Annotated in this window: 45 protein-coding genes and 3 pseudogenes (2 of these 48 cut by a window edge); 22 read left to right on the top strand and 26 right to left on the bottom strand. The window is 40.9% G+C overall.

Annotated elements, in window-relative coordinates; all coding sequences use genetic code 11:
- Positions 1-1,221: the 3' portion of a hypothetical protein gene (locus V7K79_RS17135; protein WP_335049202.1), read on the top strand. It extends 123 nt beyond the left edge of the window; the window shows 1,221 of its 1,344 coding nt (coding positions 124-1,344); its start codon lies beyond the left edge, outside the window; the stop codon is at positions 1,219-1,221.
- A 480-nt stretch (positions 1,222-1,701) separates the two neighbouring features.
- Here V7K79_RS17135 and V7K79_RS17130 read toward each other — a convergent pair whose 3' ends face one another.
- A complete protein-coding gene (locus tag V7K79_RS17130; RefSeq protein WP_335049201.1) occupies positions 1,702-1,830 on the bottom strand; it encodes a hypothetical protein in 129 nt (42 codons plus the stop codon).
- Between the two features lie 346 nt (positions 1,831-2,176).
- Here V7K79_RS17130 and V7K79_RS17125 point away from each other — a divergent pair, with 346 nt between their 5' ends.
- The 5 genes and pseudogenes from V7K79_RS17125 to V7K79_RS17105 form a co-directional block, all read left to right on the top strand.
- The gene (locus V7K79_RS17125; protein WP_335049200.1) at positions 2,177-4,663 is read left to right on the top strand and encodes a sigma-70 family RNA polymerase sigma factor; all 2,487 of its coding nucleotides are present in this window, start codon (positions 2,177-2,179) and stop codon (positions 4,661-4,663) included.
- A 172-nt stretch (positions 4,664-4,835) separates the two neighbouring features.
- Positions 4,836-5,039 (top strand): hypothetical protein, encoded by a 204-nt coding sequence (locus tag V7K79_RS17120; RefSeq protein WP_335049199.1) that lies wholly within the window; start codon positions 4,836-4,838, stop codon positions 5,037-5,039.
- Entirely contained in the window at positions 5,011-5,568 is a 558-nt protein-coding gene (locus V7K79_RS17115; protein ID WP_335049198.1) for a hypothetical protein, read from the top strand. Before V7K79_RS17120 ends, V7K79_RS17115 begins: the two co-directional genes overlap by 29 nt.
- A 96-nt stretch (positions 5,569-5,664) precedes the next feature.
- The gene (locus tag V7K79_RS17110) at positions 5,665-5,844 is read left to right on the top strand and encodes a hypothetical protein (protein ID WP_335049197.1); all 180 of its coding nucleotides are present in this window, start codon (positions 5,665-5,667) and stop codon (positions 5,842-5,844) included.
- A gap of 63 nt (positions 5,845-5,907) precedes the next feature.
- Positions 5,908-6,182: pseudogene (locus tag V7K79_RS17105) on the top strand (transposase); the annotation flags it as partial.
- 21 nt (positions 6,183-6,203) lie between these two features.
- Here V7K79_RS17105 and V7K79_RS17100 read toward each other — a convergent pair.
- A complete protein-coding gene (locus V7K79_RS17100) occupies positions 6,204-7,346 on the bottom strand; it encodes an IS4 family transposase (protein ID WP_335049214.1) in 1,143 nt (380 codons plus the stop codon).
- Positions 7,347-7,459: 113 nt separating this feature from the next.
- Between V7K79_RS17100 and V7K79_RS17095 the strand changes: the two are divergent.
- Positions 7,460-7,873: pseudogene (locus tag V7K79_RS17095) on the top strand (transposase); the annotation flags it as partial.
- Between the two features lie 570 nt (positions 7,874-8,443).
- On the opposite strand, the gene V7K79_RS17090 reads toward V7K79_RS17095, so the two are convergent.
- The 3 genes from V7K79_RS17090 to V7K79_RS17080 all read right to left on the bottom strand — a co-directional run bounded on the left by V7K79_RS17090 (position 8,444) and on the right by V7K79_RS17080 (position 13,117).
- Positions 8,444-11,095 (bottom strand): TonB-dependent siderophore receptor, encoded by a 2,652-nt coding sequence (locus tag V7K79_RS17090; RefSeq protein ID WP_335049196.1) that lies wholly within the window; start codon positions 11,093-11,095, stop codon positions 8,444-8,446.
- A gap of 159 nt (positions 11,096-11,254) precedes the next feature.
- A complete protein-coding gene (locus tag V7K79_RS17085) occupies positions 11,255-12,238 on the bottom strand; it encodes an AraC family transcriptional regulator (protein ID WP_335049195.1) in 984 nt (327 codons plus the stop codon).
- 381 nt (positions 12,239-12,619) lie between these two features.
- Positions 12,620-13,117, bottom strand: coding sequence for an ISAs1 family transposase (locus V7K79_RS17080; RefSeq protein ID WP_442938950.1), 498 nt, complete (start codon positions 13,115-13,117; stop codon positions 12,620-12,622).
- 286 nt (positions 13,118-13,403) lie between these two features.
- On the opposite strand from V7K79_RS17080, the pseudogene V7K79_RS17075 reads away from it, so the two are divergent.
- A pseudogene (locus V7K79_RS17075) lies at positions 13,404-14,873 on the top strand (IS1182 family transposase); the annotation flags it as partial.
- A 20-nt stretch (positions 14,874-14,893) separates the two neighbouring features.
- On the opposite strand, the gene V7K79_RS17070 reads toward V7K79_RS17075, so the two are convergent.
- Positions 14,894-15,586 (bottom strand): PD-(D/E)XK nuclease family protein, encoded by a 693-nt coding sequence (locus tag V7K79_RS17070; RefSeq protein ID WP_335049193.1) that lies wholly within the window; start codon positions 15,584-15,586, stop codon positions 14,894-14,896.
- A 215-nt stretch (positions 15,587-15,801) separates the two neighbouring features.
- On the opposite strand from V7K79_RS17070, the gene V7K79_RS17065 reads away from it, so the two are divergent.
- The 3 genes from V7K79_RS17065 (at position 15,802) to V7K79_RS17055 (ending at position 18,441) form a co-directional block, all read left to right on the top strand.
- On the top strand, positions 15,802-15,981 hold the full coding sequence (locus V7K79_RS17065; RefSeq protein ID WP_335049192.1) for a hypothetical protein: 180 nt from the start codon (positions 15,802-15,804) through the stop codon (positions 15,979-15,981).
- 162 nt (positions 15,982-16,143) lie between these two features.
- A complete protein-coding gene (locus tag V7K79_RS17060) occupies positions 16,144-16,398 on the top strand; it encodes a putative toxin-antitoxin system toxin component, PIN family (protein WP_335049213.1) in 255 nt (84 codons plus the stop codon).
- 132 nt (positions 16,399-16,530) lie between these two features.
- Positions 16,531-18,441: a HEAT repeat domain-containing protein gene (locus V7K79_RS17055; RefSeq protein ID WP_335049191.1), complete on the top strand. Its 1,911-nt coding sequence runs from the start codon at positions 16,531-16,533 to the stop codon at positions 18,439-18,441.
- A gap of 66 nt (positions 18,442-18,507) precedes the next feature.
- Here V7K79_RS17055 and ccmS read toward each other — a convergent pair whose 3' ends face one another.
- Both ccmS and V7K79_RS17045 read right to left on the bottom strand, forming a co-directional pair.
- Positions 18,508-18,936: a beta-carboxysome assembly chaperone CcmS gene (gene ccmS, locus V7K79_RS17050; RefSeq protein WP_335049190.1), complete on the bottom strand. Its 429-nt coding sequence runs from the start codon at positions 18,934-18,936 to the stop codon at positions 18,508-18,510.
- A 38-nt stretch (positions 18,937-18,974) separates the two neighbouring features.
- Complete coding sequence (locus tag V7K79_RS17045) at positions 18,975-20,783, bottom strand: ABC transporter ATP-binding protein (protein ID WP_335049189.1); 1,809 nt, start codon at positions 20,781-20,783, stop codon at positions 18,975-18,977.
- Between the two features lie 292 nt (positions 20,784-21,075).
- Here V7K79_RS17045 and V7K79_RS17040 point away from each other — a divergent pair, with 292 nt between their 5' ends.
- Both V7K79_RS17040 and V7K79_RS17035 read left to right on the top strand, forming a co-directional pair.
- Positions 21,076-22,491: a folate/biopterin family MFS transporter gene (locus V7K79_RS17040; RefSeq protein WP_335049188.1), complete on the top strand. Its 1,416-nt coding sequence runs from the start codon at positions 21,076-21,078 to the stop codon at positions 22,489-22,491.
- A gap of 234 nt (positions 22,492-22,725) precedes the next feature.
- Positions 22,726-24,222, top strand: a complete 1,497-nt coding sequence (locus V7K79_RS17035) for a carotenoid oxygenase family protein (RefSeq protein WP_335049187.1) — start codon at positions 22,726-22,728, stop codon at positions 24,220-24,222.
- Positions 24,223-24,226: 4 nt separating this feature from the next.
- On the opposite strand, the gene V7K79_RS17030 is transcribed toward V7K79_RS17035, so the two are convergent.
- The 5 genes from V7K79_RS17030 to V7K79_RS17010 all read right to left on the bottom strand — a co-directional run bounded on the left by V7K79_RS17030 (position 24,227) and on the right by V7K79_RS17010 (position 31,172).
- On the bottom strand, positions 24,227-25,384 hold the full coding sequence (locus tag V7K79_RS17030) for a universal stress protein (protein ID WP_335049186.1): 1,158 nt from the start codon (positions 25,382-25,384) through the stop codon (positions 24,227-24,229).
- A 59-nt stretch (positions 25,385-25,443) separates the two neighbouring features.
- Complete coding sequence (gene kdpC, locus V7K79_RS17025; protein WP_335049185.1) at positions 25,444-26,046, bottom strand: K(+)-transporting ATPase subunit C; 603 nt, start codon at positions 26,044-26,046, stop codon at positions 25,444-25,446.
- Between the two features lie 328 nt (positions 26,047-26,374).
- Positions 26,375-28,480 carry a potassium-transporting ATPase subunit KdpB gene (gene kdpB, locus V7K79_RS17020; RefSeq protein WP_335049184.1) on the bottom strand — a complete coding sequence of 702 codons (2,106 nt, stop codon included), beginning with the start codon at positions 28,478-28,480 and terminating at the stop codon, positions 26,375-26,377.
- Between the two features lie 418 nt (positions 28,481-28,898).
- The gene (kdpA, locus tag V7K79_RS17015) at positions 28,899-30,584 is read right to left on the bottom strand and encodes a potassium-transporting ATPase subunit KdpA (RefSeq protein WP_335049183.1); all 1,686 of its coding nucleotides are present in this window, start codon (positions 30,582-30,584) and stop codon (positions 28,899-28,901) included.
- 435 nt (positions 30,585-31,019) lie between these two features.
- The gene (locus V7K79_RS17010) at positions 31,020-31,172 is read right to left on the bottom strand and encodes a hypothetical protein (protein ID WP_335049182.1); all 153 of its coding nucleotides are present in this window, start codon (positions 31,170-31,172) and stop codon (positions 31,020-31,022) included.
- A 65-nt stretch (positions 31,173-31,237) separates the two neighbouring features.
- On the opposite strand from V7K79_RS17010, the gene V7K79_RS17005 reads away from it, so the two are divergent.
- Together V7K79_RS17005 and V7K79_RS17000 are read left to right on the top strand one after the other, a co-directional pair.
- Positions 31,238-32,314, top strand: a complete 1,077-nt coding sequence (locus tag V7K79_RS17005; protein WP_335049181.1) for a sensor histidine kinase — start codon at positions 31,238-31,240, stop codon at positions 32,312-32,314.
- A gap of 83 nt (positions 32,315-32,397) precedes the next feature.
- On the top strand, positions 32,398-33,072 hold the full coding sequence (locus tag V7K79_RS17000; protein ID WP_335049180.1) for a response regulator transcription factor: 675 nt from the start codon (positions 32,398-32,400) through the stop codon (positions 33,070-33,072).
- A gap of 2 nt (positions 33,073-33,074) precedes the next feature.
- Here V7K79_RS17000 and V7K79_RS16995 read toward each other — a convergent pair whose 3' ends face one another.
- The 5 genes from V7K79_RS16995 to lepB form a co-directional block, all read right to left on the bottom strand.
- Positions 33,075-34,382, bottom strand: a complete 1,308-nt coding sequence (locus V7K79_RS16995) for a hybrid sensor histidine kinase/response regulator (protein WP_335049179.1) — start codon at positions 34,380-34,382, stop codon at positions 33,075-33,077.
- Positions 34,383-34,535: 153 nt separating this feature from the next.
- Positions 34,536-36,371 (bottom strand): GGDEF/EAL domain-containing response regulator, encoded by a 1,836-nt coding sequence (locus tag V7K79_RS16990; RefSeq protein ID WP_335049178.1) that lies wholly within the window; start codon positions 36,369-36,371, stop codon positions 34,536-34,538.
- On the bottom strand, positions 36,368-40,045 hold the full coding sequence (locus tag V7K79_RS16985; protein WP_335049177.1) for an ATP-binding protein: 3,678 nt from the start codon (positions 40,043-40,045) through the stop codon (positions 36,368-36,370). Before V7K79_RS16985 ends, V7K79_RS16990 begins: the two co-directional genes overlap by 4 nt.
- 528 nt (positions 40,046-40,573) lie before the next feature.
- The gene (locus V7K79_RS16980; protein WP_335049176.1) at positions 40,574-41,368 is read right to left on the bottom strand and encodes an MOSC domain-containing protein; all 795 of its coding nucleotides are present in this window, start codon (positions 41,366-41,368) and stop codon (positions 40,574-40,576) included.
- Between the two features lie 190 nt (positions 41,369-41,558).
- Complete coding sequence (gene lepB / locus V7K79_RS16975; protein WP_335049175.1) at positions 41,559-42,200, bottom strand: signal peptidase I; 642 nt, start codon at positions 42,198-42,200, stop codon at positions 41,559-41,561.
- Positions 42,201-42,453: 253 nt separating this feature from the next.
- On the opposite strand from lepB, the gene V7K79_RS16970 reads away from it, so the two are divergent.
- From V7K79_RS16970 to V7K79_RS16960, 3 genes are all read left to right on the top strand, one after another.
- On the top strand, positions 42,454-43,773 hold the full coding sequence (locus V7K79_RS16970; protein ID WP_335049174.1) for a dihydroorotase: 1,320 nt from the start codon (positions 42,454-42,456) through the stop codon (positions 43,771-43,773).
- Positions 43,774-44,135: 362 nt separating this feature from the next.
- On the top strand, positions 44,136-45,311 hold the full coding sequence (locus V7K79_RS16965; protein WP_335049173.1) for a patatin-like phospholipase family protein: 1,176 nt from the start codon (positions 44,136-44,138) through the stop codon (positions 45,309-45,311).
- A 455-nt stretch (positions 45,312-45,766) separates the two neighbouring features.
- Positions 45,767-46,327: a nitrate transporter gene (locus V7K79_RS16960; protein ID WP_335049172.1), complete on the top strand. Its 561-nt coding sequence runs from the start codon at positions 45,767-45,769 to the stop codon at positions 46,325-46,327.
- 24 nt (positions 46,328-46,351) lie between these two features.
- Here V7K79_RS16960 and V7K79_RS16955 read toward each other — a convergent pair whose 3' ends face one another.
- Both V7K79_RS16955 and V7K79_RS16950 read right to left on the bottom strand, forming a co-directional pair.
- Positions 46,352-47,239, bottom strand: coding sequence for a pirin family protein (locus V7K79_RS16955; RefSeq protein WP_335049171.1), 888 nt, complete (start codon positions 47,237-47,239; stop codon positions 46,352-46,354).
- 73 nt (positions 47,240-47,312) lie between these two features.
- Complete coding sequence (locus tag V7K79_RS16950; protein ID WP_335049170.1) at positions 47,313-47,435, bottom strand: hypothetical protein; 123 nt, start codon at positions 47,433-47,435, stop codon at positions 47,313-47,315.
- Between the two features lie 228 nt (positions 47,436-47,663).
- On the opposite strand from V7K79_RS16950, the gene V7K79_RS16945 reads away from it, so the two are divergent.
- Positions 47,664-48,053: a hypothetical protein gene (locus V7K79_RS16945; RefSeq protein WP_335049169.1), complete on the top strand. Its 390-nt coding sequence runs from the start codon at positions 47,664-47,666 to the stop codon at positions 48,051-48,053.
- Here V7K79_RS16945 and V7K79_RS16940 read toward each other — a convergent pair.
- A complete protein-coding gene (locus tag V7K79_RS16940) occupies positions 48,046-48,171 on the bottom strand; it encodes a hypothetical protein (protein ID WP_335049168.1) in 126 nt (41 codons plus the stop codon). The two genes, V7K79_RS16945 and V7K79_RS16940, sit on opposite strands and share 8 nt — an antisense overlap.
- 192 nt (positions 48,172-48,363) lie before the next feature.
- On the opposite strand from V7K79_RS16940, the gene cobJ reads away from it, so the two are divergent.
- Together cobJ and V7K79_RS16930 are read left to right on the top strand one after the other, a co-directional pair.
- A complete protein-coding gene (gene cobJ / locus V7K79_RS16935) occupies positions 48,364-50,088 on the top strand; it encodes a precorrin-3B C(17)-methyltransferase (RefSeq protein ID WP_335049167.1) in 1,725 nt (574 codons plus the stop codon).
- Between the two features lie 776 nt (positions 50,089-50,864).
- On the top strand, positions 50,865-51,878 hold the full coding sequence (locus V7K79_RS16930) for a glycosyltransferase family 2 protein (RefSeq protein WP_335049166.1): 1,014 nt from the start codon (positions 50,865-50,867) through the stop codon (positions 51,876-51,878).
- A gap of 189 nt (positions 51,879-52,067) precedes the next feature.
- On the opposite strand, the gene V7K79_RS16925 is transcribed toward V7K79_RS16930, so the two are convergent.
- The 5 genes from V7K79_RS16925 to V7K79_RS16905 form a co-directional block, all read right to left on the bottom strand.
- Entirely contained in the window at positions 52,068-52,205 is a 138-nt protein-coding gene (locus tag V7K79_RS16925; RefSeq protein ID WP_335049165.1) for a DUF6887 family protein, read from the bottom strand.
- Positions 52,206-52,826 (bottom strand): hypothetical protein, encoded by a 621-nt coding sequence (locus V7K79_RS16920; RefSeq protein ID WP_335049164.1) that lies wholly within the window; start codon positions 52,824-52,826, stop codon positions 52,206-52,208.
- 40 nt (positions 52,827-52,866) lie between these two features.
- Positions 52,867-53,022, bottom strand: coding sequence for a hypothetical protein (locus V7K79_RS16915; RefSeq protein ID WP_335049163.1), 156 nt, complete (start codon positions 53,020-53,022; stop codon positions 52,867-52,869).
- Between the two features lie 321 nt (positions 53,023-53,343).
- Entirely contained in the window at positions 53,344-53,691 is a 348-nt protein-coding gene (locus V7K79_RS16910; RefSeq protein ID WP_335049162.1) for a cupin domain-containing protein, read from the bottom strand.
- The gene (locus tag V7K79_RS16905) at positions 53,688-56,603 is read right to left on the bottom strand and encodes a glycerol-3-phosphate acyltransferase (RefSeq protein WP_335049161.1); all 2,916 of its coding nucleotides are present in this window, start codon (positions 56,601-56,603) and stop codon (positions 53,688-53,690) included. The genes V7K79_RS16910 and V7K79_RS16905 overlap by 4 nt, the downstream gene beginning before the upstream one ends.
- A gap of 517 nt (positions 56,604-57,120) precedes the next feature.
- On the opposite strand from V7K79_RS16905, the gene V7K79_RS16900 reads away from it, so the two are divergent.
- On the top strand, positions 57,121-57,671 hold the 5' portion of the coding sequence (locus V7K79_RS16900) for an SGNH/GDSL hydrolase family protein (protein WP_335049160.1). 415 nt of this gene lie beyond the right edge of the window; only the first 551 of its 966 coding nucleotides appear in the window; the start codon lies at positions 57,121-57,123; its stop codon lies beyond the right edge, outside the window.

The raw sequence follows: 57,671 nt of genomic DNA, 5'->3' as shown, positions 1-57,671 counted from the left end.
TACGAAAAAATCGAGTGGTACTATCCCAACTTACCTTGGTATTGGGCAGGAATCTTACACGCTAAAACGGATTTTCAGAGTTCTACGCAATTATTCGATCAAATCACGCACAAGCTGAGTAAGATTCAGGGCGAACAGATACCAGCAAAGCTCTCAGCTCGCTTATTTGCCTTCGATGCCTGCAACGACTTCCAGGGCAAAGATAGCCAGGGAATTACGCCGTTTGTTTGGGCTGGGACTAATCACACCAAAACTATTGATTCGGCTGCTGGTTGTGCGGCAATTTTGTACTTTCTGCAAGCGATAGGACTCAAAGATGACCAGACCGAGCAGGGGCTGTTTAATCTCAAAGTGACTTCTGACTCGGTGTTTAAAAGCTGCTCATTGCCCTCCAATAAGCTCGAAGCATCAGAAAAAACTACTGTCAAAGCAGGGAGACAGTTAGAAATTACCGAGGTGGCGATCGCAGACGCTCACCATCTCCGAATTATGCTCAAGGCTCCAGTCCTGAATCGGCACATTTGGTTTATCTATGGTGGACATATCCAGATTGACGGCTGCAAAATCGCAACAGTCCCGACGAAGCCTAAAACTCTAGAAGAGAAAATCGTTGCCTATTGCCAAAAGAAGGGTTACAAAATTAACAAAGAACCTGGATACAAGAATATTATCTATATCGAAGGCATGAATCCGGACGGAACGCTCAATGACAACGCCCTCAATGTCTGGAACGACCTCCGCATCGTGATTGAGTTTAAAGACGGCAAGCCTAAAATGATTGGCTGTTGGGAAGCCACAACAAACCCTGGTAAGTACTATACGTACAATCCCTTGAACGCCAAAGGTGCGGCAATTATTGCCTTTGGGCAATACACCGCATGGCAGATAGGAAGTCACGGACAGTCTTGCCCTCATGAAGCTCTTGTACAAACTGGTGGTTCGGTCACTGTCCATCGCGATGCAGATCGTTCAGGCACCCGCGATAAAGGCGACTCTATAGACTCAGGTTCTTTTGGCATTAATCAACATTGGGGAGGTGATAACCCTAAGTCCGACGTAGGAAGATGGAGCGCTGGCTGTCAAGTAGGTAGGACAAAACAGGGACATCGTGAGTTCATGGTTATCGTTAAGTCAGACCCACGCTACCAAGCTAATCGTAGTTTCACCTTCACTAGTACCATTATTGACGGCAAAGACCTGTTAGCACAGTTCCCTGCATGAATTACGCAAGCAATTGCAAACCGCTTAACCCATAAGTGTTTCGGCTTTTCTTAGTGCCATTTGATCGTAAGCTTTTGTCGTTGGATTGTGCAGGTGGTGTTACGACCAGAGCAAACCTAGAGCTTCATGCTGCTAAAAAGCTGCACATTATTTAATTTATACCCCTCCCAAACTCTCCTCAAGAGGGGATGTACCGCAAGCGATGAGTTATTTCTATGCGTCTTCATCTAAAAATGGTATCAAAACGTTAAAAAAACTCTTGACAAGCATTTATCTCAGGTTATAAATGATTTATCAATCAAAAATGAGGCTAATAAATAGCAAAAACTAAGTAAATTGGCATAATAAAACCAAACTGTATAAAGAAAGAGAAACTGGGCTAAAACCTTTTTCCCTCCTGCCTTATCCCAATGACAAATTTTTCTGCCAATCTACTTATCTCATTAATCAGTAATCCCTTAAATTGCTATTTAGGATTTGCTAAAACATTGTTTCGTGTTCGCGTAGCTTGAGACTTTCACAACTCAGATAACCAAATGGTTGATGTGGCTGGGGATGGATTGATGGATATCCTGTTGGTGGAACGCGATCGCCTGCGAATTTATCCATCTCGAAGGGAAAAAAGTTATGGCACGAAGAAAACGTGAAAGCTCGTCGATTTGGGTGTTGGGGGTAGGCTGAGTGTGTTTAAGACAATTAAATTTTAGTTGCGTCAAGAGTTCAACATTTTCTTAATTCCCCACACCCCAATACCTGCAACCCTACACCCTTTCATCCAGTACTTATATCTGGGGTTTGCACTTAACAAGCGTGCCATTCGATTTTTGGGGGGTTAGGTTTGAGAGAAATTGATGTTAATAATCATACTTTTCAAACATCCTCTAAGAGCTAAAGCGAGCCTGTTATCAAACACAGGCTGCTTTTAAGCAAAGTTTTGTGCCGGACACTAATAAGCATGAAATTAGATTCTCAAACATCTATCATTTTAAAACAGAGCACTCTCGCCTTAAATATACGGTCAATTTTTTGGCAGCAATGGCAACAATATCAAGATTATCTTTATCGTTGCTGCGTCAAGTGGATGGGTGGAAACCCAACGGATGCTGAAGATGCGCTCAGTCGGGCAATGCTGAAAGCTTGGGAAAAGCTGCAAAAGTATGGGGGGGAAATTACTAATTTTAAAGCTTGGCTGACAACGCTGGCTCATAATCTCTGCGTGGATATTCATCGAGAACGCAGTCGGGGCGCCAATAGAGTTGAGGATATAGATACGATTCCAGAAGAACAAGGGCTGGTTTCCTTTGACGATACACCCCTAAGCGCTTTGGAGATAGGTGAGAAAAAGATTGTTATTCATGGTGCGATCGCTAATTTATCGACAAGGCTGCGCGAGACGTTTATCCTGCACTTTTATCAAGAACTATCTTATCCAGAGATTGCCCAACAGCAAGATATATCCTACCAGAATGTCTGCAAACGCATTTCGCAGGCACGGGCTATTCTGCGTGAGGAGTTGAGGGGATATTTTATCGAGGAGGATGGGACGGATATGGAGTTATCGGTTCCACCGACGGCAACGGAGTCGGCAATTGGAGAAATGTCCGAGGGGAATGCGGCAGTTGAAGCGATCGCAGGCAAGACAGCGACATTATCTGAAGCAGTAGAGGAAGTGGGGAGTGTTGGGGGTGAGGAAGTGCTTGATGTGCAACAGTCTGAGTCGGTGATGGTTGCGGCGACTTGTAAGGAGAAGTTAGAGGTAAGGGGTAATGGGTGTCGGTGTATTGAGGCGACGCTGTGTGAATTGCTGCTAGCACCGATTTTGGCTAATGCACAATTTGATGAAAAAACTGGACATTGGGGGAATTTCTGTCTGGCGGTGCTGAGGAAGCAACAGCATCAGGTGAGGAAAGTTGCGGGAGAATTTGTGCGATCGTTCCGCTCTCTTGTCTTGAAAAATGATTCATCTGTCATGAGTGGAATTACACTATTTCAGTACTTTGAATTCATAAAAGGCAGCTTCCAAATCAAAAAATCAGAATTTATCTCTGGTAATCGTCTTAAGTACAACAGCAAATTTTCATCATTAGTGCTGAGAGGAAAATCAGTGGTATTAATTACTGGAGATGCTGCAATTCAGGCAGCAGGAATGACCAAAGAACACGCTCGCGCTTTTCAAGAAATCGCTGACGCATTTACTTGTATTATTATGTCGCGATCGGTCAATCTTGATTGTACGGGTTTGATTGACGAAGGTTACGCAAGCAAAGGATTTAAAGTCAAAGCAAAATCTTGCAATTGGGGGCCCACGGCTGGTTTTGTTCTAGCCGATCCGCGTTTGACTAAACTTGGGCCTTTAGCAGAAGACAAGGAAAAAGATGAAATTGTTAAAGCTTTTAAAGAAGGGGCTGCTAAAACAAAAGTTTTGATTTCTGATTTGCGGCTAAAATATTTGCTTGACCGGGGAAAACTGTACTTTAATGCAATTGATACCAAATTTGAAAATTTGGTTAACAAAACACCAGGATTTTACTTTGACTGCTATGGAATTGTCAAATATCTAGAAGAAAAGACCGAAAAGAATTTTGCTTTGCAGTTTCGTTTGAAAAGGGAACAAGTTAAATTAAAATCTGGCAATTCGCCGTTGATGTGGGCTGTCTATTATGCTCCAGGTGCAGAAGGTGTAGTTTGGGATAGCAACAACCAATACAAAAAGATTAAATCGACAGAACAAGATTTAATCCCAGTGTTAGCCATGACGAATCCAACTCAAGTTGAAAGTCATCGAGGAGAAAAAGACTTAGAAGAATATCAAAGAGCATTGACAGGGGATTACGATTTATTTGCTGTTCTGCCTGTGGATGCAGATAAACTTACAGATAGTGAAAAAGCATCTTTGCAGGATAAATGCAACTTTTACGATAAAAACGGCTGGGATTTACGGTACGTAAAAATTGGCATTACCAACAATGATAAACATCTGTTAAAAAATGAAAATAAGAATTTGGGTAATATTACCGTGCGTTTGAGAGTTTTAATAGAAGGCTTGAACTCGAAAATGCAACAGTATGATAAGTATAAGGGCAGAAACATGATTCATCACAGCGATGAAGCAGGCCGTCCGTTCGAGCCAGAGTTAGAGTTTCCGGTAATTGCTTTCGTCCCTGCAATCCTAAAGAATTTCTTTGATTTGAAAAAGATCCTGCCTAACGCTGACACTAGCTATTTACAAAATACAATATTTGCCGTTCCATCAGGGCCAGAGCTAGCTAATTTATTTGTAGCTGCTCGTGCCAAATTTGCTGTGATGGTTAATACTTCTTGGAGTAAGGCTTTAGCAAAGATGAAAGGCGATGCAATCTTACAAGGTTTTGAAGTTCCTGCCTGGACTGATGCAGAAAGAGCGCAAGGGGATGAGTTTTTGGTTATAAAGTTTGGGAAATAGTAGTTTAATAGCGAGTTTGATCGCTTTTTAGTTCAAGTTGAAAGGAAAAGTGCGATCGCGGCTGGTGGAATTTGGGGAAGAGAGGGTGCGATCACCTCTTTTTTGCTGATCGCGCTCATCTCATAGGGGGCATCAAGTTAGAAAAAAAGCCTCTACTTGAAAAATTCAGTAAGTGGCTTTAGGAATCGTCTTACTTGCAAGCGCCGAGAAGCAAGGAAATCTGACAAATGAGACAGCCAGCGATGATGGTAGGTACATTACTGCGAGGAATCTCGAAGACCGCGTTATTCAGCGTCCAAAATGCCAGCTAAAACAGCAAACCAAGAAAAAAAAGGAAGAGGGAAGTAATGATCGCAATCAAAATAATTTCACATAGTGACGATTTTACGCACAGCATAATGGTAAAAAATATCACAGACACCTTCTCTCATGCAATAGAGCAAAAATCGATGGGAACGGTAGAAGTTGAGGATTATAAGGTTAGTCCAAACAAAGACCCAATAACATTCACCAAGTCTAAAATAAAAGACAAAGAACCGACTCTCATCTTTTTAGAAGCGAATCTCGGATACAGTGGCAAGCAAGAAGTTACATTCTTAAAGGAATTCTTCCAGGAATATAAGGATAGCAAGTTCATCTTATATTCCTCGACAAAAATCACAAAAAAAACGACGAGTCAAAACCTAGGAGAATTACTGGGTAAGGACTATGTAGACCAGGTGACGAATGTCATAGGAGTGTTATATAAACCGTTCACTATGATAGATTTACGAGACATAGTGTATACGGAGGAAATGAACAACTGGATGGCAGATAATGGAGTGGGCATAAACGCAGAGGGGAGGGGAGTGAACAAAGTGCCAACCTTCGAGAACAAACGAATGGAGGATATAAAGTTGAAATGAAGAAGATATAACAACCTCCTCATAAGCAGTCGAAAAACAAAAAACGAAGGACTCAGCAAACTGTTCCACTGTCACCCGCGCCACCCCCAATCCTTGGTGTGCGAACTGATACCCCAGCGATCGCTTTTCTTGATTGGGGTAGGCGATCGCTTTTTAGTTGAGATGGAGATGGAGGGGTGCGATCGCTTTTTAGTTCAAATTGAAAGCAAGAGTGCGATCGCACAGCCACTCATACGTCGCCTCAATAACCTCATCGCCGATGACTTGTTCGATTAACCTCATTCGATTCCCAGAGAGTCAGACAAAAAGATGGGTTGACGAACTCCGAGGTGATCGCTTCCAAAACAGTTCAGATTTGAACAGCCAAAGTCCCTCCCAGTCGTAGTTAATTTCAACGGTGGACAGGTAACATCCGATGCACCGATTTTGCTTAATTGCTGAAATAGACAGAAAACTGCAAATCACATCACAGTTTGCACAATGTTTCCAAGATTACCGCCAGCCTTTCTCGTATTGACCATTCAATAGAAAACTTAATTAGACAACGAATCTATGGGTTGGTCATGGGATACGAAGACTTAAATGACCATGAAGAATTACGTCATGATCCGATGCTGAAGGGGCGACAAAAACAGTTAGGAAGCTGATAAAATAAGCCTCATAGCCCTCTGCCCTTGTTGATAATACTTTCGCTTATTAGGAGTTAATCTCAATAATTTATCTACTAGTTCATGACAGCTTTCCATAAAATTGACCCACGTATAGCCATATAATCCAATATAAAAACTGCTATGTCGTCTTTCAATACGCCCATATTCTTTGACGCGTCCGATATATTTCTGTACTCCAATACGTTTAATTTGCTGCCCAGCAATTGTGGCAGAAGTGTAAGCGATCGCTATCAATAAAACTAAGGATATTAGACGTTCCCCAGATACATTTGTCTCCTCCATATTATAACCACCTTTCTTGAAATCTCGAAACATCTCTTCAATATCAAATCGTCTTTTATATGATGCGATCGCTAGTTCTAGAGTCTTCAAATTTGTTAAGATAAACCATCCTTCTTCTGGCGCTGCTCCCAAGATTTTACGCTTCCATTTGCACGCCACATTAAAGTTGGTAAACCCCTGAGTTGTAGTGACTTTAACACCTTGTAAAAATAAAGAAATACCAGGTGATAATCCTAAATTTTTCAGTTCTAACCAAACGCCTGTTTGTTGCTCAATAAAATGATTCTTTTTGAGACGTAAGCAAAAGTATACATCCATCTCTCTCAACCAGTTTGCCAACTTGACTGAGCAAAATTCTCTGTCTGCCAATACGCAAATTTTATAGTTATTAAAAAGTGGTAATACTTTAGATAGAATCAATTTTTGCTCATCTATCTGGGAACATCCCAACTTTGGTAGTAATTCAAAATAAACCGGAAATGCCCTTTTATCCCAAACAACACTAACCATGAATAAATTGACACAAGCCCAATTTGTACGATCAATTACCACATAAATTATTTTTTCGGAAGTAAAGTTTGCTTCTAACCATGTCGTAACAATCGGGAACCAAATTTCTTCAATTTTGAGGTTTGGTAATGATAAAAATCTCTGTATTTTTTTTCTTCTGCTTTCAAATCTAATTGGAATAGGTAAAGCCGTAGCCAATGTTTCTAAACTTACTTTTTTCCTTAATTGCAGAATGTTGATTAAAATTTTTAACAACAGGTATTCCGCAAGACTAAATTGACTTTTTAAGTGTGTTTGGTAGAATAAAGGTAACATTATCAACAGATAGGTCTTATTGACAAAACTAGACCTATCTTTTTTTACCATAAATTGCTACACACTTTATTTTGCAAGGTTTTGAGGCTATGTTGTCGCCCCGTCAGCTGACGGGGACTAATATTCGTTTTGTTGTTACTTCACTGACTACCAAAAAAGTACCTCCTGCTCAACTCTACACGCAAAAATACTGTAAGCGAGGAGAGATGGAAAATCGCTTTAAGGAACAACAACTGGAACTTTTTAGTGATAGAACCAGTACGCATACATTCACTGGAAATCAATTACGTTTGTGGTTCTCTTCTCTTGCTTACATTTTGATGAATGCATTGCGGTTACAATGTTTGGCAAAGACGGAATTACAAAACGCTCAAGTGGAAACTATTCGTATCAAATTATTAAAGTTAGGAGCGCTGATTACTGTAAACACACGACGGATTTTAATTGCGATTACTAGCTCTTGCCCGTATAAACATATATTTGCTACTGCTTATAGATGCTTAAAAATGCTGCCTAATACCGCTTAATCTAAAATTGAAGTGCATTTTATTTATCTCTAATTAATAATACTTGGGACTTGGTTTAATCAAGTCTTGTTTTGGATGCTTAATTTTATGAACAGAGTGTTTTGATTTCAGTGTCAATAAAAATATAGTGATTTTTTATTTTCATAGCTACTATTTTGTACTTACTTATATTTGCCCACTTAATTTTCAATTGATGATGTATCAAAAAAATGTCTTATTTCGAGTGATGTGAATTGATTTTTTATTGTTTGTGAGAAATGCGGGATTACACCTCTACCATCTCACTTTTAATTTTTATTTCTTGGAATAATAAAAACTGGGATGCTCCCGGGACAGTCAGATTCCATCTGGGCAATATTGAGAGCGCTAAAAAAGATTTATTTAAAGCTTTTGGTTTGTATGAGGCGCGAGGGAATATGATTTACTGTGCTTTTACTCGAAGTTTGATTATGGAGCTTTTTCGAGATCCTGAAGTTTACAAAGATTTGTTTGGGGTTGAAAGCGGGATAGTCAAATCGAAAAAGTAGCCACTTGCTAAGAGTGGCTACAAAATCATTAAAACAGAGAAGGTCATAACTCCCACGAAATCGTGCCCTGCACGGTGAACGGCTCGCCACGATTAACAGTCAAAAGATTAGAAGCAGACTCAAAATAATCCACATCAAACAGATTTCTGAAATTAAGCTGTGCGCCAAGCTGTCCTTGTTTATAGAAAATGGCAGCATCAGTACGGAAATAGCTCGGCAATTCAAAGGAATTGTCTAAATCTGCCTGGCGTGAGCCTATATAGAAGAATCCCAAACCAACGCCGAGTCCTTTGAGACTACCAGATTGAATTTCATACTTCGTCCACAAATTGAAACTATTTTTGGGCACATTGTTGAGGAGATTACCGGGTGTATAAGTATTGTCTTTGGTGATTGTGGCATCCGTGTAAGCATAACCTGCAATCACATTCCAACCGGGTAAGATTTCACCCCCAATGTTGAATTCGATACCCCTGCTGTGCTGCTCACCGGTTTGAATCAAAAAATTTGGATGATTTGGGTCTGGGTCAGCAGTCACGACATTGGAGCGAGTCAGATTATAAAATGCAAGTGTTGTAGAAATTCTGTCATTCAAATCTGCTTTGACCCCGACTTCATACTGTGTGCCACGCTCTGGTTCAAAAAGGCTGCCATCAAAGCTACTTCCTATCGCTGGGGTAAACGAGCGAGTGTAGCTGGCATAGAGTGAAATGGGCTCTATGGGTTGGTAGACAATACCGAAACGAGGACTAAACGCATCTCCTGACTGGCTGCTTTCGGTGTTTGCTACCAAATCTCCATTCGTCTGTTTAAAGGCATCAAACCGTACACCCAACAGCAACTTCAGATTCTCACTCAGCGCGATCTGATCTTGGACATAAATACCCAGTGCATCTGTTAGAGAGGAAGCACTTAGAGGACTCAAACTTTCACCAAGGGATTGGTTATACACTGGGTTAAACAAGTCAATGGGTGCTGCATTATTACGAATAACTGAATATTCAGAATCAATTCTACTTAGGTCAAATCCAAACACTAACTGATGCTGGATGGAGCCAGTAGAGAATTTGCCAATAATGTCTGTTGCCAGATTGTAAGTCTGGTAATCAATCGGTGAATCAATAAATACTCGATTTAATGTTCGCTGATCAGGGTCGAGACTAGTACCAGCATAGAAATTGATATCGAAATGATAAAATACTGCCCGAAAAGCGTTTTTTAATGACCAGTTGTCACTGAATTTGTGTTCTAAGGTGTATCCAATTTTACCAATATCCATATGAACAAAATTGTCACTCCTGTTAGGTCCACTAATGTTCAGGTTGCGTGCTATTTTACCATTTGGGTTGGGTAGTATAGTGCCAGCGGCTGGTTGCGACAATCGGTTGGTGTCTGCATCTGTATACTCTCCTTCTAGAGTTAGCTTTGTTCGCTCACCAATTGCAAAACTCAAAACTGGGGCAATGAATAGATTTTGAGTATGAGTAAAATCGATAAAACTGCTTGTATCTTTGTAGGACAGATTCAGTCGATACAGCGCTGTTTTGTCATCGTTTAATGGACCAGACAGATCCACAGCGCCCCGATAATAGCTGTAATTTCCAACCGTTGCTTCAACTGCATAGTAAGGATTGAGGAGGGGCTGCTTGGTAATCAAATTGATTGTGCCACCGGGAGTACCGCTACCAAACAGAGCTGAAGCCGGACCCTTGAGGACTTCCACTCGCTCTATATTGGAGAGTTCTAGTGACTGTGTACCCAGAGGATCTACCAGACCATTTCTGAGCGTAGTCCCACTATCAAAGCCCCGAATGGTAAATGCACTATCTTCGTTATTGACAGACGATCCATTTGATGTAATCACACCGGGAACATTTCTTAAAGCATCGTTCAAGCGGGTGACTTGTTGGTCTTTGAGTACCTGTTGGGGTACAACTTGAATTGATTGCGGGATGTCGCGCAAGGGTGTATCGGTTTTGGTCGCAGTGGTCGCATCTGGTACACTGTATCTGTCTTGTTCTCCTGTCACCACCAACTCAATCGGCTCATCACCAGTTGATGGTTGCTGTGGCTGGGTTTGGTTTGCTGGCTGCTCTGCTTGAGGCATTGGTTGTGTTTGGGGTGGCTGCTGTGCAGTAGATGCAGCAGTTGTCAACCCAAAAATCAAACCTTCATCACTGTCAAATAACTCGACTGTTGGTGAGCTTGCCTCGCCGATCACCGTCACCCTGATAGTATTGGCATCAAAGTTATTGACTGTTATTTCAGTAATTCCCGCAAGTGGTTTTTCCGAACGGAATGTGAATGCATCACCATTGGGTAAACGCAGCTGGGCATTGGGAATATCAGCAATAAAACTATTACCAGCACTGCGATTAGTAACTTGTAATTGTTCCCCTTTGCTAGTTTGTAGAATCACTTCCACACCTTTGGCGGTTGGATTTGCCTTCACTTGCGTCACTTGCACAATTTCTGCTGAGGGCGTGTTTGGCGGTGCAGGCGATTGCACAAGCTGTTGAGCGCTGGCGATCGGATGCTCTATTAAATGACGAATCTTTGAAGTTAGCGCGGATTTTGACTTTTCATTGCTTGGTTTAACCTCTGCCCATCCTGGTGAAATAGTTACAGCACTCAGACATCCTGTTATCAGTGCCAGCCACAGATATACGCTATTAAAAAACCGCCAACGCTTCATAACAACTCCTTACACACCTGCTCACAAAACTTTGTTTATTCACACGCCTTGTAATCCCCCAGCAACACCGGAGGATGACTTCAGTAAAAAATCTGAATTATTGCAAATATTTCTTGATTTTTAGTGAAAGTGAGTATACACAAAAGTTGGCAATCAAGTCTACTCAGAAACGGCTTTAGATCCCGAAACGGACTTGTTGCCCAATAAACATTTTCCTGGCGTAATGCCGAACCTGCGTCTGAAGGCAGCTGCAAAGTGTCCCAAGTTAGAATAACCGACCTTGTTGGCAACAGAGGCAACGGAAAGATCGCCTTGCCGCAATAGTTCTTCTGCCCACTCCATACGCTGATTGGTTATGTAGCTAAATACAGTTGTGCCAAAGAGTTCCTGAAATCCACGTCGCAGAGTGCGATCGCTCACCCCCACCAACTGCGATAATTCCAGCAATGACGGCGGATTCTCTATACGCGAGTGCAAAATTTCTTTGGCATGATGAATCCGGGCGATGGTTTCTGCCTTCAGTCGTGGCGATGGTTGCACTCCACCTTGATCTACCAGCATTGGAGTTAACTGCAACCTGATCAGTTCCAGCACTCTCACCTGCAAATACATCAGCTTGGCGATTCCTTGATAAGGACAGTTAATGATTTGCTGTGCTACAAAGTGGACGGCAGCAGTCTTTTTGGGGTGTAGCATTGTCTGCCAATCATTACCTTTAGCCAGTAAGCTGAACTGGGAAGGAATTTCGCCACCTGCTGTCGGGAAAAAGGTTCCCAATAGCTCAGGTGGCATATGAATACCAACGCCCACACTTCGTTGAGATTTTGGATTTTTTACAGTCCATGAGCGTTGAACGCCAGCACCAGAGATCAGTGTATCGTCTGTGTCAACTCCTAAAAGCTCGACATCAAATTGCAGAGGATGATTATATTCAGGAACTTTCATCAATACATTATCGTGATATTCACAGTCACCAATTGACAGCCGAAGATGAGGATACACCTCAATATCTCGCATATATCCTTTGCCCAGAAGTCTTGGCACTTGATAAATAAATTCATTAGATTCTGGGTTTTTCTGGCTATTCATTTCAGCTTCTGCCCATAGTTGCTCCCACTCTTTTATCGTCAGGATAATAGTCATTGTTAGTGATAAAAATTTTATCAATAATTATAAATTAGTATGGCGTTAGCAGAGCTTACCGTTTGCGTAGCGTCTCGTAGAGTAGAGAAGATATCCCTCCTAGCAGTTTTCAGTCACCACACAAGCCAGAGCAAACGCATCTTATTTATTAATAAAAACTGAGGAAGATTTAAAAATGACATAGATAATTGTAAAAATTGATGGAATGATAAATAAAATAAATCAAACATTTTCCCAAAATGTGAATTAGCTTATCTTCAACTGAATGACTAACCATTAATATTAAAATAATTCAATCATGGGATACATAAAATTATATTTATCTGGAAAATAGATAAAAATTTTATATAAAATATTAAGCTCAAGTTTGGATATACTATTTTAAACTAAGGCGAAAATACTTAGTAAATATTTGTTATCCATCGCCGCGAGAAACTGTTTATTTTTGATTCCGCGTTTGACACGCTTCTCTTGAGTTAAAAGATTGACTGCAATATGTCTGATAATTGCAAAATTCTGTGGAGCGTTATCTTTTCTAATTCGACAGTCATCTTCCCTGAAAGTGACATCCAATATCCAATGTAATGAATTCTCAACTCCCCAATGACTGCGAATAGAATTAGCAAACTGTTCAACATTTGATTCAAGGCTACTGATAAAATAACGAGTTTCAGCCATTGTCTCACCATTTAATGAACGGACGGATTCTACCATCCCAACACTATTAAAGTTTGACCAAACTGAATCAGGATTAAGCCGAGATTCGGTTCCATATAACATCATGTAGTGGCGAATCTCATGACGACCATGCCCTCTTTCTTCTGTTTTATATGGTAATCGATCACGGGGCGATCGCGGACTAAAACCCGGATTTCTCACAAACTCAGAAAAAAACAGAGTGTAAAACTGCTAAAATGTATATATAACAAGCATTTCAGCAGTTATAAACAATGAATCGACCTGCAAGGCGATGGCGTAACCGCCCACCGGATACTGTTGGTGAAACATTTCTTAACATTTAAAGAGGGATGTATACGGTGTATTACATGGTTTGGAGCAATAGGCTTTACCATGTAATACATGAACAAGGACAATAAAAGGATGAAAAGGAGAAGGAAAGACAATTTATCAATAAACTAGAAGAAATATTTGTGGAGACAAGTATATGTGCTTACATCCGGAAGAAATTCCTCCAGTACCAGAAGAAACAGCGCGTGTAGCTAATGCAGCATTCCTCAAAGGTAGTATGTATATGTGTCTGCGCGACGAGATGGGAATTTTCTTTCAGGATCAAGACTTTGCATCTGTGTATCCACAAAAAGGACAGCCAGGACAAGCACCTTGGCGATTAGCGATGTTACTGATAATGCAATTCGTAGAAAACCTGTCTGATAGACAAGCAGCGCAGGCAGTACGAGCAAGAATTGATTGGAAATATACTTTATCGTTAGAATTAACAGACCCAGGCTTTGATTTTAGTGTTTTAAGTGAATTCCGCGACCGACTAATCTGTGGGGGTATCGAGCAGCAAATACTAGATAAAATGCTCACAAGATTTCAAGACATGAAACTACTTTCAGCAAGGGGAAAACAACGCACCGACTCTACCCATGTTGTGGCAGCAGTCAGAGCGTCGAACCGATTAGAACATTTAGGTGAAACCCTACGTTATGCACTTAATGCGGTGGCAGAAGCTGACCCAAGTTGGCTAAAATTCATCGCTCCTACTGAGTGGTATGACCGATATACAAAACGTTTTGAAGAATATCGACTGCCAAAAACCGCACCAGAGAGAGAAGCATTGGCTACTCTAATGGGGGCTGATGGCTTTCGTTTACTTGATGCTATCTATACAGAAACATCTCCACAGTTTCTCACAAAGCTACCAGCAATAGAAGTCCTACGTCAAGTTTGGTTACAACAATATCATGCGCCCACGGATAAAATTGAGTTACGCAATGAACAAGATGGTCCACCTTCATCTGTGAGAATTTGGTCGGCTTATGAAATAGAAGCACGTAATAGCACTAAACGCGCTACTAACTGGACAGGGTATAAAGTGCATCTGACAGAAAGTTGTGATGAAGATGGGCCACAAATCATCACTCATGTAGTCACAACTACCGCTACTAGTCCAGACCAAACAGTGATACCCTCAATCCATCAAGCTCTCGCAGAGAAAGAACTTTTACCTGAGCAACATTTAGTAGATCAAGGATACACTAGTGGACAGTTGCTTTCTCATTCCCAACAGGACTATGACATTGATCTGTTGGGTCTAGTACCTGTTGATGTCGGATGGCAATCAAAAGCAGGTTTGGGATTTGATTTATCCCATTTTCAAATCAACTGGACTCAAGAAACTGCCTATTGTCCTCAAGGCAAGAGCAGTAGCCGTTGGAAACAAACTCAAAACGCTGATGGCAACCCAATAATTCGTGTTAACTTTTGTACCACAGATTGTTTAGTTTGTCCTGTGCGCTCCCAGTGTACTCGTGCAAAAACTCAGGCACGAGGCTTAACTTTACAAGTGCAATCTGATTACGAAGCTCTCCAGAAAGCTAGACAGAGGCAAAAAACTAAACAGTTTCAACAACAGTATGCACTGCGCTCCGGCAAGGCACTTACCGTATCTTTGAACCAGAATCCCACTCATCAACTCCAAACACTTCTGCGTTCCCAATATTCGGCGACTCTTTTTTCCCATTGCTGCCAGTAATCTTTAATCGCTGCTGGTTCAAACCAAAATACTTCAGCTGGCATCTCTGGAATTGCAACTACCAACAAAGCATGATTTAGCTGAATGCCATCATGTTGATAATAGTTGTTAATTGCTCCAATGTATGCTGTAAGTTGCAGTGGATATTCGTATAAATGCTCAATTGAACCTTTAGGTTTGTCTGCTGTTTTCCACTCGCAAATACAGGGGATGCCTTGATAACTGGCAATACAATCCACTTTGCCAGAATAGCTCAAATCATAATGAAAAACAGAGCCTTCTACGAGTCTCACTGTGTCGATTTCTTCTAAAACTGGCTTGATACTTTCCCAATAAGGGCGACTGGCTTCTGGACAAACAGGATTTTGTCCAAGGAGATAGCGCTCAATTTGTTTGTGTGTTTGGGTTCCTCGACGACTGGCGTTTGTAGATATGCGGGTGGCTTCTTCTGTCCCAACACGCGCTTTCCAATTTAATAATCTGTCTCTATCTGCTTGGGGTTTAGTGATATTAAGTATTGTAGTGACGCTGGGTAAGCGGTTTCCCTTAGCATCTACATAATATTGTTTACCATTTTCTCTCAGTGATTTACTATTAATTCGAGGTAGCAGTTGAGTATCAAATTGCATCAGTTTTTCTGAAAGTAAACTTAAGGTTAAAAATCGTGTCTACATTGACAAAATCAAGAAATGTGACGATGGGGCTAGTCTAGTATAGCTTTCAGTGGAATTTCGGTTGTTATTCATAAAATTATGGAACCTGTAACACTAACGGCTGTTGCAACTGCGATCGCTTTAATTTAGTTAAAGTAGCCTTAAATTTCCACACTTGAGGTGCTATAGAGATGGCAACCCTTAATCTCAATATTGAGCAAGTAATATCACTAGTGAAGCAACTAGCAATTCCCGAGCAGCGTATGATATTGCAAGCCATCAAAGCAGAGCAAGATACTTGGTGGGAGAATAGACTTAATTACGGAGAGCTACAGATGAGCTATTTGAGTACAACACGCGGTCTTAACTGAGATATTATGACTGAACAAGAGCGAGAAGAATTCATTAGATGATCTGATGCATGAAAAGTAATGATTTCTTATGTAGTTATTTTCGATACAAACACGCTCTTTTTGGGGTTAGGTTGGCGAGGTAGTCCCTATCGTTGTTTAGAACTTGCGAGAAACGGGTAGATTGAGTCTGTAACTTGTCGAGAGATTTTATTGGAGTTACGCGAAAAGTTGCAGACAAAGCAAAATCGTTCTCCGACAGATGCAGCTATTGATATTGAGCAAATTCTTGCTTTTTCACGCTTGGTAGAAATTCCCAATAGCCTGAAAGTTGTTATTGACGATCCTGATGATGATTTGGTGGTCGAGTATGCATTTGTCGGTCAAGCAACACATATTATTACAGGTGATAAATACTTACTTTCATTAAATAAATAGCAGGATATTTATATTCTCAAAGCAGCAAAATTTACAAATTATCATCGCGTTCAGACTTGACAGCAAGGCAACTGATGTAGCAAGATGCATTTAAGTCCCTTTCGTCCCACATCTCGAAGTGGGTAGGAGGCAATGCATGATTGGCAGTATTTCTTTAACCACGATCGCAGCAATTTAAATCAAGGCACTTACCGCATCTTTGAGCCGGAGTGGAAAGCAGAGATTCTCCACTGGTTCAGCCAAAAGGATGTAGCTAAGGAGCAAAAAGAAGATTTTATCCAAGCTTTAATAGATTTTGATGACGGTTGCGGTGATTTTTATCGGTATCGCGCTTATTTTTTGGCGGCTGAGGCTTTATCCCAGTTCCCAGAATGTAGTTTGGGTGATGCAATTGTAGAACAACTGCTCAAATGGAGTTATGCCTATTTTCGGCAAGATAAGCGAGATTGGCAAATACTACCAAAACCATTGGTGCAGACAGCGAGAAAAACCCTGGAATTAACCGACAGAAAACGGGTTATTGCTGCTTTTGTCCATCTGGTTCATACTACTGAAAGTCGTTCAGTTCTCCGAGTTGCAGCCGAAAAGTTAGGAACACTCGATCCGGGTAATAAAAGTGCGATCGCAGCCTTGGCTTTGATGCCGATTACTGAGGAGAGACACGGATATAGGAAAAGTTATAGTCTAGGCAAAATCGCCGTTGGTAATGAAACTGTGATCGCTATTCTAGTTAACGACATCAAAAAAATACCAGCTTGGGAAATTGGCACGCATGGAATTAGAGCTTTAGGAGATATTGCTGACAGCAATCACGCTGCAATCGCTACATTAGTTAACCTTATGGAGACAACACTGAATAAGGACAATTGTTGTAGTGCGATCGCAGCCTTCGTCAAATTCTTAGAGATAAACCAGGGTGATAGAATTTGTTTTGATGCAGTTCAAGCTTTGTGGCAAATTGATCCTGGTAATGCAGCTGTACTCAAGAGTTTAGTCCACATTCTCGAAACTTCTGCGAATGCACTTTTTATAAATCGCGCGGCTACATATCTACTGGAAATTGAGCCAGAGAATAAAACTGCGATCGCTACTTTATCCAAAACACTTGAAACCTCTCAGTTTGACGGCGAACGTTTGCAAGCAGCTAAAAGTCTCCTACAAGTAGACTCTAATAATCAAATTGCAATTAATGTCTTATTAGAGTTAGTTAAAAATCTGGGTCAATCCCCAAAAGATCCATATTATACACAATGTCTCGCATGGGAAGCAACTAGAACTCTGTCGCAAATCGACCCCAGTAATCAAATTGCAATTAATGCTCTAGTTGATCTAATTAGGACTGCTAACCATCATTCTTACCTCAACCTAGCAGTGCAGGATTTAGGGCTTTTTGGTGCTGGGAATGAAACTGCAATTGCAACTTTAATTGAGTTAATCGCCTCCACTAAAGATGATTCCCTATTATGCGATGCCGCTGAGAGTCTAGGAAAAATTGATTCAGGTAATAAAGTGGCGGTTAGCACGTTATCTCAGGTACTTGAAACGACTCAAGATGAATGGGGACGTTTGTATGCAGCCGAAAACCTACTGAAAATTGATCCTGTCAATCTAAAGGCGATCGCGACTTTATGCCAAATAATGGAAATAAATCCCTATCAAGATGAATCAATCTTGACGGATGCAGTTCAAAATTTAGAACAAGTCGATCTAGAAAACAAATTGGTTAAAGAGAAGCTTAACGAAGTTATCCCTACTCTGATCCGATTTATTGAAAACTTTCAACAAGATAATGACAATAAAAACTGCTTCAGCAACAAAGCCACTATTCGGCTACCCTATGAATCTTGTCTCTTGGATATAGCTGATAATTTGACAAAAATCCTCCAAAAAGAACATTTACCACAAGTAGTCATAACCCTAAAAGACTATCTAAGTAAACAGTTATACAAAAGCAATTCATATCGCTACGAAGCCGTATTCAACATTGTCTGGCATTCTGCCGAAAATCTAACTTACCCAGATTTCTACAAAGCAATCAACTAAACAATAAGCGCAGAGTTATTTCTCTTCCTCCACGTTCCTCTGCGCTTCCCTCCGGGTTCCTTTGCGTTAAAAAACAATCTCCTCTTTCATCCTCTCTTCCAGCACATCCAATAACCCATCCACATCCTTCCCAGCTTGCTCAAAACAAATCGGTGGCGCTGGTTCCGGTGCAAACTGAATTAACTTAATTTCACCCTTCCCAATCCCAATCATCACAACTTCCACTTCCGGCTTGTGATTCTCAACAATTCCCAAAATTTCTTGCAGCCGATTATCAACCTTATTATTTAAATTCTCTATCTGCTCTTTCGGACAATAAACAAAATGCGGCGTAGGTTGCAAATCAATACCAACAGTACCCTGACTGTCACCATTTGCTAACCACAATCCCCAAAACAGCGCCGCCAATTCTTGCTGATTTGCTTTGACAAACTTATCCAACTGGTGACGCCACTTAGTATCACCTGATTCTGGTTGACTATTACCAAAAAACATAAATAATTTGTAATGAAGACACAGACAATAGGCGAAACTTATCTCAAACCTGACTGTACACGCCAGAGGCCGGAATAAATACCGTCTTTCTCTAGCAATTGCTCGTGGGTTCCCGACTCTACTAATTTCCCATGTTCCATGACATAAATGCAATCGGCATTGCGAATAGTGGAAAGACGATGAGCGATCGCAATTGTAGTTCTATCGACTGTAATCCGTTCTAGCGATCGCTGAATTGCTGCTTCTGTCTCATTATCCACCGCCGAGGTTGCTTCATCTAAAATCAGAATTGGGGGATTCTTGAGAACTGCACGAGCGATCGCAATCCGTTGTCTTTGTCCACCAGATAACTTTTGTCCTCTTTCTCCGACAATTGTCTCATAACCTTGGGGCAATTCAATAATAAATTCGTGCGCCTCGGCTATCTTCGCCGCCGTGATGATTTCTTGCTCTGTATTCTCGAAGCTACCATAAGCAATGTTCTCCGCTACAGTGCCATGAAATAGAAAGACATCTTGACTCACCAAACCGATGCAGCGACGTAAATCTCGTAAATTTAAACTTTCTAGATTAATGCCATCGAGAGTAATGCTGCCAGCTTGCACCTCATACAACCGCAATAAAAGTTTGACTAAAGTACTTTTACCAGAACCAGTTGAACCGACAATCGCAATGGTTTTTCCCGCCGGAACATCCAAAGACAGATTTTTAATTACTGCAAATCTATCTTTATAAGCAAAATAAACATTTTTAAATTGTACTTCTCCGCGTACTTCATTCACAGGTAAAGATACATCACCTGTATGAATGGCGATCGGAGTATCTAGTAAATTCATAACTCGATTAGTAGAAGCCATTGCTCTTTGATATTGGTCAAATGTTTCGCCTAATCTAGTTAAAGGCCACAGCAAACGCTGAATTAAAAATACTAATACGCTGTAAGTACCTACAGACATTGCTCCAGAAACCGCAGCCATTCCGCCATATAAAAGTAATGCCGTAAAACCCACCAAAATTAGCATCCGAATTAACGGCACAAAAGCAGCAGAAAGAGTAATTGCCTTCTTATTACTGCGGCGATAAGCATCACTATCTAATTCCAAACGATAGGCTTCATAAGCTTCAGCCGTAAAGCTTTTAATAGTAGTAATTCCGCTAATATTGTTTGACAACCGCGAATTGAGAAAACCTACCTTTTCGCGGACATTAGCGTAGCGAGGCGCAAGTAGTCGTTGATAAGCAAAAGAACCCCAGAGAATAAATGGCATCGGTGACAAAGCCATCCACGCTACACTAGGAGCCAAAATAAAGAACGCAGCACCAATAATTATAACAGTTGCAGAAACTTGGATGATATCATTCGCTCCACCATCCAAAAACCGCTCTAATTGGTTAACATCATCACTGAGGATAGACATTAAACCGCCAGTACTGCGTTCTTCAAAATAAGCCAATTCCAACTCTTGCAAATGTTTGTATGCATCCAAACGCAAGTCATGCTGAATATTCTGAGCCAAATTCCGCCAAAGTCGAGCGTAGGCGTACTCAAAAACCGATTCTAATATCCAAATGATTACAGTCAGGAAAGAAATAATCAAAAATTGTTCAAAGACATCCCGTACTCCTAACTGTGCAATTATGGAGTTCTGTTGCTTAACTACTACATCCACCGCCACACCAATTAAGCCGGGTGGTGCTAAATCGAAAAATTTATTGAGGATAGAATAAATAGTCGCCAGCCAAATTTGTTTGCGATACTGGTGTCCATACTCCAGCAAACGCTGGAGAGGATACGTTGATTGTTTACGCCTTCTTGATGCTCGATGAGATTTTAATGCAGTAGCCACGGCTTTTTGCGGTTTCGTGTGACTGATATTACCACGGAAAAAGTCTTGAGTCCTAAGTCGTGAGTCTGAAAATTGATTTAGACAGAACTAACAAAAACTGTATTCGATGTACCAAAATTAGAGGCGAATAGCCGAGCAGAAACGAGAACATCTTTCTAAAAGAAAGAAAAATTATTAGGAAAGCCTTAAATAATACTCAAAGAAGAAACAAAAGGAAAAAGGTGAGAAAAAACCCACCTCCTCAGAATCGATATGATAGATAAGTAAACAAAATTTAAAAATTATTTATCGAATGGTAGATCAATTATCTGGCTTGCCCAAGGTCAAAGACTACATAACACAAAAACTCTTCTTGGGTAATGAACCAAATGCGGAGTTAATTGCAATTCTCACCGTTTACTTTGTCCAAGGAATTTTAGGGTTATCGCGCCTAGCCGTTAGCTTTTTTCTCAAAGATGAACTACTCCTGAGTCCAGTCCAGGTATCGACGCTAGTGGGAATTGTCTTCCTACCTTGGATGATCAAGCCAGTGTTTGGTTTTATCTCTGATGGCTTGCCTATATTTGGCTATCGTCGCCGTCCTTACTTGATTTTATCCGGGATACTAGGAACTGCTTCTTGGGTGAGTTTGGGCACAATAGTTCATACTAGCTGGGCAGCTACATTAGCGATCGCTCTAGGTTCTCTCTCCGTCGCCATGAGTGATGTCATTGTTGACTCGCTGGTTGTAGAACGAGCCAGAGACGAATCGCAAGCAAAAGCCGGTTCACTACAATCTCTATGCTGGGGTGCTTCGGCGATTGGAGGTTTAATAACAGCCTACTTTAGCGGTCTGTTGCTGCAATACTTTACTACCCGTACCGTCTTTGAAATTACCGCTTTATTTCCTCTGATCGTTTCAGGAGTAGCTTGGTTAATTGCTGAGTCCCCCGTTAGCCAAGATGCTCAAGATAATAATCAGACCAAATCTTTACCAATCAAACATCAGCTGGGGCAGCTACGCCAAGCCATTAGCCAAAAAACAATTTGGCTACCAACAGCGTTTATCTTCATCTGGCAAGCTACCCCAAATGCTGACTCAGCCTTTTTCTACTTCACCACCAACGAACTCCACTTTGAACCAGAATTTTTGGGGCGGGTGCATTTGGTGACAAGTTTCGCTTCTTTAGCAGGTGTTTTGATTTTTCAACGTTTCCTCAAAAGCATCCCTTTTCGCGTGATTTTTACTTGGAGTACTCTCCTTTCCTCTATTTTGGGGATGACAATGCTGTTGTTAGTGACTCACACAAACAGGCTATTAGGTATAGATGACCACTGGTTTAGTTTGGGTGATAGCCTGATTCTGACTGTGATGGGGAAAATTGCCTTTATGCAAGTGATGGTACTAACAGCAAGGCTTTGTCCTTCTGGTGTGGAAGCGACGTTATTTGCTTTGTTAATGTCAATCTATAATTCAGCCGGAACGGTTTCTCATGGATTGGGGGCATTAATCACGTATTGGCTGGGAATCACCGCAACAAACTTTGACTCACTTTGGCTCTTGGTGGTAATTACTAACCTCAGCACACTGTTACCCCTACCATTTATCAACTGGCTACCTGCGACTGATGAGCAAACTGAGACATCAAAAGCTGGGGAACAAGCGTTTTTACCAGATTTGATGTCTGAGTTGGTATTGAGAGAACCAGAGTCAGAAATAATGGAATAGTGTAATAAATTTCACACTTAGTTGTATTTAGCAAAAAATCGTAGCGTTTTTAAACCCAAAGTAAACGCAGAGGGGCGCAGATTTTTGCCTGATTTAATTCACTACGAATTGTACTAAGTTGAACCAGTGCGCTGCCTTCACGTTGTAGTAACTAGCATAGTAAAGCTGCTGCAAAAAAAAGTATTTTGAGTAGCTACATATTTTTGCCCAAGATAACAAGAAGAAACAAAGTATATGCATTTTCAAACTCAAGAAAGCTTAGTTACAGAAAAATCTTATACCCGTGCAGACTGGCAAGGAGGATATCAATCTCTTACCCAAGAGCATGATTATTGGATTGATGATATAGAAGGGCAAATTCCTAGAGAGCTACAAGGTACACTATTTAGAAATGGCCCCGGTTTGCTGGATGTGAATGGGCAACCTCTTCATCACCCCTTTGATGGGGATGGGATGATTAGCAAAATTACCTTTACCAACGGTCGCGCTCATTTTCGCAACCGCTTTATCCGCACAACTGGTTATTTGGCAGAGCAAAAGGCGGGAAAAATTCTCTATCGTGGTACTTTTGGTACTCAAAAACCTGGCGGTTGGTTAGCTAATATCTTCGACTTCAACATCAAAAATATCGCTAATACAAATGTTATCTATTGGGGTAGTAAACTGCTGGCACTCTGGGAAGCGGCGGAAGCATATCGCCTCGATCCTTATACTCTTGAAACGCTGGGAAATGAATATTTTGATGGTGCTTTGTCAGCAGGTGAAGCTTTCGCTGCCCATCCCCGCCTGGAAAACAATTGTTACCAAGATGGGGGCGCACCTTGCCTGGTAAACTTCTCGATGAAGCTGGGATTATCTACTACAATTACTATTTTTGAGCTAAACCCAGCAGGTAAAATTATCAGACAGCACGCTCATAAGATTCCAGGTTTCTGTTTCATCCACGATTTTGTCATTACTCCCAATTACTGCATCTTCTTTCAAAATCCTGTCACCTTCAATCCCATACCTTTCGCCTTGGGAATACGTGCGGCGGGAGAATGTATCAAATTTCAGCCAAATCAGCCAACTAAAATTATAATTATTCCCCGCTTCCCGAAAGAAGGGCAAGAAAAGATAAAAATTTTGGAAACTCAGTCGGGTTTCGTCTTCCACCACATTAATGCTTTTGAGGTAGAAGACAAAATTTTGATTGACTCCATTTGCTACCAATCTTTCCCAGAAGTAGAACCCAAAAGCGATTTTCGACAAGTTGATTTTGAGGCACTTTCACCTGGGCAACTTTGGCGATTTGATCTGAATTTAAAGAATGGGACAGTCAGGCGGGAATTGATTGATGGCCGCTGTTGTGAATTTCCCAGCATACATCCGGCAAATGTCGGACGCCCTTATCGATATCTATATATAGGTGCGGCTCATGCGGAAACTGGTAATGCTCCCTTACAAGCATTGCTGAAAATTGATTTAGAGTCTTTTGAAAAACAATCTTGGAGTGCTGCACCCCGTGGTTTTGTCAGTGAACCGATTTTTGTCCCGCGCCCAGGTTATGAACAGGAAGATGATGGTTGGATATTAGCTTTGGTTTATGATGCTGCTCATCACCGCTCAGATTTAGTAATTTTGGATGCTAGTGATTTCTCTAAAGGAACAATTGCACGGCTACATCTGAAGCATCATATCCCTTATGGTTTGCATGGAAGCTTTACTTCTGAGGTTTTTGAGGAAATTTGATCCCCTATTTGGATGAAACCATTTTTTCGCTGGCAATAATATGCAAATCAATATTTTTGAGCAAGCGGACTAATTTTTGCGTCAAAGAGCCTTTGAGGAGCATTTGCCAGCGCGATCGCTGACTCTCTCCGATTACAATTTGGGTAATCCGATATTTCTCGGCGACTTGGGCGATCGCATCGGCGATGTTACTGTTGGTAACACGAAGAAAAATACCTTCAAATTCTTTACAAAGTTTCTCACAAGTGTGGATGTGTAAACTTTCCTCCTTGGTGAGGAAGCGTTCCGGATCGGCTACGAACAAGGTATAAAGCGGTGCGTTCATGTAGTTAGCCAGCCTCGCACCTCGACGTAGCAATTGTACTGAGTTGGGATAAGTGGAAACACATACCAAAACCCGCTCGTGAATATTGCAAAATTGTCCGTTGGGAGTAGAGGCAATCGCATTTTCTTCTACGTTGTCTGCTACTTCCCGCAAAGCCAATTCCCGCAAAGCAATCAAGTTACGCCGTTGGAAAAAATTATCGAGGGATTGTTGGATTTTTGGCTGTGCGTAAATCTTCCCTTCTAATAGCCGTTCTTGTAAAGTTTCTGGTGTAACATCCACTACCACTATTTCATCTGCTTCATCCATAATTCTGTCAGGAACTCGCTCGCGGACTACCACACCTGTAATTCTGGCTACTAGGTCGTTGAGACTTTCCAGATGTTGCACATTCATTGTGGAGTAGACATCAATCCCGGCTGTTAAAACTACTTCCACATCTTCGTAGCGCTTTTCGCGTGGAGAACCAGGGACATTGGTATGGGCAAGTTCATCGATTAAGACTAATTGGGGCGATCGCTTTAAAATAGCATCTGTATCCATATCCGTCAGCGTCAACTCACCGCGAGGATATCGCTTACGGGGTATAATTTCCAGTCCCTCTGCCTTTTGGGCTGTTTCCTTGCGGGCGTGGGTTTCCAAAAGCCCAACAACAACATCAATTCCTTCCTGTTTGAATGCGTGTCCCTCTTCCAGCATCCGGTAGGTTTTGCCTACTCCAGGAGCCATGCCAATAAAGATTTTATGCTTACCCCGTCGTCGTCCTGGATAAAGCGAGTAACTTGCAGAATTTAAAGGCGCATTCCCAGCCGAACCAATATTAGTATTATCTGACATTTATACCACTCCTATAGCATGGGAAAATCATTATTGCCAATGCCCCATGCCCTGCCCATTTACTGATTTTGCTGACGATTAATATCTTGCAAATCAAGAGCATAATTCAATCGGAGAACATTGACTCCCGGTTCGCCAAAAATCCATAAAAATCTGTCATCAGTATACTTATTAATTAAACGTAGGATCTCATCTTCTTTTACTCCCCGCGCACCAGCAACCCGTGTCAATTGCTGCCGTGCTGCTTTCAAGGAAATATGCGGGTCTAAACCAGAGCCAGAGGTATAAATTATATCAGCTATTGGTTGAAGATTTTCGTCTTGCAATTTATCTGCCTCTGCTAAAATCCGCTTCAGTAGTTCTGGATTGCTTGCAGCGAGATTACTAGCTCCAGATATGCCAGTTGGCTTGGCTTTTTTCCCTTGGCTATATCTAACAGTACTAGGACGAGAATGGAAATATTGATCGGATGTAAACACCTGACCGATTAAAGCAGAACCAATTGGTTGATTATTTAGATTCCGCATGATACTGCCATTAGCTTGATAGGGCAAAAAAACTTGACCCACTACAAGGATTATTAGAGGATAGATGATTGCAGTCAACAACCAAAGCATTAGAGTTATAAAAATTGCTCTGATGGTTTCTCGAATAATAGCCATAAAAAGTTTTCCAATTGTGCCTAGAATTTAATTTTTAATTTTTAATTCTTTTGCCCACCTAGCAGGAAATTACAAGATACTTTAGCAACAGCATAAACAACTAAGGCAGTTACCACATTCAAGCACAGCAGAATAAAAATAGCGAGTGGTAGATGTTGTTTATGCCATTGCAACTAAACAAAGGATATCGCCAAAGCAGTGCTGAGTGAAAACGATATTTATTCATGTTATTCTTGATTACCCTTGTCAACAGGTAAAAGTAAAAATGTTTATTATTTTACTTTGGTCAAGATGCGCTCGTTTCTCAGCGTTTCTACTTTTGCTATCCTTAAGCCAAGCCCACAAATGTAATCAATACATCGATCAATTTAATTGCAATAAACGGTGCAATCACCCCACCTAAGCCGTAAATTAAGATATTACGTTGGAGTAACTGATTAGCTGTCAGTGGTCTAAACCGCACTCCCTTTAATGCTAAAGGAATCAAAGCGGGAATAATCAAAGCATTATAAATCAGCGCTGAGAGTACAGCAGATTTAGGGCTAGTCAAATTCATAATATTCAAACTTTGCAAGTTAGCAGCGACAAATATCACTGGGATAATTGCAAAGTATTTAGCAATATCATTAGCGATAGAAAATGTCGTTAATGCTCCGCGAGTAATCAACAATTGTTTACCAATACCAATGATATCGAGCAGCTTTGTAGGATCGGAGTCCAAATCAACCATGTTAGCGGCTTCTTTTGCTGCTTGCGTTCCTGTATTCATTGCCACACCGACGTTAGCTTGGGCTAATGCTGGTGCATCGTTAGTTCCATCTCCCGTCATCGCCACCAGTTTACCTGCGGCTTGTTCCTGTTTAATGACATTGATTTTATCTTCTGGTGTAGCTTCGGCAATGAAGTCATCCACCCCGGCTTCTTTGGCAATCACAGAAGCAGTAATTCGGTTATCTCCAGTTAGCATGATGGTACGCACTCCCATCCGTCGCAATTGCTCAAAGCGATCGCGGATACCAGGTTTAACTATATCTTTGAGATAAATAATTCCATAGATTTCGTTATCGAGGCTGACTGCTAGGGGTGTACCTCCCAGGCGAGAAACTCGTTCGTAGACAGCATCCAATTCTGGGGTATCGCGTCCGTTGCGGGAACGGACAAATCCTTTAATAGCTTCTACTGCTCCCTTTCTGGCCTCATACCCACCAGGTAAATTCGTGCCACTCATCCGGGTTTTAGCAGAAAAACTGACTGCTTCTGCCTGACTGGAGTCAAAATCAAACCGTGCGCCCAACTTTTCTGCCAATCGGACAATAGATTTACCTTCTGGTGTATTGTCAAAGACACTAGCTGCCCAGGCAACATTAACAATTTCCGACATTGAATGACCGTTGAGAGGAATAAACTCTTCTGCCAGACGGTTGCCAAGGGTAATTGTACCTGTCTTGTCAAGAAGTAAAGTGTTGACATCACCACAGGCTTCGACTGCTCGTCCTGATGTAGCAATGACGTTAAATTGGGCAACTCGATCCATACCAGCAATACCAATGGTACTTAGTAAGCCGCCAATGGTGGTAGGAATTAACGCTACTAATAAAGCAATTAAAATTGGGATGCTGACTGGACTGTTGATATAGTAAGCAAGTGCAGGCAAGGTTACTACAACTAGCAAAAACACTAAGCTGAGAACTGCCAACAATACCGTCAGGGCAATTTCATTGGGTGTTTTGCTGCGTTCTGCTCCTTCTACCAAGGCAATCATTCGGTCAATAAAGCCTTTGCCTGGATCAGTTGTGATCTGGATAATTAGTTCATCTGAGATAATCCGCGTCCCACCAGTGACGGAACTAGCAACGTCGGAACCTGATTCTTTTAATACTGGTGCAGATTCCCCAGTAATTGCCGATTCATCCACTGAGGCAACACCCATGATTACTTCGCCATCGGCGGGGATGATATCGCCAGCAATGACGTAGATAGTATCCCCCTGTTTGAGGCTGGTGGATGAAACTTCACTAATTGTGCCATCGGCAGCAAGTTTTTTGGCGATCGCCTCTAACTTTGTTAACCGCAAGGCATCGGCTTGGGCTTTACCCCGTCCTTCTGCCACTGCTTCGGCAAAATTGGCAAACCAAACTGTAGAGAATAAAATCCCCGCCAACAAGGCGTTGAAAACTTGCGGGTTCTTTTGCAGGGCGGGGCCAAATAGGTTGGGATCGATGGTTAGCAATAGGATGATGATTGTCCCTACCCAAACCACAAAGATTACTGGATTTTTGATTGCATACTTAGGGTTGAGCTTGACAAAAGCATTTTTAATTGCTCTTAGGTACAGCCACTTATTATTTGCCCTGGTCTTTTTACGTTTTTGGCGGCGATCGCCAGAACGAGAACTTGGGCGTCTAGCTTTAAAGTTAGTTGCCACTTGATTCATAACTAAAGTTAGCAGTGAGAAGTTAAAAGTTATAGCAGGAGGCAGAAGGCAGGAGGCAGAAGGCAGGAGGTAAAACATTACTATTCCTAACATCCAGGCTTTCAAGATGTCCTAACCTTTGATTCGCTTGCTATAGGAGTTATAGGAACTTCTAATAAAAAAATATCCAACCTGTAGGATGCGTTAGTAACGCATCCTACGAAACCGGATAATTTATCAAATAACGGCAGGAGCCAGAAGGAAAAAAGTACAAATAAAAACTTTAATTCTAAGTAATTACCCAGTTAAAAAATTAGATGCTGGTACGAGACATTCTTGCTTCAATCTCACACTTTTAAGTCTGGGTTACTCCTTTTTCCTGCCTCCTGAATTACTTTTTGATACTTTATTAATTTCAAACTTATAACTCATAACTTTTCTAACTGCCAGATGCTAGTTTCAAACCCTCAGCTATGGGGCCTAAAGCCAGAACGGGAAAGAAAGTCAATACTCCCAAAACCAGCGTTACTCCTGCCACGATCCCAGTAAATACCAACGAATCAGTTCTCAGGGTAGCAGGGGTTTCTTGTACTTGTTGTTTGCGAGACATCCCATCAGCTAGCAGCAGGATGGCAATCATCGGAATGTAGCGTCCCCCGATGAGGCTAACTAAAGTACTCAAGTTCCACCACAGGCTGTTATCCGCCAAGCCCTCTAAGCCTGAACCATTATTTGCTGCTGCTGAGGCATACTCATAAACTACTTGAGAAATACCGTGATAGCCAGAGTTGCTAATTCCAGATAGGGAGATGGGATAAGCTAAGGCGATCGCACTGGGGATCAAAACTAGAATTGGGTGAATCAACAGCACTACACTGGCAAGAACGATTTCCCGCTTTTCAATTTTGCGTCCGAAAAACTCTGGAGTACGTCCTGCCATCAGTCCAGTGAGGAAGACTGTGAGAATTAAGTAAATAAATAAGTAAGCTGTTCCAGTTCCTTGACCACCCCAGATAACCTGGATAAATAAGTTGAAGAGAGTCGAAAATATTCCTTGCGGCATCAGAGAATCGTGCATCCCGTTCACAGCGCCAGACATAGTAGCAGTAGTCATCACTGCCCAAAATGCTGTTTGTGCCCAACCAAATCGAACTTCTTTCCCCTCTAAATTGGGTTGTTCTAATCTAAAGGCGCTATTAACTAGGGGATTACCTTGCAGTTCTCCCACGGCTGTAACTCCCACCAGAACTACAAAAATCACAAACACCATCCAAAAAAGTAGCCAAGCTTGTTTGATGTTATTAGCAAATATACCGTAAGTGTAAATCAAGGCTGCTGGAATAGAAATCATCGCGAGCATTTCTATCAAATTAGAAGCACCATTGGGATTTTCAAAGGGGTGAGCTGAATTGACGCCAAAAAAGCCGCCGCCATTCTCGCCCAAAAGTTTGATCATTTCAAAGGATGCTACCGGGCCTCTAGCCAGATATTGCGTCCCGCCTTCTAAGGTTGTCACATCCATAGTTCCAGCTAATGTTTGTGGTACACCTGCTACCAGCAAAGCGCTCGCTCCAATGATCGAAATCGGCAGCAATATTCGCGTAATTCCACGCACTAGATCGACATAAAAGTTTCCCAGTCTTTTACCCGTCAACCCGCGAATAAAGGCAATTCCTACGGCTAAACCGGTGGCTGCGGAAGTAAACATCAAAAAGCCTAAAGCCGCTACCTGGCTAAAATAGCTTAAGGTTGTCTCACCAACATAGTGTTGTTGGTCAGTATTTGTTACAAATGAAATTGTAGTATGTAGTAATACATCCCACCTGATAGCACCAAAGCCGTTTGGATTCCAGGGTAAGAGTCTCTGAAAATATATCAGAAAATAGACTGTAATAGCCATAATCGTGTTGCAAAAGATTACGGCCCGGATATACTCCCAACCCGTCATATCATCTTTTCTGCGAACACCTGCAAGTACGAACATACTTCGCTCTATGGGGTTCATTAAAAAATCAAGCAGTGTTTTTTCTCCCAAAAAAACAGATGCTATGTATCTTCCGAATAGCGGAGTGATTGCTATGACAATACACAGCGTTAAGCCAATTTGCAAAAAACCTTGTCCCATATATTTTACGCTAAATTAAATTTAAGTCCTAGCAAGCCAATTCTTAAAAATAATAGATTAACTGTAGAAGTATTTGATTTCAGGGGATTTGACTCAGCAGTACTGAGTCAAAAAAGCTATAATCCCACTCAGCATTAAATCAGTTCAAAGTAGTGAATGCTTCGGCTGAAAGTAGTAAAAAGTAATAAGTACTAATTCTTACTTATTACTTTTTACTCAGTACTGCCTTAATGTCCCACTACGGCTAACATAACTCCTGAATATTTTCAGTTATGACTATTTTCCAGATAATTATTAAACTTTGAGTTAAGAATATTTAATTTTTAGTCTTAATTTATCTATCTCACTACTTAGGATTATTTGTTTATACAATACATTTTCCAAGTTTGCTACTTTCAAAGAATATAAATATCATAAAGTATTTTCTTAACGAAATTAGGGATTGGGAAGATAGTGGAAGAAACCTTGATGATTATGAGCAACTACCCAGTTTCCACTCTCCAATCCTCCTTTTTGCATTTGGATAATCGGAATTTTCGGGTCAATTCTCAAGTTGGCATTTGCAGATATAGATTGCAGATAGTTCATATTTGGTGAATTAAATAGTTATCCAGATTGGATAATCACAATTTTTTAGTAAATCATAATTGACTATGAAAGAAGCGATAAATGAGCGGGGAAAGACCTATGGGTTAATAGCGATCGCCTTTGCGATCGTGATAGTGTTGGAATTTTCAACACCACCTGAGTACGTATTTGGCTACCTCTACACAGGGACGATTTTGTTAGCGAATTCACGATTGAATCGGGGTGCTGTGTTGGGGATCACTCTTGCAGCTACAGGATTAACATTATTAGACCTGCTTGTTCCTGCAAGAGAAATACTTTATCTCTCAACGTTGGCAAATAGATTGATTGCAGTATTAGCGTTGTTGGTAACAGGTTGGTTAAGTGACCGCAACCACCGCAATGAAGAAGCGATCGCTTATACTCAAGCACAATTACGCTCCCAAGAACAACTAGCTATCATGCGCGAAGATTTTGTTTCTACCCTAACGCATGATTTAAAAACACCCCTATTAGGAGCAATTGAAACGCTGAAATATTTTCAAAATGAGCAATTTGGTGAAATCACGCCCATGCAGGCAAAAGTCTTACAAACAATGGCTCGTAGTCATGGCAGTACACTGCAACTAGTTCAAACACTTTTAGATGTGTACCGCAATGATGCCGAAGGACTGAAACTACAAATATCACCAGTTAACTTGGTGACAGTAGCGGAAGAGATCGTTGCTAGCCTGACTGAATTAGCGAAAACACGTCAGGTTTATATTTCTCTGCATTATGGCGAATCAGATTTTCGCAGCTTTCTCTGGGTAAATGGCGATTCTTTACAACTTGGGCGAGTTTTCAGTAATCTCCTGAGTAATGGCATTAATCATACCCCTCGTGGCGGTAAAGTGGAAGTAGTATTTGAAGGTTATTCTAGCGATCAAGTGGTAAAAATACTCGATACTGGTTCCGGCATTACCGAAAAAGAGTTACCTCACTTATTTGAGAGATTTTATCAAGGAAATAGCGATCGCCACGTCACTGGCTCTGGGCTAGGACTTTATTTGACCAGGCAAATTATTACTGCTCATGGGGGTACAATTTGGGCAGAGAATCGCTCACCACGCGGCGCACTGTTTGGTTTTCGACTCCCAGCTTGTCCGCCACCGGGGAGTTGATAATTGGGCAGGGGAAGTAAAGGAGCAGGGGAAGCAGGGGAAGCAGGAGAGAATAATAATTTCTGACAAATGACTAATGACAAATGACAAAAATCTTACTAGTTGAAGATGATGAATTGTTTCGGCTTGGTCTGCGGATGCGGTTGCAACAAGAAACCAGTTTGGAGATTGTCGCAGAAGCAGAAGATGGGGAACAAGCTGTAGAATTAGCAAATCACTATCCTCTAGATTTGGTCTTGCTGGATATAGGTTTACCGGGAATTGGGGGGATTGAGGCTTGTCGCCAAATCAAGGAGAAGCACCCAAATTTACCAATTCTTGTTTTAACGTCTCGTTCTGAAAAACCCCTGATTTCGCGGTTAATTGCCGCCGGAGCGCAAGGTTACTGTCTTAAAGGTATTCCGGCTGAATCTTTGATATTGGCAGTGCGATCGGTTGCTGCGGGCGCTTCTTGGTGGGATCAAACAGCAACAACTGAAATTAGAGCTGCTTTTGAAGGCAATTCGCTGGCGGTGCAGTCTGCAAAAACTGAGGAATCTTTAGAAAATCCTTTAACGAAGCGGGAGCAAGAAATCTTGGCACTGGTAGCAGCTGGCAAAAGCAATCAAGAAATTGCTGAAATTCTCTACATTGCCCCTGGTACAGTGCGGGTTCATGTCCATGCTATTTTACAGAAACTAGAAGTACGCGATCGCACTCAAGCCGCAGTCTTAGCTATCCAAAAAGGATTGGTAGCACCAGAATTGTTGATTAATTAGATTTATGATTTTGAAAATTGCGATGAGATATCAGGTTGCTCTATGGGAATTTCGATCACAAACTCTGCTCCTTTGCCAACAAAAGAGGTACAACTAATATTTCCTCGGTGTTTTTGGACGATAATCTGATAACTAATAGATAATCCTAGCCCACTACCTTTGCCTACAGATTTTGTGGTAAAAAATGGATCAAATAAACGCGATCGCAACGACTCTTCAATACCAACACCATTATCAGCGATCGCAATTTTGACTAAGTTTAAGTCTGTCACCTCTGTATGAATCCGAATTTGGGGAGTAGAAGATTGATTCCTCACTCCTTCTTCTATTGCATCAATAGCATTATTTAATAAATGCATAAATACTTGATTTAGTTCACTCGCATAACAACTGACTAAAGGCAAGTTACCATAATCCTTCACTACAACAATTGCCGGACGCTCGGCTGCTTCTCTGAGCCGATGTTGTAACATCACTAAAGTATTTTCGATGTCTTCATGGATATTTACTCGTTTCATTTCTGCTTCATCATGCCGAGAAAAATGTTGTAGCGCCAGTACAATTTCTCGAATGCGATCGGAGCCTCTATACATTGCACCTATCAGATTTTGCAGATCATTAATAATAAAATTTAGGTCTATATTTTTGGCTATTTGCTGAACTTTTGGTGTGGGTTTGGGATATTCTTGCTGATAGACCTCAATTATATTTATTAGTTCTTCCACATATTGACCAGCATATTGGAGATTTCCATAAATAAAACTGATCGGGTTATTAATCTCATGAGCCAGCCCAGCCACTAACTGTCCCAGTGCCACCATTTTTTCGTTCTGAATTTGTTGAACTTGAGAAGCTTTCAAGTTGTCAAGAGCTTGTTGGAGTAAAAAGTTTTTTTCTTGCAATTTAACTTGGAGCAAGCGTAAATTAATCTGATTTTCAATTCGCAACACCACTTCTGCACCATGAAAAGGTTTTGCAATATAATCTACACCACCAACATCAAATGCCTTTACCTTATCTACAACATCATCCAGGGCGCTAATAAAAATTACGGGGACTTCACTAGTTTTATTGTCAGCTTTTAGTTGTTGACAAACTTGGTAGCCATCCATATCTGGCATATTGATATCTAACAAAATCACATCGGGCAAAACCATTTGACATGCAGTCAGTGCCATTTTACCGTTTAAGGCTTTGCGAACTTCAAAACCTTGTGCAGTCAACATCGCCGATAAAAGCCGCAAATTATCTGGGGTATCATCGACCACCAAAATATTTCTTTTCTGATGGTTAGTTTGATTAAAATGCATTATTGATCAAAAGTTATGCGTATAATTATTCAGGATAGTAAATTCTTCTTTAAAATTAGTTGATGAACTGCTGTAAGGATTATAGTAGATAGCACTCACAGATTATCTAGCCGAGGATCAACAATGAAATTTTGTTGAAGTGCTATTTAATAGCTACCATTGAGGTGCTGAGGTGAGCAACTTAAGAGCCAGTTGTTGTTCTATAGGTTTAGAAAATAGATATCCTTGAGCAAAATTACAGTTTAAACTTCTCAATTGGGCTAACTGTTCTTGTGTTTCGACACCTTCAGCGATCGCACTCATCCCCATTAAGTTGGCAATGCCAATCATTGCTGGTACTAACCCCATATTTTCTTTGTTCTCCTGCATCCGTTTGACGAAGGATTTATCAATTTTGAGTGCATTTAAAGGAAAGCTGTGCAGGTAACTTAAAGAAGAAAATCCTGTACCAAAGTCATCCATAACCAACTTAATTTTTCGCTGCTTTAGTTGTTGAAGAATTATTTTTATTGCATCTGTATTTTCCATAATTACACTTTCGGTAATTTCTAATTCTAAATATGCCGGATTTATTTTACTTTCATAAATTATTCGGTCAATCTGTTCTACAAAATTCATCTGTAAAAATAATCTTGCACTCAAATTGACACTGATAGTTAGAGGTTCTGGTGTCACTGGATAATGTTGCCAGATGCTTAATTGATGACAAGCTGACTGTAATACCCAAGTATTGATGGCATTAATTAAACCCGTTTCTTCGGCCACAGGAATAAATTCTATGGGAGAAACCAAACCACGAATCGGATGTTGCCAGCGCACCAAGGCTTCAAATCCAGAAATTCTGCCTGTAACCAGAGAAATAATTGGCTGATAGTAAACAAGGAATTCTCGCCTTTCAACACCCCTCCGCAAATCATTTTCTAACTCTAAAAGCTGAATAGCTTCCTGATGCATCGCTGGATTAAAAACGTGATATTTAGCTCTTCCTTGAGCCTTAGCTCGATACATTGCTGTATCAGCATCCCGTAGCAAATACTCTGGGCGATCATAATCTTTATTGCCCCAACTAATACCAATACTGGCATTCATAAAAACTTCATATCTTGATAGTTGAAAAGTGAGTGATAACTGTTGCAAAATCCTTTCAGCAACTTGGATTGCTATATTGATATCTGTGATATTCTCCAGCAGAATTCCAAATTCGTCTCCGCCCAATCGTGCTAAAGTATCAGCAGGTACGAGACATGCTTGTAAGCGGTGAGCAATGGCTATCAGCAATTCATCTCCCACCGGATGACCAAGGGAATCATTGACAACTTTGAAGCGATCGCAGTCCAAAAAAAGTACTGCAAACTGATAACTAGATTCTTGCTTGGCGCGATTAAGAGCATTTTCTAGTCGCCTAATAAACAAAACCCGATTTGATAATCCAGTCAGAGAATCATGCAGTGCTATATCTAGTAGCTGACTTTGCAATTGCTGGCGGGAATCGATTTCTTGCTGGAGTTTTTGGAGAGTTGTTTCTAGCTCACTAGTCCGCTGTTTTACCCGATCTTCAAGTTCAACATTTAGTTTCAATATTTCTAATTGCGCCGATCTCAATGCCAATTGATTTTGTACGCGTACTAAAACTTCTTGAAACTCAAAAGGTTTGGTGATGTAGTCTACACCACCGACTTTAAAAGCTTTAACTTTGTCAAAAACATCATCTAAAGCACTAATAAAAATTACCGGAATATCGGCTGTTAGCTCCCAAGCTTTAAAGGTCTGGCAAATTTCATACCCATCTACTTCTGGCATCATGATATCAAGTAGAATCAAATCAGGTAATAATGTTTGAGTTGCTGTCAATGCCATTTGCCAATTCAAAGCTTTACGAACGTTATACCCTTCCCTTGTCAATATGGAGGATAAAACCCGGAGGTTATCCGCCATATCATCAATGATCAAAATATCTTTTTTATTAGAGTCTAAATGCTCGTAATTCATTCTAAGTTTATTGTAGTCAATTCCATTATTTTCTCAAACTGGTAGTTATTCGCTAAATCCCTGAGAACTTGGAAAACTTGAGCATTATCTGATGGAATTTGCTTGAGTAACTCTAAAATCAGTTCATCGCTACAGCTGGCTGCGGCATAGTGAATCTGTTGGAGCCACTCAGGTGACATTTGTGATAAATGCCCCAGGAGTTCGGCAACACTGACAAAAATCTGTGTAGCTTGATCGGCAACTACTGTGTTTGTGGTTTCTACTTGATTGGTATATTTTAAACCCAGATGTTTGCTCAGTTTTTCCAATAATACTTCCTGTTTGAATGGCTTGCGAATAAAATCATCACAGCCGATGGACAAAATTTTCTGGCGTTCTTCCTCAAAGGCGCTAGCAGTTAGGGCAATAATTATTGTATTTGTATTGGAGCTATCCGGCATTGTTCTAGGGAAGTCGTAAGGGGGAGCCAAGGATGTTGGCATCCTTGATCGCAAAGTGGACGCACCAGAAGCATCATTTTTTATAACACCAGTTGTTTTTGGTGTGGAGGACTCTTTGCGTACAACTTTCACAACCTTACCCTCGCCTGAATCGGTTAAGTCTTCTGCAAGGTACTGGCTCCCCAATGATATCGGTTGTTTCAATTTTAGGAACCTCCGCGACGTATTAGCTGTCCCATGCCCGATTTCTCTTGCTTTAATAATTCTTGTGGCTTCGTAACCGTCCATGACTGGCATTCGCATATCCATAAAAATCAAGTGTGGTTGCCAAGATTCCCAATTAGCGATCGCTTCACTACCATCTGTAGCTTCATTAACTTCAAAGCCTAGAGATGTGAGTATTTTAACTAGCAACATCCGGCTTTCTTTGGAATCGTCAACTACTAGAATACGGTATACTTTTTCACTAAGTGCTAAAGCTCTAATTTGTGATTTAATTTGGTTTATGGGAATTTCTCTGGGGCAAGTTAGAGCAATCTGAACATTAAAGGCAAATGTACTACCGACACCAGGCATCGAGCTGACAGTAATATCTCCTCCCATCAGTTGCACGTATTTACGGCTAATCGTTAAACCCAGTCCCGTCCCTTGTTGGAATTTTCTGCCGATTTCGGTTTGTTCAAAAGCCTCAAACAACAAGTCAAGTTCTTGCGGAGCAATACCACAGCCAGTATCTTGTACCTCAAAAAAAAGAACAGAGGGATAAGAAAGATTTTGCTCCCTAATTTCGCCCTGCTCCTCTCTCCCCCCTATCCCCAGAGGGGGCACTGAGTCCCCCCTGCTCCCCTGCTCTTCTGCTCCCATTCTCACCCGTAGCGTCACCCTCCCTTGATCGGTAAATTTGATCGCATTTCCCAAGAGGTTGAGCAATACTTGACACAGTTTATTTTCGTCCGTTTCTATGTACTTAGGAATATCTGGCGCATATTCAAACACTAATTCTAAATTTTTAGATACAGCGCGCAAGTGCAACATCTCTTCTAAGTTCTTTAACAAATGAATTAAGTCAAAGCTGCTGCAATTTAATGTGATTTTGCCAGCTTCGATTTTAGACATTTCTAGAATGTCGTTAATTAATTTGAGTAAATGTTCGCCAGCACGATTAATTATTGCCAAGTTTTCTTGATGTTCGTTAGATAGGGAATAATCTCGACTCATAACTTGGGTGAAACCAAGAATGGCATTGAGTGGGGTACGCAGCTCGTGGCTCATGTTAGCCAGGAATTCGCTTTTAGCGAGGTTGGCGGCGGCGCTTCGCGCTGCTTCCCGAACAGCCGCTTGTTGTTCCTGTGCAGCGATTTTTTGTGATTGAATCAGTTCTTCTTGGGTGGTTTGCAGTTGCTTGATAACTTGCTGAAACTCTTCAGTACGTTTTTTTACTTGAGTTTCTAAGGTGCGATTGTATTCTGCTAATAACTTTTCTGTTTGTTTGCGTTGGGTAATATCAAAAAATGTGGCGATCGCAAAAGCAAGATTCCCCGATTCATCATAAATTGGCTTTCCTAAAATTTCAATGGGAGTAATCTTGCCACAACGGCGAATTTCTATATCATCAACTCTAGTGCTTTGCCCTTGTAATGCCCTTAAAATCGGCAGGCGATCGCTGGGGTAAAGTTGATCTGTCCCGGCAAGGTAAGCTTGATATACCTCTGACAATTTTTTGCTGCTAACTTCTGCGTAGACGCCTAGCGGCTTGTCGTTAGACATCGCTCCTTGACCTAGAATTTGCTGCCCAATCTGATTTGTATAATAAGGTTCACCCTTAGCATCGGTAATAAATACACCTACCGGCATGGCTTCTAAAAATTGAGTTAGCTGACTGTGATTATGAGATAGTGCCTCATTTAAAACTTGCATTTGGGCATTCTTGGCTTCTAAAGCCCTAAAAGATGCCTGGAGTTGTTTTGCCATAGTTTCAAATGATTTAGCTAGTTCTCCCATCTCATCGGAACGCTGAATATCTGGTGTTTCCTCCCATTCACCTTGAGCAATTTTCTTCGCCGATCTGTTTAATTGTGAAATCGGCTTAATTACCCAACGAGCAGTCAAAATCCCAATTCTTGTAGCCACTAAAAAAGCAACTATGCACAGCAAAATAGTGATGCGGGTGTTGGCATTAATTTGCTCCATAAATTCACCTTCAGGAATCACCGCCACAATTAGCCAATCTAAACCCAGTTCATCCTTCCAGCTTTTTACGTGCACAAAATAACGCATTCCATCGGCGGTAAAACTTAGCTGTTGCTTCCCTACAACAAACTTCAGGCTGCCAAAGCGTCTGATCAAAGACTGTGTTGTGAGTTTAATTAAAGAATTTTGACTATCTAATGCTGATAGACGTTTTCCTTTACCATTAACGATTGTATATGGTGGCTCGCTAGTAGAAGAAGCCACTATTAACCCAGAACGCTCTAAAATAATAAAAGTCTTACCCGACTCTTTGATTTTTAACTTAGCTAAAAACTTGCCAATTTGTGATAAAAGCAAATCAACACTAATCACCCCAACGAATTTGCGATTTTTATCGTAAACAGGGTAGCTGGAAGATATGGATAAAATTTCTGGTTTATCTTCCCATTGATAAACTTGACTCCAAACTCGTTTGCCTATCTTGACTGGATCTGTATACCAAGCTTCTGAGCGAGGATCGTAATTTTTAACTTCCTGCAAATGGCGGCGATTTCCTTGGTTGTCTGTAAGATAAACATAAAGTTTGCCTGTACCACGCTTTGCACTAACTTCATTAATTAAAAGCTGGCCATTATCTAGACGCTCAACACCAATAAATTCACCTTTGGGATTGGCAAAGCTGTTGTAACCAACATTGAAAACCTGCATTTGTTTCCAAAAGTAATTACCCGCGGTTTGAAAGTCTGAAAGGTTGAGCAAACCTAGCTCAATCGCATCTAAGTTGATTTGATTGATTTGCTTTGGGGTTGTTAAATAGCTATCAAGATGCTGCTCAATGCGATCGCAGATTTCATTTTCTAATTGAGTAGCAAGCTCCCTTACCGCTTTTTGACCGTTTTGATACGAAAGATAGCCTACAAGTCCCACTGCACCAAAAATTTGCAAGATAAAGGGCACAATCAGAACATATCTCAGGGGCATCTTGGCATAAACTTTGCCAACTAAGCGATTAAATAATTTGACGGGCTGAAGTTTCGATAACATTCTAGTTTTATTCTTCCCCAGCATCTACTAAATGCGTTTTGCCGTATTAGCTACATTTTATATAAGTACAATTACGGCATACATCGCTCTTTATGAAAATTTTATAGTTTTAGTATAAAATAGTACTGAATATTTATAATTACTTAACTAGCTGACTTTCTCTAACGCCTAATTTTCAAACTTTGTGTAGGAGTACTCCACTATAAAAATCGCCTAGTAGGTACGCCATCGCACCTGAATTTGCTCAGTTTTATCTGGCAATATTTCAACAAATTTTTTCTCTCAGATGAACTGAAATTTCATCAATAAGCTCCAGTATGACATTCTCAAATTCAGGTCGGCATTAGCACCCAATCCTAAATTTAATTTTTAATCGCTGATATCTTGATTTTCTGGTCTGAAAACCTCTGGACTTGTACACAAACTTATCTTGAACTATCAGTAATTTTAAACTTTTTATGCAAATACATAGTAAAAACAAAAAAAAGACCAAAAAACTTACTTAGTCTTTTTCATTTTTAAGAAATTTTAATTTTGTTGTAGAAGTATCTCAACCTCATCGCCGACTTGTAAAGTTTTTCCGGCTGATAATGGAGGCAATTGAGTATTAATACTCAATCTAAAAAAGTGATTAAAAGGCGATGAAGCAACCCAATTTGGCAGAGTTGCTTGTCGCTGGGTTGTAAAGATTTTTTGAAAGTTTGGGTAAGCTTCCCCTAAGTAAGAATTGCGTGTTGGGACTATACAACGCTGACATGGGTTAACCCCAAAAAAGTCTACATCTCCCACTCGAAAGGAGACTAAATCACCTGGTTCGCTAAATAACCGATCTTCCCAAAATGCTGGTACACCACCAATTTCGATGTTGGCACGCATCCGACGGCGCATTTCATCTACACTTAAACCAGGAAACCAAGAAGCTACCTCTACCAATGTCGCCGTACTAATTACCGTTGGGCCAAGTGAGTGTGTATCGTCAGGAAAACCCATCAAAGAGTTTAGTCCCAATGTGACAGCAAACTCAAAATAATCACTCAAAGTTGCTTCTAATGCTTGCCGTTCCCGATCCAGATGAAAAGTTTGTTGTAAGTTGCGATCGGGGATTTGCAACGAGACAGTTCTATTTAAGAGTGCAAATTGTGCTCTTAGTAAATGGATTTTAGCATGACGCTTGCCATTGACAAATCTACCTTGTTTGTCAAAAATGGCAAACTCGCGGTCATATTGTAGTGCTCCACTGGCAAGAACTCTAGCGTTCTCAACTTCAACAGCATCCAGTGATTTTACTGGATACAGTAAAATCTTAGCTAGGTAAGGCGTCATAGCAATATTGGATTTGAGATTTGGCGAAAAGTCGCAGCAATTCCCTTTTAGCGTCTGGCTTTGCCAATGCTAAGAGCGAACTGAACTTTTCAAAACGGATTTTGGATTTTAGATTGGTGATTTAGTAGTCCCCAATCTAAAATCTAAAATTATTTTATTAATGAGCTATTTGAGCAATATTGTTTGTTAATTATGGATATACTGGCGATTTATCGATTCCGCCAATATGATTTAAAGGCCAGAAGCGAACTATCGCACGTCCAATAATATTCTGGCGGGGGACAACACCCCAGCAGCGGCTATCATAACTACTGTTACGATTATCACCCAGTACTAAATATGAATCGGCTGGTATAGTCTGGAGTTTTGCTAAAAAAGGTGGCTGTGGCCCTGATTGGCAAACATCAATAACTGTAGTCTGCCCAGAACTTAGGTAATTAGATTCTGGCAGAGGTTTGTTGTTGATATAGACTTTGCCATCCTTAAGTTGTATTTTTTCTCCAGGTAAGCCAATTATACGTTTAATAAAAGCATCTTGATATTGTTCTTTTTGTAGCTCTTTTGTCGGTGAAAATACTACTATATCTCCCCGTTCTGGGTCAGCAAATTTATACTTCAACTTATCGACAATAATTTTATCTGCCTCCCACTGATTTGGCGTACCATGCAGAGTTGGTTCCATTGATCCAGAAGGAATCCAGCGTGCTTCAGCAACAAAGGTACGAATTCCCAGAGCCAGAACAATGCTTAATACAATTGTTCTACCTAGCTCTGCGATCCAAGAATTATCGGGTTGTTGACTAGAGTTGTTATCAGACACTTGATTATGCATGAAATTACTTAACTTAACGAAAGATGTAGGTAGTTAACTCGCCTAGTGAGACTTTATCTGTTAATCTTAACGGGAAAATTTTAATTTCCTAGTTATGTTTGCATCTTGACTACCAATTTTAGATTGTGGATTTTAAAAATAAACTTTTTTTTAAGGTGAGGCAAAAATTGGTTACTCTGATCGCGAATAAGTTTAACCTAAAAGCATGGTTCTCTGTAATACATAGCTCCCTGTCTAAACTTGGTTACTTCTTATGTCATCGCCAAAAATGTTACTGATTCGCCGCGCTCGCATAATCTTACCCGATGGTGAACTGATGGTTGGGGATGTGTTGACGCGCGATCGCCAAATAGTCGAAGTTGCGCCAGAAATCTCCCAAACAGCATTAGCCACTGAAGTTGACGCAGAAGGCTTAACTTTGTTGCCAGGAGTTATCGATCCGCAGGTGCATTTCCGGGAACCTGGACTAGAACACAAGGAAGATTTATTCACCGCCAGTTGTGCCTGTGCTAAAGGGGGAGTCACTTCATTTTTAGAAATGCCCAATACGCGCCCCCTAACAACGACACAGCAGGCATTAGACGACAAATTAGAACGGGCCTCACACAAGTCCTTGGTTAATTATGGCTTTTTTATTGGGGCAACAGCAGAGAATCTACCAGATTTGCTTTTGGCAAAGCCAACATCAGGAATTAAGATTTTCATGGGGTCGATGCATGGTCAGTTGCTAGTTGATGGCGAAACAGCATTGGAGGCGATATTTGCCAAAGGCGATCGCTTGATTGCCGTTCATGCCGAAGACCAAGCTAGAATCAACCAACGCCGCCAAGAATTTGCCAACATTCACGATCCAGCCGTTCACTCGCAAATTCAAGACGATCAAGCGGCGTTGCTGGCAACCCAACTAGCATTAAAACTTTCTCAAAAATATCAACGTCGGTTACATATTCTCCATCTGTCAACAGCGCTAGAAGCAGATTTGCTGCGTCAGGAGAAACCGAGTTGGGTGACAGCAGAGGTGACACCACAGCATTTGTTATTAAATACTAGTGCATATAAACAGATTGGCACATTAGCACAGATGAATCCCCCTTTGCGATCGCCCCACGATAACGAAGTTCTCTGGCAAGCTTTGCGCGATGGCGTGATTGATTTCATCGCTACAGATCATGCGCCGCACACCTTAGAAGAAAAAGCTCAAGAATACCCCAATACTCCTTCAGGAATGCCTGGGGTAGAAACTTCCCTGGCTTTAATGTTAACTGCGGCGATGGAGGGAAAGTGTACTGTGGCTCAAGTTGTGAATTGGATGTCTAAAGCTGTAGCTGTGGCTTATGGTATTCCGAATAAGGGAGCGATCGCACCTGGTTACGATGCCGATTTGGTGCTTGTAGATTTAAACACATACCATCCAGTCCGGCGGGAGGAACTTTTAACCAAATGCCATTGGAGTCCCTTTGAAGGCTGGAACCTGACTGGTTGGGCTAAAACCACGATTGTCGGTGGTGAAATAGTTTATGACAAAGGCCAGGTAAATACGCAAGTGCGTGGTCAAGCTTTAACTTTCTTATAGTAAGCAAATATTTATTCTACTTTACTAAAGGAACTCCAAATAAAAAAAGACTCAACTACTTTTTGTGGGGTGGGCGTCTCGCCCGCCCCAAGCCTTGGGCAGACTTTTCGGTTCACCCCACAAGTAGTAGTAATTTATTTGTTGTCAGTCCTTAAAACCTTATCTAAAAGCCCAATGCTACGTGTACCCTCTCTACGGAGAAGCTATACGTAATGTCTCGTAGAGAAGATAACTCGTTAAAAAAAACTTAGGTATTTTTCCAGTCGGATAAGAGTAAACAAGCTAATAGAACCGTATTGTGATTCATCTGATAATGCTTGTCCCCAGAAAGATAACCAGAGAAATAATCAAAGAGAATTGCTATGTCCTTCAAAATTTTGGCTTTAGATGGTGGCGGTATTCGTGGAGTTGTTGCAGCACGAATACTTCAGCAAGTAGAACAAGAAATTAAAAATCAGGGAAAAGGAGAGTTTTTACACGAATATTTTGACATGGTTGCTGGCACTTCTACTGGTTCGATATTAGCAGGAGGGATTGCTATCAAAAAAAAGAGCGATGAACTAATTAATCTATATCAACATAGAGGTAAAGATATATTCCCTCTTGAAATAAAAGAGCGCTACAAAAACTTTCCATCCATCATTAAATCAATTATTCAGATATTTTCTGGATCTAAATATTCTCATGATGGAATTATTAGCGTCCTCAAAGATGCCTATAAATCTACAAGAATCAAAGATATCGAAAAACCCATTCTTTTGATTCTTGCTTACGATACGCTATATCGCAACACAACCTTTTTTACAAATTGTCATCCTGATTTAGGAGACAGATGGTACGATGACTGTTATTTATGGGAAATATGTACTGCTTCTGCCTCAGCGCCTACTTTTTTTCCAGCATATAAATTAGAACCTGTAGATAAACAAAAATTTGGTGACTGGGAATTCCCACACATTGATGGAGGAGTTTCTGCTAATAATCCTGCTCTTGCAGCTTTAAGTTTAGCGATGAGGATTAGTCAGTCTTCAGTATCTTCAGAAATCAAGCAAAAATATAAACTAGATAATCTGCGATTGGAAGATATTTCTATACTTTCTATTGGCACAGGTCAAACTGGTCAACCATATCAATATAAGCAAATCAGCAAATGGAGAGGCTTCGACTGGATCAAAAATCTTACTAACATCTTTATGGAACCTACATCTGAGATTGATAGTACTATTTGCCGACAAATCATGGGTGGATATGAGTCTAAACGTTACTTACGCCTTCAGTTTGATTTAAATGAGACATTTCAACCCAAGCCAAAAGAGACTTATAAAGATCCTCGCATTGTCTTACCTCCAGAGGAGCGGAAAAATAAATTTACAGGGGAAAAAGTCAGTGAAGAAATAGATAATACTAATCCCGAAATTATTCAGCAGTTGATAGATACTACCTCTGCATTCATTGATCACGGTTTGACGTACTACACCAGAGATGACTCCGGTTATCCGATAAAAAAGGCGATCGCGTCTTTTATTAGAGATAACTAGCGATTTTTTGTGTCATTATTTACAAGTACTGTACAATTGGTTGGAGTTTGAATACCCATCCAATTGATTTCTACAGTCTGTTCAAGATTTTTTCTGGCTCGTTCCATCACCTTGGATAATCAAGGAGCGATGCCTACGGCGGTAAACTACGCACGTAAGTTATAGCAATAACTACCTTCTTTGATAAATTCTAGAAATTGTATTTAATTTACTAATTAAAATTTCTGTTTCTGATAAAGTTTAGTAAAGTCAAGCTTTGCCTCTTTTTTGTACTACTTATCACATCGTAATCATCCTGAAGTTTTTTAATTATTAATTAACGAGGAGAAGATATAAAAAAACTTTTGACAAAACAATAGAATGTGTAATCAAATACATTTTTTCAGACTTGTTTTGTGTTGTTGCCGCAGTATTTCCCGAATGGTTTTCATGAGAACTGAGGCAGAGAAAATAACATGTTTTTAGATATTTTAGCTAGCCTGCAACGGTTATTTGTTGGTTACATTCCAGCCGTTGTATTGGGTAGTTTCATCGGATATTTAATCGGGATAAATAGCATGATTTATCAGTTATTTAGGCTGATATTTCAGATACCTCATAGTATCCCTCCTATAGCTTTGCTACCTATTGCTCTAATCATGTTTCAAGAAAGCGACTCGGCTGCTATTGTAGTAGTTTTTGTGGGAACTCTCTGGACAATGATTATTAATACGGCAATAGGTATGCAGCATTTCAAGAGACAGAATAATAACTTTCGTGTAGCTATATTTCATATATTTCATGCCTTGAAAGTTAGTATTTGGGTAGCCTGGTTTATTGTTATTGCCACAGAAATGTTAACAGGCCCAAGAGGACTCGGTTTTAGCCTCTGGGATGCTTATAAGGCTGGCAATGCTGATTACATAATCCAGGAAATCTTATACATCGGTATCATTGGCTTTTTGCTGGATCAGTTACTAGATTTCGCAGCCTATATTCTCTCGCAAATGGTTTCAGATGGGAAAAAATCTTCTTAAACTTTATCTAGGCTTGCGGAGCATTTATGAAAAAGGATTAGCTTCTGTTACCACTTTTGGCAGTGCAATAAACTCTGTTTCATCTGGCACGCTAGCAAAGCGAGAGTCGCGCCAATCAACTTTAGCTTGCTCTATTCGCTCTGGTCGGCTAGAGACAAAATTCCACCATTTATAACGTGTACCTAAAGGCTCACCGCCAATAACAATAAATCTAGCAGCAGCAGTAGCAGAAACCCTAGTCTGATCGCCTGACTCAAGAATAGCGAGACGATATTGCTCTATCGGTTGATCGTTAATCCTTAATCCCTCTGTGACACTGTATACTGCCCTTTGTGAATAATCAGTAGGGATAGTGAAGTGAGCGTTGGCAGACAACACTACATCTAAATAGAGGATAGGTGAGAGAACTTTCACAGGTGAGGTATAACCAAATGCTTGTCCAGCAATAAGTTTGATCGTAGCGCCATTTTCTTCCCAGGTGGGAAGGATTTCAGCAGGATAGTGCATGAATCTTGGCTCGGTTTCTTCATCTTCAACAGGCAAAGCGACCCAGGTTTGAATACCATGAATAGTAGTTTCTTGCTGACGGTCAGATTCCGGTGAGCGTTCTGAATGTACAATCCCCTTTCCTGCTATCATCCAGTTGACTGCACCGGGTTGGATTTCCTGCACAGTACCCAAACTATCGCGATGTATTAAAGCACCGTCAAATAAATAAGTTACAGTTGCCAGATTAATATGAGGATGTGGTCGGACATCGATGCCTTGATTGGGGGGCATAACGGACGGCCCAAGATGATCGAAAAAGATAAACGGCCCAACCATTTGGCGATTAGGATATGGCAAACTGCGGCGTGCAAAAAACCTACCTAGATTTTTAACTTCAGGTTCAATCAGTTGAAGGATTGCCATAAATCATCGCAAGTGATTAGTAAATACTGTAATCATTATAAGTATATTTACTTGTAAATAAGCTAATCTTGTTTTACAGAGTTGATGCCAATGCGATCGCAGATGGTTGCTCAGTTTTCCAAGCAATATAGTTAACACGACCCTGTGGATCGACATACTGACGCAATAACCTGTCCCAAAATTCAAAATCAATCATTATTGCTGTGTTTATATGTTATCCGTTGTTTTTACTTATACCTATATTCATTGAATCCTCAAAATAGAATGAAATAGTCTTGATTTAGAGCTAAGGGAATTTTTTAGTTTCGCGATCGCAACGTAGAGTTGAATTTGTACAAGTATTTATTTAACGAATTATAACAATACTATCTTTGGCAACTTGAAATCAGCGATACACTGAGGAAAATTCCTTGAGGAAGCGTTGATGGCACGGTCAAATGGGGTTACAAGTGAAACGTCTGTAGAGGAATTGCCTACAGTTTCAGACAAAAATACGATCGCAATTGAAAATCCGTCTGAGTCAGTGGAGGATGCCCAAGATATTGACGACATATTGAACTCACTAAAAACTTTACTGAGTACTCTAGAAAAGCTCCAAAAAGTCCGGCAGGAAGTAGGCGATATCAAACCGTTAATTGGACGGATGCTTGAGGGAGAATTAGTTGCGGGTGAAGAACTTGAGCAACTCAAAACAGGTGTGAGCAGTCTTTCTCGCCTTGTTCGTGCTTATAATGACCATCAATTAGCGTTGGCTAAAGCACAACCTGCTAGAAACTTACTAGATCAAGTTCTCAAAGAACGTAAAGCTAATTGAGTTGAGACTGGGGATTGGGGAAGAAATCCTTTAAATATTTGGTGGGAGTCCCAATCTCCAACTTAACAAGCGATCGCACTTTTTTAAGAGAATGCGATCGCATTCCTAATTCTCTCAAAAATGTGTAGACGCAAAGCGGCTTATCATAAGATATTGCTTCTGCATCGCCTTAAGCTATGTCTACGGCAGCAAGATATATTCCTTGTAGACATCACATCCCTAATTCCCCAAAATCGTCAATGCAAAGTCGCTACATATCTAAATCTGTGGTTTCATTTGAAGGATATCAAATTTTGCAAGATATCTATTTATGATGAATGTTGCACCTGCCATTGTAATACTGGGTCAAAATAGCGTGACAGTAGCACGCAAAATAATCAGCGTCTTACCAGGAGCAACACTATACGGTTTGGAGGGTCGGACATCAACAGTTGATGTTAGCTTCACGAATTTTGGTGAGACGCTACGCGAGTTATTTATGCAGGGAAAGCCGCTGATTGGCATTTGTGCCGCCGGCATTTTAATTAGGACGCTAGCTCCCGTAATCTCTGATAAACGACAAGAACCACCAGTGCTAGCTGTGGCTGAAGATGGAAGTGCTGTTGTCCCTCTCTTGGGCGGACTTGCTGGAGTCAACGATTTGGCTCGCCGCATTGCTGAAGCCCTTGATGTCAAACCAGCAATTACGACTACAGGCGATTTACGTTTGGGCACAACGTTGTTATCTCCTCCTCCTGGATACTATTTAGCGAACCCAGACGACGCCAAGAAATTTATCTCAGATGTGTTAGCTGGGGCGCAAGTTAAACTTGAAGGAATAGCGCCTTGGTTAAGTGATAGTAAACTGCCTATAGACCCAAAGGGAGATTTGACTATCCAAGTTACAGAACGTTTGGTAACTCCTACAGCCAACTGTCTTGTTTATCACCCAGCAACGATCGCGATCGCAATTAGTGGCATGATTGATGATCCAGTAGCTGTTGTACTAAAGCTACTAACTGATGCCAAACTAGAAAAAGCATCAGTAGCCGGGATATTTGCACCGATCTCTGCCGCCGCCGATCCCGCAATCCACGCGGTAGCTAGCGCCTTGAAAGTGCCCGCCCGCTTTTTTACCCCAAATCAGTTAGAAAGTCTACTTTCACAAGGTTATAGCCCCGCCCAAGCAGCAGCGATCGCCGCCACAGGCACATCCTTGATTACTTCTTCTACTCCCGACATTGCGATCGCTATTGCCCCTGAAGTAATTGATCCCAATACCATCGGTCAGCCACGCGGACGGTTAGCGATTATTGGCACGGGCCCTGGTGGTTCGCTGTGGATGTCTCCCGAAGTGAAGGAGATACTCAAGTCGGCAACTGACTTAGTGGGTTATAAAACTTATTTAGATTTAGTTGGTTCTCTGGCTGATGGCAAGCAACGGCATGAGTCTGACAACCGCGAAGAAGAAGCACGAGCAAAGATGGCTCTGGATTTGGCTGTATCTGGGCGATATGTAGCTGTAGTTTCATCTGGCGACCCCGGTATCTATGCAATGGCAACAGCAGTTTTTGAGGTATGCGATCGCGATGCTAAACCGGAATGGGACAGTATTGACATTCATGTAGCCCCAGGTATCTCTGCGATGCAGGCGGCAGCAGCAGCCATTGGTGCGCCCCTTGGACATGACTTTTGTGCTATTTCTCTGTCTGACATCTTGAAACCTTGGTCTGCGATCGCCCAACGAATTGCGGCTGCTGCTGAGGCTGATTTTGTCATTGCTTTTTACAATCCTGTTTCCAAAGAGCGTACCTGGCAACTAGCAGAAGCGAGAAATATTTTGCTGCGACATCGAACACCAGATACACCAGTAGTGTTGGCCCGGAATCTCGGTCGGCCAGGACAAACGGTAAAAGCGATCGCACTTGAGCAGTTAACACCAGCAAGCGCTGATATGCGGACAATTATTCTCGTTGGTTCCACAAAAACCCGAACCATCAAGCGCCGCGATGGCAATATCTGGGTTTATACGCCGCGTCGCTATACTGAACAGTAGGCACGTCAGCGAAGAGAGCAAGGGAAGCATGATAAGCACTTTTTTAAATTTACTTTTCTAAGCGATCGCATAATAATATCAATTCTTTAAAATAAGGCAACAGATGTAAGCCGGAAAAGTCTTGCTACATCTAAATTTCTCAATTGCGAATTGGTATTAGTCCATATTGAGAGATATGTGATCTAAGAGCAAATGCTTCTCTACAAGACGCTCGGCGAACGATATCATCCTAACGTGCAGTAGAAGACGTAAAGTATGTGACTATCATAAAAGTTCCCAATAGCTTGCAACAGCAACTGGTACATCGTCAAAATTTTGAATTCTCACAACAGCAGTCACAGTTGTGTTACCATACGACACGTATATGTACTTCATTCAAACAAAAATCCCAATATGTCTCACATACCTGCTATGTAAATAAGTAAAAATTATAAATAATCACGCTATTAAAAAATAAATTCTGATTAAACAGAATACATTCACCAAGAGTCAGAATTTATTCTGAATTCTGCACATGGTGGATGAATAATCAGGTTTAATAACTTTACAAAACAATAAAATTTGGTGATGCAATAATTCAGTAGTGGGTATAAATCCCCAATTGATAACGAAGCTCATTCTGTACGAAAGGCTTCTCTCTCAAAGACGCTAACGCGAACGTCAACGAATCCGCAGGTGTCTTGATTTGGACTTCTGAATTCTTATTTCAACAAATTTTCATTGGAATTTTAACATTCTAATCTAAGCATCTAGTGATTAGTCAGGAATTTAGTTTCATGAATCCTAAAGTCTCTGTAATTATCCCTGCTTACAACACTGAAGTTTATATTAAGAAGGCAATAGAGTCAGTTTTAGATCAAACACTCACTGAGCTTGAAGTCATCGTTATAGATGATGCTTCAACTGATCAAACTGTAGAAGTTGCTAAAAGTTTTACCGATCAACGTCTCAAAGTGATAGTTAATCCACAAAACCTTGGGGTTTCTGCTGCGCGTAATCTTGCTATCAGAGCAGCCCAAGGAGAATGGATTGCTGTACTTGATTCAGATGACTGGTATGCTCATGAAAGATTAGAAAAGCTTGTGTTGCTGGCAGAACAAGCAAATGCAGATATGATTGCAGACGATGTTCATTTTATCAAAGATGGTGCAACATCGCCTTGGAGTACATTGATTCAAGAAAGTGGAGAACATATAGATAAAATTCTCCAAATTGATATCGTTTATTTTGTAGAGACTGATGTCTATGGAAAAGCAGGGCTGCATCTTGGTTTAACTAAGCCTATGTTCAAACGAGAATTTTTGGTTAAACACAGGATTGAGTACGATGAAACCCTAAGCATAGCTGAGGACTTTTGGCTTGACATGAAATGCTTAATTAATGGCGCTCGCTTTTTTTTAGTGCCAGAAGCCTATTATTTCTACCGTTCGCGCTCTTTTTCTCTTGTATGTGAAGACCGATTAAAACGTCTAAATCAATCTTGTATATCTACTAATTCTTTCATGCAGCAAAAATTCGTGAAAAAAAATCCAGCTTTAATGAGTGCTCTGTCTTATAATCTTACAGTTTACAACAGAAATCTAGCTTACTATCAAGTTTTCTTGCCTCTCAAACAAGGAAATTGGTTATTGGCATTGAGAGAACTCACGAAAAATCCAGGTGTTTTTTATGATTTTGTTTCTCAATTTAACAATATAATAAAACGTCGATTTCAATACTATGTAATGGGTAATGAATTAGCTTTTGAAATGTCTTATAATCTTCAAAAAAAACGAAGAAAGCCAAGCTAATATCCCAGTTTTTCTAATCTAAAAAATAATAAATAATTAAGACCAAAAGATTGTTACATAAATCTGAGAGAAAGAATTAATTGGACACTATTGCCATGATTTATATCAAATATGATCGCATCTGAATCATAAAATACAATTCTCCACTGCGATCGCTACAGTGAGTTAAAGGGATATACGATTTTTTGCTTAAGCTTGGTTGCGTCTTTGTTCTAGATGTTGTTGATGCAACTCTGGGAAGTTTTCTAAGTCTTCTATTGTTTGTGGTGCTGGAAATACTTTGTTATTGGGAGATTGGAATCTATCAACGTAAATTTGTAGGGTCACTTAATTTTTCAATAACCTTACTAAAATTCTCATCAACGGCTCGATATCTTCAACAACTCTATAGCTATTAATCCCTAGAGTAAAATGTTTATTTACTCTATCTAGCAAGGCAAATTGCCACAAGCTTCCTGTACTGACACAACCAGTTAATATAGGTTGTTCTGCAACAGTTGGGGAATCATCCCACAAATCCAGTGCAACCATTTCGGCTACTAATTGAGTGAAGCCTCTGCTTAAATCAGCTTGTTTTGCTTCTATGACTAATAGTTGATTTGGTTGAGTAGTTCTAATTAAATAATCTAGTGTACCTTGAAGTTGATTATTCACTCTCAAGCTAAATTCTATTCTTAGTTTTGCTTTCGTGTAATGAATCAACTCTAGTACTATTCTAGAAATTATTACTTCTCTTCTAGCCAACTCGGTACTTAGTTCTACATAAGGAAGCGCTTCTTCTATCCTCTCTTTCAATTCGAGCAATCTATCCAATTCGTCCAAGTATTGTGGCAATTGAAATACTTTATATTCTAATGAATAACCAAAGGCTTGGGCTAAGTCTTCAGAATAGTAACCGCTTTCAAAATATTTGCTAAAGGTGTATGTCTGAGTTGGATCTAGCTTCATGAGATTTAAAATTATTTGTTCTTGTGTGGGGATATTTTAATTAGTCTTCATTCTCACAATTATTCATCAACTCGCGTAGGCAACGTATGTTTTCTGGTTTTACCGTTAAGAGCGTGGGTTCAGTGGTGCTGTTCTCTAGCAGTTGCCGCAAGTCATTCTCAGCGTTCTTTTTGGCGATAATTACGGCTGCAAACACGTTTTTTAAAGCAATACCATTTTTTAGATTACGGGTAATTGCTAATGCGGCATAGAGTATGACATCCGCTAACTACTCTCCCACAGTTTTCTCCTTCACCCTTATGGGCAAGTTTGAGACATTGAAAGGGGCGAAGATATGATTTTATCGTGCAAAATTTTGATTGCTCTACCATGATTTATGGGCAAGTTAGTAAATAAACAAAATGTAGCAACTTCTGCCTTCACGTTTCGGTGTTTCACACAGCCTGTAGCAACATCAGCAAATTTTTGTAGGGGCATAACATTGTTATGCCCTCACTGTATCTTGTATTCAAAATAATTACGCTGGTTTTTCGACTCGCAAACCAAAGTATGTTAAAACAAGTTCGCTTGAGCCACTATTGACAACTTCGTGTACTTCTCCCGGTTCGATAGCAACGCAATTTCCTGGAAGTAAGGGGTATTCTGTACCATCAATATGAATTACTCCCGAACCAGCTTCTACAAAGAATACCTCGCACATATCTTGATGCGCGTGTGCTGCTGCGGTTTGTCCAGGAGCAAAACGTGCTTGAGAAAAGTTAGTTAGGTGAGGTAAATCGCCGAAACGTAACATCACCTTTTTCTTGATTTCGGCATTGTGAGAAACCGATTCTTCAGGCAAGTTTTTCAGGGAAGTGGTAATCATTCGGGTCTTAAATCGTTAGATAGTTCCACAATACCCCTAGACCCATCAATCCTAACTCGTTGACCATCTTGCAAGAGCCATGTAGCACCTCGAACATCCATCACTGCGGGAATTCCATACTCACGAGCAACGATCGCACCGTGAGAAAGCCTTCCACCAGCTTCAGCAATTAATCCTCCAGCCTTTAACAACAAAGGGGCCCAGCCGGAATCTGTATAAGGTACTACCAGAATCGTATCCCGATTAATATCTGGCACGTTTTGTAAATTTCGCAACACTTTCACTCTACCTTCGGCTTGCCCCTGACTGGCTCCAATACCTTGTAAAATTTGATCAGAGTAGAGTTCAGAGGGAGCTAAAGGGTGAGGAGGTGTATTGCCGTAGACTAAAACAGGTATTTGAATAATCTCACTATCTTGGAGGAATTGCGATCGCCTAAATTCTACTAACTCATCTAACTGCTCTATTAAGCTAGAATCTTCATCCCCAATTAGACGCCGCACTTCATCAAAATTGAGAAAAAAGATATCGCCTGTTTGCCTAAGTAAACCAGACTTTAACCAAATGTTCTCTAAAGCGATAAAACTCCAACGCAATTCAGCTAAAAGCCGGGAATAAACTTCGGTGACTCGTCCTTTGATATCCACACGCCGTTGCACAAAAGAGCGTTTGCGCTTACTGGCAAAAATACTATTAATCGCGTCTTTAGCACCTGCTTGTGGTTCGTTCCCCTGCATTAGCTGCACAAACATCTGCTTAATCATCTGGGGATTTTCCCGCCAAGTGGAAACGGAGATATCGGTTCCCACCTCACTTAAGTAGCCGTAATCTTGAAGCAATTCGTTAAATTCTTGGAGGATCTTCTCTCCTTCGGGGGTTTGCTTTAATTGCTCAAATACTTGCTGTGGCTCAAACTCAACCAATACCTGTTTGGCATCTGTAGCGATTGTACTGAGCGATCGCAATGCTGCTACCTCTGGGGTGACGCTATGATCGATTTGTCCATCTTTTACCCGAAAAATCGCCTGTCTCAGGGCAGCACTCAAGGGAGCTAAAATGCTGTAATACGTTCCATAACGCAGCAACTCCAGAATAAGATCAATTCTTGCCAACAAGTTTAGTGCTGACAAGCTATCTATATCTTCCTGCGCCAACTGCGACAACCCAGGAATGAACCGTTTGTGATAATCCTGCTTGAAGTCCTTTTCTAAATTTAATTCCCGCTTCAACAACTTCCCTAGTCCTGGTAAATTTTTCCAAGTTGACTGCAAGGAGGGTTTACTTAATTTAGCTCCTCTAGTTAAAAATTCCAGACTTTCTGGCGGTAATCCCATGCGGATAAAAATATCTCCTAACAGGGAAGCATTAAAGTAAGCTCTGGAATAATGTAGAGTTGCTGTTTCGGTGAAATCTAACCCCAAGGCGCGATTGCCTAAAACTAAAGTAAAAAATTCTCCCCAAACTCCACAAGTTAAGGGACGATTAATTGACCATGTTAAAGGGTGAATTACTCCGGGAATTACTTCAGCAGCGATTTTGCGTGTCCAGATGGGTAATAGAGTAGTAATCGGTCGAGATTGCAATACCCAAAGCGTTTGACCATCATAACTCCACTCGATATCTTGAGGAGTGCCATGATAACGTTTTTCGAGCCGGTAAGTAAGGTAAGCAACTTGTTTGATTAATGACTGTGCTATTCGTCCTTGACCTTCTAATTGTACAGAGTAAGAATTTTCTGTTTCAACGACGAAAGCGCGATATTGTTCTGGTGTAACTTTTCCCGAGACGACTTGTGTCGGGCTGCCTGGAAGGGCTTCAATGATAATTGCATCACCTTGTTGGGTAATGGGATCGCGACTGAAAGCGACGCCAGAATATACACTCTGGACTTGTTGTTGAATTAACACAGCCATTGCTGTATCATTTAAACCGCGATCGCGCCGATATTGGACAGCATAAGGATGATTGTAGGAAGCTTGAACTTGAGCGATCGCTGACTGTAATGCCTGTGGACTAGTAACATTGAGAACTGTTTCATACTGTCCAGCAGCAGAAGCGTGTTCTGAATCTTCTCCAATAGCAGAGGAACGCACCACCAACGGGGATAATTCTGATGGCTGGAGAAATTCTGTCAACCCTTCAGGATCGTCGATGGGGGCTAGTACCCATCCCTTCGGCACTGGATAGCCCCAACGCTTAATTTGAGATAATGTCGCCGCCTTTTCTCCGACTATAGCAGCATTCAACTCCTCATCTAGAGAAACCATTGTGCGTTGGCGTAGCCCGTCGTAGACATCGCTGCGTAGAAATTCCAACATCGCTTGCGATTCTGTTTGTGCCCCTTGGGCTGGCAGTTTCATATCATCAGGAATTTTGGTATAAATCCAGCCCATTAAACCTGCTAAGGCCACAGCAGCAAATATTCTCGGAATATCGCTCAGGTGCAGAAGTGCCACAAACAAAGGAAAAAGCAGCAAAACCCCAAATTTGACTACCTTTCTTGATTGCAGAATTGTCAAGCTAATACCTGCAAAGAAAGATACGAATACTGCTACTAGGGGATCGTGTACAACGAATCCCCAGACAACATTTGTCGTACCTGCTCCTCTGCCTATCCAGTATCTACCGATTACCAGAGCGATCAGGGCAATCAATTCCCAAAACGATCCTTCTGGGAAGAAAATGCGGGTGATTAAGACTGCCGCAATTCCTTTAAAAGCTTCTGACAAGACTGCCAGAATTCCGACAATTTTACCGCCATGATAAAAGGCAGCTGATACACTAATGTTTCCTGTACCAACTTGTGATAACCGCTTCCCCTTCAGGGCGTAAGTTATCCATGAAATCAGGGGTAATCCGCCCAAAAGGGGGCAGATAATTAAAATAACAAAAATACCCCAAGGTTCAAACATTCTGGAATTTGGATTTTAGATTTAAATTTTCCATCTAAAACCTCAAATCTAAAATCTAAAGTTTTGCTGAAATTTTTGATGGTTATAAAAGGGCTTTTATTTAGTTAGTTGCTAAATGGACACTTGGCTAAGACGGAAACCGTTTAAGACAAGTGTCCTTCTAGAGTACTAATGGTTTTAGTTTAGCGCATAGGCAGCTTGTAGCGCCCAGATGACGAGAGCAGCGATTGATCCCAGAAGCAACACGGTAGAGATAGTGACTACTTTTGGGGAATCTGCTCCCTTAAACTTCATAATTCCGCGATTTAAGTCGGACACAGCTTTGTAATCCTCTCTTTTAAGGGCATGAAATATTTGTCCGTTTTGATTGTAGTCTTTCTCTTTGGAGATGATGTTAAATTCACTTTAAAAATATAGAAGTCAGGAGCAGGAAGTCTTTCTCCTCTGCCCCTCTGCCTCTTATGCCCAATCCCCTACTATTATTGAAAAGCAACTCAGTATAAGAGGGTGTAAGTAGGTGAAAATAGCACTGAGCGTAATTTTGGCGGTGGTTGTGGGATTGTTTTTGGTAATCGAGATCGGATTGCGATCGCTATTTGGTTTTGGTAATCCCCTGATTTATATTGGCGATGAGCAAATTGGTTATTTGTTGGCTCCTAACCAACGTACCCGTCGTTTTGGTAATCGTATTGAAATTAATGAATATTCTATGCGAGGTAGTCCGATAAAAAAGCTACCTGCACCTACTGGGCTGCGAATTCTCCTTTTAGGTGATTCTATTGCTAATGGTGGCTGGTGGACAGATCAGACTAATACAATATCTAGTTTGATGATGCGTTCTCTACCATTATCTACTAATAGTAATTATCAGGAAGTCGAAGTGCTAAATGCTTCAGCTAACTCTTGGGGGCCAAGGAATGAATTAGCTTATTTAGAAAAGTTTGGTACTTTTAACGCGCAAGCAGTGGTGTTAATAATTAATACCGATGATTTGTTTGCAACTCCTCCTACTTCTTTACCAGTAGGACGCGATCGCAATTATCCCGATCGTAAACCTCCCTTGGCATT

The organism is Nostoc sp., from assembly GCF_036917575.1.
Classification (GTDB): domain Bacteria; phylum Cyanobacteriota; class Cyanobacteriia; order Cyanobacteriales; family Nostocaceae; genus Nostoc.
The sequence above is the reverse complement of the archived record's forward strand: the minus strand, read 5'-3'. Positions and strand labels throughout refer to the sequence as shown.

Bases quoted from the DNA above. Each gene is read 5' to 3' on its own strand.
- V7K79_RS17130 (WP_335049201.1), bottom strand. From the start codon at position 1,830: ATGGATAAATTCGCAGGCGATCGCGTTCCACCAACAGGATATCCATCA.
- V7K79_RS17125 (WP_335049200.1), top strand. From the start codon at position 2,177: ATGAAATTAGATTCTCAAACATCTATCATTTTAAAACAGAGCACTCTC.
- V7K79_RS17115 (WP_335049198.1), top strand. From the start codon at position 5,011: ATGATCGCAATCAAAATAATTTCACATAGTGACGATTTTACGCACAGC.
- V7K79_RS17100 (WP_335049214.1), bottom strand. From the start codon at position 7,346: ATGTTACCTTTATTCTACCAAACACACTTAAAAAGTCAATTTAGTCTT.
- V7K79_RS17090 (WP_335049196.1), bottom strand. From the start codon at position 11,095: ATGAAGCGTTGGCGGTTTTTTAATAGCGTATATCTGTGGCTGGCACTG.
- V7K79_RS17085 (WP_335049195.1), bottom strand. From the start codon at position 12,238: ATGACTATTATCCTGACGATAAAAGAGTGGGAGCAACTATGGGCAGAA.
- V7K79_RS17070 (WP_335049193.1), bottom strand. From the start codon at position 15,586: ATGCAATTTGATACTCAACTGCTACCTCGAATTAATAGTAAATCACTG.
- V7K79_RS17065 (WP_335049192.1), top strand. From the start codon at position 15,802: ATGGCAACCCTTAATCTCAATATTGAGCAAGTAATATCACTAGTGAAG.
- V7K79_RS17055 (WP_335049191.1), top strand. From the start codon at position 16,531: ATGCATGATTGGCAGTATTTCTTTAACCACGATCGCAGCAATTTAAAT.
- ccmS (WP_335049190.1), bottom strand. From the start codon at position 18,936: ATGTTTTTTGGTAATAGTCAACCAGAATCAGGTGATACTAAGTGGCGT.
- V7K79_RS17040 (WP_335049188.1), top strand. From the start codon at position 21,076: ATGGTAGATCAATTATCTGGCTTGCCCAAGGTCAAAGACTACATAACA.
- V7K79_RS17035 (WP_335049187.1), top strand. From the start codon at position 22,726: ATGCATTTTCAAACTCAAGAAAGCTTAGTTACAGAAAAATCTTATACC.
- V7K79_RS17030 (WP_335049186.1), bottom strand. From the start codon at position 25,384: ATGTCAGATAATACTAATATTGGTTCGGCTGGGAATGCGCCTTTAAAT.
- kdpC (WP_335049185.1), bottom strand. From the start codon at position 26,046: ATGGCTATTATTCGAGAAACCATCAGAGCAATTTTTATAACTCTAATG.
- kdpB (WP_335049184.1), bottom strand. From the start codon at position 28,480: ATGAATCAAGTGGCAACTAACTTTAAAGCTAGACGCCCAAGTTCTCGT.
- kdpA (WP_335049183.1), bottom strand. From the start codon at position 30,584: ATGGGACAAGGTTTTTTGCAAATTGGCTTAACGCTGTGTATTGTCATA.
- V7K79_RS17010 (WP_335049182.1), bottom strand. From the start codon at position 31,172: ATGAACTATCTGCAATCTATATCTGCAAATGCCAACTTGAGAATTGAC.
- V7K79_RS17005 (WP_335049181.1), top strand. From the start codon at position 31,238: ATGAAAGAAGCGATAAATGAGCGGGGAAAGACCTATGGGTTAATAGCG.
- V7K79_RS17000 (WP_335049180.1), top strand. From the start codon at position 32,398: ATGACAAAAATCTTACTAGTTGAAGATGATGAATTGTTTCGGCTTGGT.
- V7K79_RS16995 (WP_335049179.1), bottom strand. From the start codon at position 34,382: ATGCATTTTAATCAAACTAACCATCAGAAAAGAAATATTTTGGTGGTC.
- V7K79_RS16990 (WP_335049178.1), bottom strand. From the start codon at position 36,371: ATGAATTACGAGCATTTAGACTCTAATAAAAAAGATATTTTGATCATT.
- V7K79_RS16985 (WP_335049177.1), bottom strand. From the start codon at position 40,045: ATGTTATCGAAACTTCAGCCCGTCAAATTATTTAATCGCTTAGTTGGC.
- V7K79_RS16980 (WP_335049176.1), bottom strand. From the start codon at position 41,368: ATGACGCCTTACCTAGCTAAGATTTTACTGTATCCAGTAAAATCACTG.
- lepB (WP_335049175.1), bottom strand. From the start codon at position 42,200: ATGCATAATCAAGTGTCTGATAACAACTCTAGTCAACAACCCGATAAT.
- V7K79_RS16970 (WP_335049174.1), top strand. From the start codon at position 42,454: ATGTCATCGCCAAAAATGTTACTGATTCGCCGCGCTCGCATAATCTTA.
- V7K79_RS16965 (WP_335049173.1), top strand. From the start codon at position 44,136: ATGTCCTTCAAAATTTTGGCTTTAGATGGTGGCGGTATTCGTGGAGTT.
- V7K79_RS16960 (WP_335049172.1), top strand. From the start codon at position 45,767: ATGTTTTTAGATATTTTAGCTAGCCTGCAACGGTTATTTGTTGGTTAC.
- V7K79_RS16955 (WP_335049171.1), bottom strand. From the start codon at position 47,239: ATGGCAATCCTTCAACTGATTGAACCTGAAGTTAAAAATCTAGGTAGG.
- V7K79_RS16950 (WP_335049170.1), bottom strand. From the start codon at position 47,435: ATGATTGATTTTGAATTTTGGGACAGGTTATTGCGTCAGTATGTCGAT.
- V7K79_RS16945 (WP_335049169.1), top strand. From the start codon at position 47,664: ATGGCACGGTCAAATGGGGTTACAAGTGAAACGTCTGTAGAGGAATTG.
- cobJ (WP_335049167.1), top strand. From the start codon at position 48,364: ATGATGAATGTTGCACCTGCCATTGTAATACTGGGTCAAAATAGCGTG.
- V7K79_RS16930 (WP_335049166.1), top strand. From the start codon at position 50,865: ATGAATCCTAAAGTCTCTGTAATTATCCCTGCTTACAACACTGAAGTT.
- V7K79_RS16920 (WP_335049164.1), bottom strand. From the start codon at position 52,826: ATGAAGCTAGATCCAACTCAGACATACACCTTTAGCAAATATTTTGAA.
- V7K79_RS16910 (WP_335049162.1), bottom strand. From the start codon at position 53,691: ATGATTACCACTTCCCTGAAAAACTTGCCTGAAGAATCGGTTTCTCAC.
- V7K79_RS16905 (WP_335049161.1), bottom strand. From the start codon at position 56,603: ATGTTTGAACCTTGGGGTATTTTTGTTATTTTAATTATCTGCCCCCTT.